This window comes from Yersinia vastinensis (assembly GCF_902726565.1).
In the GTDB taxonomy this organism is placed as follows: domain Bacteria; phylum Pseudomonadota; class Gammaproteobacteria; order Enterobacterales; family Enterobacteriaceae; genus Yersinia; species Yersinia vastinensis.
Map to the genome: position 1 here is coordinate 53,920 of NZ_CACVAF010000002.1, position 57,671 is coordinate 111,590.

The window sequence follows — 57,671 nt, forward strand, 5'->3', positions numbered from 1 at the left end:
ATAACGAGCCAGACCAATCGCTTTGCTACGCGAACCTAGGCTATCTTCTTCCGATAATCCCAATGTTTGTTTGGCAACTGCCAACTGCTGTGGCGAGATCAAGACAAACTTTTTATTGGATGTCAGCACTTGGTGCAATGCTGAGGTGGCCTTTGCCGTTTGTAGCGCACCATTGGTGTTATTTTTGACGCTATCAAGCAGCAATATGCTGCCATTGGCCACATCATTGCTATTAACCATTTGGGCAACTAAAGGCTCGACACTGGCAGTCCAGTCAATCGACTGCTGCATCTTGGGTGGCTGTGGCACAGTGTCTACAGGGGGGGGTGTCTCAATGACGGGCGGAGTCACCGGTTCGATAGTGACAGGTGGCGTTGTTGGCTCAACAGGGGGGCGCGTGATACACCCCGTCAGCACTAAGGCTGCCAGAGCCACAGATAAATACCTTTTCATTGTTTCACTCCAACGGCACGATTATATCCCCTTCTTCCTGACATTGCAGGGCGTTCACTTACTGGCTATCTGCAACGCCAATTCTTCGGGTATAAAAATCTAGCGGTTATAAAAATAGATGTAGGCGCGCACTCTGCGCATTAAAATTATTATTAACTGATTGAATATTAACATCATTATCTGGTGCAATAACAATCGAGCGCGGCGCTTCCAGCGGCGGAACATCCAAGCCCTGCGCATCATACCAATAAAAGCGGTAGTTTATTTTTATCGGCTTATTCTGACTGTTGGTAAGAACCGAACGTGCAACATTATCACCTGAGGATGTTGAAACTGCTGGCTGAGAGGCCAAAATGCCCGCAGTCAGTACCGACGAATCCATTACTACAGTTTGCTGTTTATTCACCGCAATCCCTTTCGGGCTGCTACACCCCAGCAACGTTGCTATGCCCACGCACGCAATCACCGGTAATAAAAACGCCTTTGTGCGGCGCATAGGCTTACCTCAGTTAAATGTCGTTATTCATGAGACAACAAAGTGCCTAGCTCACGACCACCAACCAAATGCATATGGATATGGTAGACCACCTGCCCAGCATGGCGATTGCAGTTGATAATGAGGCGATAGCCATCTTCAGCAATACCTTCTTGCTCTGCAAGTTTAGCAGCCACGGTGATCATTCGGCCTAGTGTTGCCTCGTGTTCTACCGTGACATCATTCACAGTTGGAATAAGAATGTTGGGAATGATTAAGATATGGGTGGGTGCCTGCGGGGCGATATCACGAAACGCGGTGACCAGCTCATCTTGGTAAACCACGTCGGCAGGAATTTCACGGCGGATAATTTTGCTGAAAATCGTTTCTTCGGCCATAACGCATTTCCTTGATCATGATAAAAATAGGGAATGCGTAGTATGAGCGACAATTTCTATTGATTTCAACCTCAATCATCAGCCACGGGCATAAGCCGCTGCTTTTTCAAACAAAGCCTGATCCGGACGAATACCGGTATACAACACAAATTGCTCAACTGCCTGAATAGCAAAGACTTCAGCACCAGTAATTACCGTTTTATTTTGTGCTTTGGCATCGCTTATTAATGGCGTAATGGCGGGCAGTGCCACAACATCAAAAATAACCTCCGCTTGATTGACTTCGCTCTGGGTAAAAGCCATGTTGTCGGCATCTTTGCCACCAGCCATGCCCACAGGGGTAGCGTTAATAAGCATATCGGCCTGCACACCTTGCATATCAGGCTGATAGATGTAGCCAGATTGTTCAGCAAGTTGCTTACCGGTCTTTTCATTGGTCGCGATAATAAATCCCTGTTTAAAACCGGCATTTTTCAGCGCAAAAGCCACCGCCTTCGCCATTCCACCACTGCCGCGCAAAGCAAAAACTTTGTTGGGTGATACCTGATAGGTCTGGAGCAGTTTCGCAATAGCGATATAGTCGGTGTTGTACGCTTTCAGATATCCATCCGTATTAACCAAGGTATTAACTGAATTAATTGCTGCGGCTGATGGATCCATCTCATCCACCATCGGGATAACCGCCTCTTTGAATGGCATTGAGATGGCACAACCACGAAATCCTAGCGCCCTCACCCCACCAATTGCCGCTGTCAGATCTGTCGTGGTAAAGGCTTTATACAGATAGTCGAGATCCAGGGCATCGTACAAAAAATTGTGGAAACGAGTGCCAAAATTACTGGGTCTGGCAGCCAAAGAAATACACACCTTGGTGTCTTTGTTTAAATATCGGGTCATCATCTCACCTTAAATAATTAAGCTTGCTGTGATAAAAATTATCGGCTAAAAAGATGATATTAAAAACTGCTGACTTTTCGTCAATTGAGTTCCTTTTTTATGACCAGCCGACGTCTTGAACAACAATATTTACGATTATTGAACCTGGTCGGTAGACAGCCGGTTGAGATTACATTGCAAGAACTCGCCGATAAACTCAGTTGTTCCAAGCGCCACATGCGGACATTATTAGTTCAGATGCAGCAAGCTGGCTGGTTAATCTGGCAGGCGGAAGCTGGTCGTGGCCGTCGGTCACATCTGCAACTATTGCGGAACACTCATCAATTATTGATCGAAAAAGCGGAACAGTTGCTTGATGCGGGTGATTTTAATGGCGCTATTGCACTACTCGGAAAAGATAAACAGCTTATCACTCCGTTGCTGCGAACTAAGCTGGGATATCGGGTGCGGGATGACTATCAAGCATTACGTATTCCTTACTATCGAACCATGCCAAACCTTTGTCCCGGCACGCCACTGCGTCGCTCCGAACGGCATTTAGTACGGCAGATTTTTAATGGGCTGACGCGAATAGACGAGGAAACCGGTGAGGTAACGACAGATTTAGCTCATCGTTGGCGTAGATTAGACCCTCTGCACTGGCGCTTTTATTTACGCCCTGCGGTGCAGTTCCACGATGGAAGAGAGCTTTCCAGCCGTGATGTCGTCAGCTCATTAACCCGCTGCGCCAAGCTGCCTCTGTTTTCACATATCCGCCAAGTTAGTCAACATGGGTTGCTGGGGGTGGTTATTGAGCTTAATCAGCCAGATTCTCAGCTTCCCTTATTGCTGGCCCATCATAGCGCACTGATTTTGCCTGAAGACTCTGTTTCACAACCAGATTTTGCCAAGCACCCTGTAGGAACCGGCCCCTATCGGGTCGCCGAAAACGATGACTGGCATTTGCAGATGAAATCTTTTGACCACTATTTTGGTTTTCGTGGTCTGTTAGACGAAGTTGAAGTCCTTATCTTTCCTGATCTAGCCCGTCAGCCAAGTACCTCCCCACAGGCATTATCCGAGCAACTGAGCATAGCGAATATCCAAAGTGCGACTTGGCTGAGTTCCAGTATCAGTGATATTGATTATGTCTCTGGTTTTGCTGCTGGCCTGACCGGTAAACCATCCGATGCAACGCAAGAAATGTTTCTGGAGCGAGGCGGATACTTTTTACTGTGTGATAGCCGCTCGCCACACTGGCGTAGCATTAAGCAGCGCTGCTGGTTACGAGAAACCCTCAATCCCTATAATCTCATTCAACGTTTAATTGACCCTATTCGTCCTTTCTGGGTCCCTGCGAGTAGTGTGTTACCCACATGGTTTCACGGCATTGATTCCGGGGATAAATGCTCTCCTTTCACTACTCCTCCCGTTACTCCCGATGAAATGCCGGTACTGACGCTGGCTTATCATGCACAACACCCAGAATATGCCATGTTAGTGACGGAAATGACGCACATTCTGGCGACACAAGGCATCCGTCTGGAAGCATCCGAGCTTGATTACACCACTTGGGCCAGCGGTGATGCGAATATTGATTTGTGGTTGGGGACAGTCAATTTTGCTATTCCCGAAGAGTGGAATGTCACGGCTTGGTTATTGGGTTCCCCATTACTGCGCCAATCCATCACTGGTGGTGATGAAGATCGTTTACAAGCCTACCTCAATGATTGGCGCAACCAATCCCTCAACGCCGAACAATTGATCAGAGATGTCATTGCCACTGGCTGGTTGCAGCCATTATTCCACCACTGGATGCGCCTCAAAGCCCCCGAGCAAGCCCAAGGTGCTCACTTGAATAACCTCGGTTGGTTTGATTTCCAAACCACTTGGCTAGAGCCAGAATAACAATGACTGATATTAACAAGGTAGAATCAATTAAGAGCAAATATTAATATTGCAGAAAATAGCGAGTGGTTTTATATAAATATTTAATTTAAGTTCCATTTAAAAATATCATTTAAACTAACGCGTAAAATTAACTTCATGATTTAACAACGACCTTTAGCAACAGCCGTTAACCAGGGCGAAATCTCGTTATTATTTCTTGACGGCGATCATGGTTGAATGGTATTTACTCTTCAAGGGAAGTAAGAGTATTGGTTATTAAATTACAACATTAAACATACATAATTAAAATAAATTCATAGCTTAAAATAAATAATAACAAGAAATACTTTCCTTAATGGACTAAACCAAGAAATGATTTCTTGGCATAAGTAATCAATGGAGGAGTACACTATGTCTCGTTTAAAAAAAGAAATCACTGAAACTAAAACTGCAATTGGCACCAATAAAGCTAAAAAAAATCAACCTCAACATCTCGCTGATGATCTCCTTGATCAGATCGCTGGTGGCTGGGTAAATGCGTTCTTAAACTGGTCTAGAAGCTTTTAGATTTAAATGCTAAACGACGGGGCTACCAATTGGTGGCCCCTATTTAACTTGCTTTACAGTCCAGAATTTCAATTTCTGGAAGGAGTGTAGAGGTATGGGTCATTTACTAACAAAAAAAAGGATTAAACATTTTGAAATAATCTTAAAAATAAGTGAGCGCTGTAATATAAATTGTGATTATTGCTATGTATTTAACAAAGGAAACTCAGATGCTGATAACAATCCAGCTAGAATTTCCAATAAAAACATTGGTCATCTAGCCAATTTTTTACAACGAGCCTGTTTGGAGTATGAGATTGATACTTTACAAATTGATTTTCATGGTGGAGAACCACTACTAATGAAAAAAGAACACTTCGCCAATATGTGTATTCAATTAATTTCAGGTAACTATTGTGGCTCAAATATCAGGCTCGCATTGCAAACCAACGGCATACTTATTGACGATGAATGGATATCGTTATTCGAAAAGTATTCAGTGAATGTCAGTCTCTCAATTGACGGCCCTAAACATATTAATGATCGTCATCGCCTAGACACCAAAGGGCGTAGCACTTATGAAGGCACTGTTCGTGGCCTCCGTCTGCTTCAAAGTGCTTATCAACAAGGTAGGCTCCCCTCCGCCCCTGGAATTTTGTGTGTCGCTAATGCTCAGGCAAACGGCGCTGAAATCTATCGACACTTCGTTGACGATTTGGGTGTTTACGGTTTTGATTTTCTAATACCTGATGACTCTTACAACGATGTGAATATTGATCCTATCGGAATTGGTCGATTTCTCAATGAGGCGTTGGATGAGTGGGTGAAGGACAATAATCCCAAGATGTTTGTTCGCCACTTCCAAACGCACTTTGCCAGCCTACTCGGTGTAAAAAATATTGGTATTTTAGGGCAGTCATCAAATATCACTGGGATATATGCCTTTACTGTCGGCTCAGATGGCTCTATACGTGTGGATGATACCTTACGATCAACATCAGACCGAATATTCAATACTATTGGCCATATTTCTGAAATCAATCTGTCTGATGTATTAAATAGTCCACAAGCCCAAGAATATTCTTCCATTGGACAATGCCTGCCAAACGAATGTAAAGGTTGTATTTGGGAAAACATCTGTACCGGTGGGCGTTTAGTCAATCGATTTTCATCTGAAGAGCGCTTTAAGCACAAGTCCGTTTATTGTTATTCCATAAGAAGTTTTCTAAGCCGCGCATCTGCCCATCTACTGAATATGGGCATCAAGGAAGAACGTATTATGACATCAATTTGCCAATAACTGGATACATGGTGAAGGAGCGCCTTCAAATTGATTAATAGACACCCTATTTTCAGACCGGAAGCTATAGAACATAGTTTTCATCATTGGCTAGGTAGCCCGCAAGTCATTACCCCTGTTGGCGCGTCTATTTGGGTCATGCTCGCACTGGCGCTTATTATCGGCCTCATTGCATTTTTGGTCGTAGGTGATTACACGCAAAGAGTCACTCTGACCGGTACCGTTATTCACCACCCTGCCGTGGCGCGAATAACCCCCTCTCATGATGGAGTTATTGTCAGCAGCTTCGCTGCGGAGGGGAAAATGGTTCGTGCAGGGGAGGTGATTTTTATCGTGAACATGGAAACGCAAACAGCGAATGGCGGCACAAAACATCAAATAACTTCATCATTAAAATCTCAGAAAGCCACCATTGAGCGAGAAATAAAACTCAAATCAGCGGCAGCAGATACCGAGAAAAGCTTTCTTGCCCAGAACCTAAAAAATAAAGAAGTTGAACTGCAAAAAATGAATGGTTTGCTTACTCAATCAGCACAACAAACATCATGGTTACTGAAAAAAGCAGAGCACTTCAAGAGATTAGTTCACAAAGGGATAGCCCTTGAAACAGAACATATGAGCCGCCGCTCCGAGTATTACAATGCCTCAATTCAGCTTGCTGCCTTCCAACGAGAAAAGGTGAAACTACAGGGGGAAATTATCAGCATCAAAGCTAGGCTAGCAGTAATTCGCAACGAGGTTGAGTCCTCACTAGAGATGTTACTCCGGCAGACTGCACGGTTGGACCAAGATTTAGTATCGGTTGAAGAGCGACGAGAATTGCATGTAACATCGCCTATTACTGGCACATTAACCGGTATTACAGGATTAACCGGCCACACTGTTCAGGCAACCCAAGAATTGGCAAGTGTTGTACCAGCATCGGGGCACGCCGAAGTGGAGATTTTTGCCACTGCCGAAGCTATCGGTGAATTACGTGAGGGCCAGTCAGTAAGATTGCGCTTCGACGCCTACCCCTACCAATGGTTTGGGCAATATAGCGGCACAGTAAAGTCAATTTCGGCTACCTCAATCGAGCAAAACTTAGATGTAAATAGAGGGCAGGCTCGTCAGTTGCCACTGCGGTATTTCCAAGTGCGAGTGAGTCCTAAAAATAACGGGGTACTTCTGGCAGGGAAAACCTATCCTCTACGTCCAGGAATCGGTGTTGAAACTGATATCTTCATCAGGAAACGACCACTCTACCAATGGTTACTTTTTCCCCTCAAAAATAGTCATATCACCACTCAAAGTAAGCCGAGAGATGCCGCATGAAAAGTTACTTTTCTCCTCTCCGACAACGCTTGCCACTAGTGATGCAAACCGAGGCAACAGAGTGCGGGCTGGCCTGTATGGCGATGATTGCAAGCTATTATGGTCTTAACATGGATCTCCATGCCCTGCGTAAACACTTTCAAGTGTCGCTGAAAGGGATGAGTTTGCGGAATCTTATCGTGCTTGCCGATCGCTTATCCTTAGGTTCGCGTCCCGTGCAGGCTGATATGGACAGCGCTCATCAGCTAAGAACCCCCTGTATCCTGCATTGGTCATTTAACCACTTTGTGGTACTGAAAAAATTTTCTCGCCACGGAGCCATCATCCTAGACCCAGCCAAAGGTGAACGCCGAATTTCTTTTACTGAGTTATCCCAGCATTTTACCGGTATCGCACTTGAAGTTTGGCCTAATCAGAATTTTCAGCGCCGGACTGAAAAAAAAACCATTCGGCTGCTGGATATGTTCAAAAATGTATCAGGGTTGCCACGGGCTTTAACCCAAGTATTAACCCTTTCGCTATGCATCGAACTTCTTGCTATGGTCGTACCGATGGCAGCTCAATTCACTATCGATATGGTGTTAAAGTCTGGCGATATTGATTTGGTATCACTGATAACTTGGGGAATTATTGCTTTATTGCTCTTTAGAGCCTTGTTCAGCCTAGTTCGAGCTTGGGCGGTTATCTCTGTTAAATACACATTGGGCATCCAATGGAACTCTGGACTTTTTAGTCATTTGATCCGATTACCTGTGTCCTATTTCGAAAAGCGCCATATTGGTGATGTCAGTTCACGCTTTAACTCGCTGTCAGTTGTGCAAGATGCTTTTACCGCGGAAATGGTGGCATCGCTGCTGGATATTGTGGTGATCATTGGGCTGTTCTTTCTGATGTGGGCCTATAATGGCCAGCTCGTAGTCATTGTTGTATTGATATCCGTTCTCTATGCTGCCATCAAATTCTTTCTTTTTGGTGCCTATCGTTCTGCCAATCTGGAAGCTATTGCTCACGAAGCTAAACAACAGTCGCATTTCCTCGAAACCATTCGCGGAATCGCGTGCGTCAAAATCTTTGATCTAGTTGAACGTCGGCGATCTGATTGGCTCAATTTAGTTATCGATGAAGCTAATGCCAAAGCCTACCTTTTTAAAATAGATCTGGCGACACAGACTATAGGTCTTTTGTTAATCGGCTTGTCCTCGGCGATAACATTATGGTTAGGAGCTAAACTGATCGGTGAAGGCACAGCGACTACAGGCATGCTGTTTGCTTTCTTGATTTATTCGGATATGTACATCACTCGAACCATACGAGTCATTGATTCTATTATCAAACTACGTTTGATTGATATGCACAGTGAGCATCTCTCCGACGTCGCGCTTGCCCTTCCAGAGCTTGAAATAGGTGAGAAAAATGTGGCTACGCCCAATACCATTGCTGGCGACATTGAAGTTAAGGGCCTGAGTTATCGCTATGGCGACGGTGAACCCGCCGTATTTGAAAATGTGTTTCTGTCTATCAAGGCCGGGGAAAGCATTGCCATAATCGGGCCATCGGGTTGCGGTAAATCAACCCTCCTTAAAATAATGGGGGGTTTAGCGCCTCAGGAAAGTGGCTCTATTTTATTAGATGGCGTAGATGTACAACGATTGGGTTTAGGCGTCTACCGTAAAAGCATTGCCTATGTATTACAAGAGGATAGGCTCTTTGCCGGATCCTTGCTTGATAACATCAGTTCATTTGATATTCATCCTGAAAATGAATGGGTATTTGAATGTGCTCGCATGGCATCAATTCATTCTGAGATTGAAGCCATGCCAATGAAGTATGAAACGATGGTCGGCGACATGGGGAACACTCTATCCGGTGGGCAGCGCCAACGTATCTCTCTGGCTCGAGCTTTATATAAACGCCCACGAATATTATTTCTTGACGAAGCAACCAGTGACTTGGATATCGACAACGAAACTCGAATTAATGATTCGATACGTGCGTTGAACATAACCCGGGTTTTTATCGCCCACCGCCCAACAATGATTGCCATGGCGGATAGGGTATTTGATCTCAGCAAAAATGTTGAAATGGAAAAGGATAATCCTCATGCTTTTTTTATCCAATAAATATATCAGAACGATGATAATTAGCCTCTTATTCTCCGTATTTTCACTGGCGGCTCCCGCAGCTCACACTGCCGACTCGGTCATGCATATGCCTTTTGAATGGGATGACACTTCAGTACCAGTGGTCAATGTTGAAATCAACGGCATGCGACAAACTTTTATGATCGATACTGGCGCCACCATTGCCCTACATTTATTCAAGGATGTCATGGCGCAACTTCCCGGCTTAATACCAGAACCCGGTAAACAGCGCACGACTGACTTGACAGGGAAAATATTTTTAAACGATAAATTCCATATTCCACAACTTTCGATTAATGGCATGACATTTAAGGATGTGAAAGGAATATCATTGGCTACCCCTCGAGGAATGCCTCTCACATCAGATAGCATCATTCCTCATACCATGATGATTGGGTTGGATTTATTCAAGGAAAAGGCGGTGCTTATTGATTACAAAAATCAGCGGCTGTCGGTTGCTGATACTACCCAAGCGTTAGGCATTAATATGGCTGATGGATGGATCTCACTGCCGTTACGAATGACGCAAGAAGGGATTGCAATCAACGTGTTGAAGAATTTAAAAGAATACAACATGGTGGTTGATACTGGCGCAACCGTCTCTGTATTTTGGAAAGAAAGAATTAAAAACCCGTTTGTTAGCATATCCTGCCAAGAAGTCATGACGGGGATGAAACATGAAGGATGTGTCGCATCAGATTTCCAACTTAATGAAATGGGCACCAAGGAAATTAATTTTAAAGCAGTTCTGTTAGACGGAACATTTAATCAGATGGATACAGATGGGCTAATCGGGAAAAACTTTCTTGATAAATTTGCCTTACTAATCGATTTTCCCGCACAAAAAATATTCATCAAGAAATTTAAGAACTCGTAGAGAAATATAGCGTTCTTAAGAATTATTGAAATTTTCTGAGCACAAAAAAAGGGAGGCTTTCGCCTCCCTTTTGCACTCCCCTGACCTGAATTAATGGTTACGGATGTACTCGTCCATATCTGTTTTCAGGTTATCAGATTTAGTCCCGAAGATGGCTTGAACGCCTGAGCCTGCAACCACAACACCCGCAGCACCCAATTTCTTCAGACCCGCTTGGTCAACCTTGGAAACATCCGCCACGCTGACGCGCAGACGAGTGATACAAGCATCCAGGTTAGTGATGTTTTCTTTACCGCCGAACGCTTCGACCAGTGCAGCTGACATTTCGGTGCCGCCCTGTACCGTTTGTTCAGTCGCGTTGTCTTCACGGCCTGGTGTTTTCAGATCCAGTTTAGCAATCAGCACACGGAAGATAGTGTAGTACACCAGACCGTAGCAGATACCCACCAGAGGGAACAGCCAAATACGGCTGCTATTGCCGCTCAGGACGACGAAGTCAATCAAGCCGTGGGAGAAGCTGGTACCGTCACGCATCCCAAGCAGGATACAGATTGGGAATGCCAGACCAGCCAGAATTGCATGGATAACATACAAGATTGGTGCCACGAACATGAAGGAGAATTCGATTGGCTCGGTAATACCGGTTAAGAATGAGGTCAGTGCTGCGGAGATCATGATCCCGCCCACTTTTGCCCGGTTTTCCGGTTTAGCGGAGTGCCAAATTGCAATCGCAGCTGCAGGTAAGCCGTACATTTTGAACAGGAAGCCGCCAGACAATTTACCCGCAGTTGGGTCACCCGCCATATAGCGTGGAATATCGCCGTGGAATACCTGACCTGCCGCATTGGTGTATTCACCAATTTGCATTTGGAATGGTACGTTCCAGATATGGTGCAGACCGAATGGAACTAGCGCACGTTCAACAACGCCGTAAATACCAAAGGCAACGACTGAGTTCTGATAAGCAGCCCACTGAGAGAATGTCTGGATCGCAGTACCGATAGGTGGCCATACGAATGACAGAATCACGCCCACAAAGATCGCGGTAAAACCAGAGATAATCGGAACGAAGCGTTTACCCGCAAAGAAGCCCAAATATTCAGGTAGCTGAATACGGTAGAAGCGGTTAAACATATAAGCGGCTATTGCACCTGCAATAATCCCGCCCAGTACCCCGGTATCCGCTAAATGCTTGGCAGCAATTTCTTCTGCTGGCAAATGCAAGACCAGCGGTGCGACAACAGCCATGGTTTTCACCATGATGCCATAAGCAACAACTGCCGCTAACGCGGACACACCGTCGTTATTGGTAAAGCCAAGTGCAACGCCAATAGCAAAGATTAATGCCATGTTAGCAAAAACGGAACCGCCCGCTTCTGCCATTACGTGAGAGACTACCGATGGTAGCCAGCTAAAATTCGCGGAACCGACACCCAGCAGAATACCTGCGATGGGTAAAACGGATACCGGTAGCATTAGCGATTTACCTACCTTTTGTAGGTTTGCAAATGCGTTCTTAAACATAGTTGAGTGAGCTCCTGAGTAATAGTGCTTTTTTCTGCTTTTTCTCGCGTTTATTGGCGTTACAAAGGGGGGAGTAAGCCTTTGCGAATAAGGGTGTCTAAAGCACCCTTTTAATTTTTACGAAGAGTAAAATAAATAGCCTGCTTAATGTTTGATGGCAGTCACGTTTCTTTCAAGAAAGCGCCTAATTTGGTTCAAATCGCGCATTTTTTGTAAAAAAACGTCAACAAGACCTGCCCTCACCCAATAAATCGGGTGAGAACATTACTCGTTTCGGCGATTAATTACGAGCTTAAAAAAAAGTATTATTAAGGAAGTTGGGGCAAACCACTGGAGAGGTTCGATGATTCCAGATGAAACAACCGGCAGAAGTTATCTGTGGTGGCCTGAGCCAATGATGCCAAACTCACGCCTTTCAGTACCGCCATATACTCTGCAACATCACGGACATAGGCTGGCTGATTCTCTTTACCACGATGAGGGACCGGAGCCAGATAAGGTGAATCCGTTTCAACAAGTAATCTGTCCAGCGGCACATAACGGGCAACATCGCGCAATTGTTCGGCATTGCGAAATGTGAGGATCCCTGAGAAAGAGATATAGAAACCTAAGTCTAACAAGGTAGCTGCAGTCGCTTTATCCTCTGTAAAGCAATGTAAAACGCCACCGCAGTCTTGCGCCTGCTCTTCGCGCAAAATGGCCAATGTGTCTTCACGAGCATCACGGGTGTGCACAATCACTGGCTTATTTAATTTACGACCAATACGTATGTGCTCGCGAAAAGAGGCTTGTTGTAGCGGGATATTGTCTTTCTGATAGAAGTAATCCAGCCCAGTCTCGCCCATTGCAACCACATTATCTGCTGCCGCCAAATGTTCAAGTTGCTGAAAATCATAGCCACCATCAAGGTTCAGCGGGTGAACACCACAGGAAAATGCGACATTCTTCCGCTCTCCGATGAGGGATGTCATGGCCGAAAAGCCCGGCAATGTCGTGGCAACCGCCAGCACAAAACCGACACCTCGCGCATTCGCTTTGGCCAATACATCATCAACACTGCTGTGCAGCGTTTGGTAATCAAGGCTATCAAGATGACAATGAGAATCGACTAACAACATAATAATCCAAGTTTTCTAGATATCTAATGAGGATGAGGAGGAATAAGCGCCTGTCGTCAGGGCCGTTTCCCAATTGAGCAGTAGCTCGGTGAGTAATAATTCACGATTAACACCGACCACAGATAATAATTGATGGCGGCAATGACTCAGCGCTTTTGCTGATTGAAGCAATACCGGTGTGGTCGCCATTTGCGCCAACTGTTGCACCAGCGGCAATTGATCCTGATTGACGGCAAACTCCCCTGCACCTTGTTGCCACTTCAAAGCATCCAACACCAACGAGGAGAGCCATTGTAAACGTTCTGGCGCGTCATCATGATTAAGTGGTGGTAACAACGACAGTAAATCCGTATTGTGCAGTGCGTTGCTCAGTACGCTGCACAGAGAAGTTCTGATAGCCCAGTTATCCGGTTGCAACAAACGTTCTGCCGCCAACGGCGCACCTTCACTCAATTTTAGAGCGGCGAGCATTGAGACTGGTTCAGCCTGAATCTGTCGATTAAGCCATTGCAGACTCAACACGGTATCAGGGCAAGCCAAGTGCCAGTAAAAGCAACGGCTGCGCAAGGTAGCTAATAAACTGGCGGGCTGATGACAATCCAGCAGGAAATAGGTTTTCTCTGGTGGTTCTTCTAACGTTTTCAGCAAAGCATTCGCTGCTGCATCGGTCAGCAATTCAGCATGAGGGAGCCAGACGACTTTTGCGCCGCCTTGCTGGGCATGAGAATAAAGTTTTTCAATTTGCTGGCGTACCAGTTCAACGCCGATGCTACTTTTGCCTTTTTCGGGTGCCAGCACATGCCAGTCAGGATGATTACCCGCCAACATCAACCGGCAACTGTGGCATTCACCGCAGCTTTTCTCGCCCTGACGTTGTTGACACATCAACCAGCGGCTAATGCCATAAATCAACGCCTCTTCACCATTTCCGGGCAAAGAATGTAGCAATAATGCATGATGACCACGCTCGGCAATCTGCTGCCCTACCCATTGACGATAAGGCGCGGTCAGCCATGGATACCATTTCATTATGCCGTTTCCAGATGTGCCAACCATTGCTTAAGTGCCTGGCTGATAGCGTCACTAACCTGCTCCAGAGGTTGGGAGGCATCAATAGTTTTGATGCTGGAGTCTGCGGCAGCTAATTCAAGATAGCGTGCACGAGTACGCTCAAAAAAAGCCAATGACTCTTGTTCAATACGATCTAACTCACCACGGGCACGGGCACGCGCTAGGCCAACAACCGGTGGTAGATCCAAATACAGAGTCAAATCGGGGCGAAACTCACCCAATACTGTGTCACGTAATGAGGCCATGAGTTGACTATCAATCCCTCGACCTCCCCCCTGATAAGCCTGTGATGATAAATCATGGCGGTCACCGACCACCCAACACCCTTGAGCCAGTGCCGGTTTAATCACATTTTCAACCAATTGTACGCGGGCTGCATACAACATCAGTACTTCAGCTTTATCCGTCAGGACTTCACCATCAATGCCTTGCTTAATTAAATCACGTAGCTTTTCCGCCAGTGGCGTCCCCCCCGGCTCGCGGGTAAAGACAATATCGTTAATCCCTTGGGCACGTAATGTGGCAACCACTGTATCTCTGGCGGTGGTTTTCCCTGCCCCTTCAAGCCCTTCAATAACGATAAATTTACTGTTCATTTTTATCCTTTAGCGATTGGCGATAAACCCGTACCGCTTGGTTATGACTGGCTAAATTAGTGGTAAAGGTATGACCGCCCTTGCCGTCGGCTACAAAGTACAGATAAGGCGTTTTGGCCGGATGCGCAGCCGCAGTTAACGATGCCAGCCCCGGCATAGCAATCGGCGTCGGCGGTAAGCCGGAAATAGTGTAAGTATTATAAGGCGTCGGGGTATCTAAGTCTTTACGACTAATGTTGCCATTATACTTGTCACCCATACCATAAATTACCGTCGGATCGGTCTGCAGGCGCATCCCAATGCGCAAGCGGTTGATAAAGACCGAGGCGACTTTGGTTCTTTCTTCATTTACCGCTGTTTCTTTTTCAATGATTGACGCCATGGTAACCAGCTCGCTGGGGGTCTTGTACGGCAACGACTTGTCTCGCCCTTGCCAAATTTCATCAACCGTTTTTTCCATTTTTGCATGGGCGCGTTTGAGCAATGCCAAATCGGTGGTGCCAGCAGTGTATGAGTAAGTATCAGGGTAGAGCCACCCTTCAGGGTGTTCAGTGTCGTTCAATCCCAGCAAGACTGCGATTTCAGCATCACTTTTACCGTCTAACACATGCTTTATATATTTTGATTGCTGTAATTCATCCAGCCAATCGCGTAGCCGCTTGCCTTCAACAAAGCGTACTGTAAATTGTGCTTCCTTACCGCTGGCGAGCAGTTCTAGCATACCGCGCACGGTCATACCGGGGGTAAAGCGGTAAGTTCCGGCTTTAAACTGAGCCAGCTCAGGCTCCAGGCGCAGAAGCCACGGGAACCAGCGAGTGCTTTTAATCAGATGGTCGCGTTGCAGTAAATTCTCCAATCCAACCCGCCCCGTTCCCGCTGGCAGTTTAAAAAGGGTTTCTTGCTGAATAGCCAACGGCTGGTCCGCGAACTCTTGTACTCTCTGGTAACCCAATAGCAGCAACCCTAAACAGATAACAACAAACAGGATTAACGCTCTGGTGCTTTTTATTTTCATCGGGCGGCCATCTTCACATTAAAGGTCGTCATAAACACTGTCATTCATACATCACAGCAATGTTGATTGAGAAAATCAAACAACTGCCGCGAGTGATAAACCCACTCATTGGCACGGCTCACCGGCAGTAGCGGCATCAGTGCGTTACACACAATGACCTCATCGACATCAGCCAGCACACTCACCGGTTGCGCCACAATTGCGACGTGCCTGCCCCGCGCAGCCAAACACGCTATAATGTTTTGGCGCATAATGCCATCAACACCTGATTGGCTCAGGTCCGGAGTAAAAATCTTATCACCTTTACGCCAGAATAAATTAGCCGCACAGCATTCCACCAGCATGCCTTCAGTGTCAAGCACCAGCGCCTCATCCGCATCTGTCTGTTCAAGATGCGCACGAATCAAGACTTGTTCTAGTCGATTCAGATGCTTAACACCTGCCAGCAATTGACTTCGCGCCAAGCATATCGGGCTCAGTGTCAGCGAGATCCCGCGCTCACGCCAACTATCATATTGAACCGGATAGTCGCTGAGAGACATAATTCGTGTCGGGTGTTGGCATGCGGTACCACTGTAACCACGCCCTCCAGTTCCCCGGCTGATAATCACCTTCAGCACACCATCTTCAGTATGACTTGCCGCTTCAACCATTTCCTTGGTCAGGGCACTCCAATTTACAGTGGGCATGAATAGCCGCTTAGTGGCCTGCTGTAAGCGCGATATGTGTTTATCAAGCCAGACAACACGACCATCAGAGACTCTTGCGGTGGTAAAGCAGCCATCACCAAACTGAACAGAGCGGTCTGAAGCTGAAATCAAACTTTGTTCAATGCCATTAATCCAGAACATTCAGATTCTCTTTAAATGGAATGGGTACAGTATCAGATTTAAGCCAATAGCTATTTTAAGACAATTTTTATGGCGGGATGTTATGAATAATGCGTAGCGCACTTAATAAAAGACCCGGAGAACCGGGTCTTTTTAGCCGTTGGCATTACACAGTACAGGTTATACCTTGCGGAAAACCAAAGAACCGTTAGTACCACCGAAGCCAAAGGAGTTACACAGGGTGTATTCCATATCTTTTACCTGCCGAGCGTCATGCGGAACAAAGTCCAAATCACAACCTTCATCTGGATTATCCAGATTGATAGTTGCAGGAATGGCCTGATCTCGCAGAGCTAACACAGTAAAGATAGACTCGACTGCACCTGCTGCACCTAACAAATGCCCAGTCATGGATTTGGTGGAACTGACCATCACTTTATAGGCATCTTCACCAAATACAGACTTAACTGCCTGCGTTTCGGCTTTATCGCCAGCAGGAGTTGATGTGCCATGGGCATTGATATAGCCGATTTGCGATGTGCTCACACCCGCGTCACGTAATGCATTTACCATTGCCAGAGCTGCGCCAGAACCATCTTCCGGTGGCGAGGTCATGTGATAAGCATCGCTGCTCATACCGAACCCAACAACTTCAGCATAGATTTTTGCACCACGTTTTTTCGCGTGTTCGTACTCTTCCAGCACCATCATACCTGCGCCATCACCCAGCACGAAACCGTCACGGTCTTTATCCCAAGGGCGACTTGCCGCCTGTGGATTCTCGTTGCGAGTCGATAATGCGCGAGCAGCACCAAAACCGCCGACACCGAGTGGCGTACTGGCCTTTTCAGCCCCACCCGCCACCATAACATCAGCATCATTGTAAGCAATGATACGAGCTGCGTGACCGATGTTGTGCACACCAGAAGTACATGCCGTGGCAATAGAGATGCTTGGCCCACGCAGACCATACATAATGGTCAGATGGCCGGCAATCATGTTAACAATGGTTGAAGGCACGAAGAATGGGCTGATTTTGCGTGGCCCACCGTTCACCAGCGAGGTGTGGTTTTCTTCAATCAGACCCAAGCCACCAATACCGGAACCAATCGCGGCACCGATACGTGAAGCATTGGCTTCTGTTACTTCAAGCCCGGAGTCTTGCATAGCTTGCATGCCCGCAGCGACACCGTACTGTATGAAAGCATCCATTTTGCGTGCATCTTTACGCGAAATGTACTCTTCACAATTAAAATCTTTTACTAAGCCAGCAAATCGCGTTGCATAGGCACTAGTATCGAAATGGTCGATCAGGCTGATGCCACTCTGCCCGGCAAGAACAGCTTTCCATGTGGATTCGACTGTATTACCGACAGGAGACAACATGCCCAGTCCAGTCACAACAACTCGACGCTTAGACACGGTTGTCCTCCAAGGAGGGAAAATAACACTTAGGACAAAAAAAACTTAGGCGGTCGAGTGACCGCCTAACTATCTAAACTTAAAGCATGTACGCTTACTGCTGGTTAGCGTTGATAAAATCAATAGCTGCCTGAACAGTAGTGATTTTCTCTGCTTCTTCGTCTGGAATCTCAGTATCAAATTCTTCTTCCAGAGCCATTACCAGCTCAACGGTGTCCAGAGAATCCGCGCCAAGATCTTCAACGAAAGAAGCGCTGTTCTTCACTTCGTCTTCTTTAACACCCAGTTGTTCAACGATGATTTTCTTAACGCGTTCTTCGATAGTGCTCATACTCTTAAATTTCCTATCAAAACTCGCTTTCGCGATGGTTTTCGTAGTGTATAAAATGTTGAAAAAGATGCAACTAAATCTAGGCTGGTCAAACCACGATTTTACGCTATTTTGCGGTTTTCACCTCAAATAACGCAAATACTTTCGTGATTTTTAAATCATATACATGCCGCCATTGACATGTAATGTTTCACCAGAGATGTAGCTGGCCTCGTCAGAGGCTAAAAATGCAACAGCGCTGGCGATTTCTTTTGCTTGCCCAAGCCGGTTAGCTGGAACCTGGGCTAAAATGCCTGCGCGTTGATCATCTGTCAACGCCGTCGTCATGTCCGTCTCAATAAAGCCAGGTGCCACAACGTTGACAGTAATGCCACGTGAAGCAACCTCACGCGCCAAAGACTTGCTAAAACCAATCAGACCCGCTTTAGCTGCCGCGTAGTTAACCTGCCCTGCATTGCCCATTGTCCCAACTACAGACCCAATGGTGATGATACGCCCAAACCGCTTTTTCATCATAGCGCGCATTACCGCTTTTGACAGGCGGAATACGGAAGTCAGATCAGTGTCAATAATATCTTGCCACTCTTCATCCTTCATACGCATCAGCAGGTTATCACGCGTAATACCTGCATTATTCACTAAAATGTCGACTTCTCCAAATTCCGCACGAATCGTTGCCAAAACTGACTCGATTGACGCGGGATCTACGACATTCAGCATTAAACCTTTGCCCTGCTCACCCAGATAGGCGCTAATCGCTTCTGCGCCCTTTTCACTGGTCGCCGTACCAATAACACGGGCACCACGTTCAGCCAATAATTCTGCAATCGCACGACCAATACCGCGGCTAGCGCCTGTGACTAGCGCAATTTTTCCTTCGAAGCTCATGTTACCCTCTTTCTTAGTTTTCAAGCGCGTTGGTCAGTGTGGCAACATCGTTTACCGGTGCCGCAGCTAACGTATCAACAATACGCTTGGTTAAGCCAGTCAAGACTTTACCTGGCCCAACCTCTAACAGCAGCTCAACGCCTTCTGCTGCGATAAATTCTACACTCTCAGTCCAACGTACCGGATTATATAACTGACGCACCAGTGCGCTGCGGATAGCGTCTGGTGACACTTCAGTTTTCACATCTACGTTGTTAACAACAGGGAATAATGGTGCCTGGAATTCGATCTCTTCCAGTGCAATGGCCAATTTGTCCGCTGCGGGCTTCATCAGCGCACAATGGGATGGCACACTGACCGGTAAAGGCAATGCACGTTTGGCACCGGCGGCTTTACAGGCAGCACCCGCGCGTTCTACCGCATCCTTATTACCCGCAATGACCACCTGACCCGGTGAATTAAAGTTTACTGGCGAGACCACCTGCCCTTGAGCTGACTCTTCACAAGCTTTAGCAATGGATTCATTATCCAAACCGATAATGGCGTACATTGCGCCAGTACCTTCAGGTACCGCTTCCTGCATCAGCTTGCCACGTAACTCAACCAGACGAACTGCCTGTTTGAAATCCAGAACGCCAGCACAAACTAGAGCCGAGTACTCACCCAGACTGTGACCTGCCATCATCGCTGGCAGTTTGCCGCCCTGATGTTGCCAAACACGCCAGATAGCCACAGAGGCTGTCAGCAATGCTGGCTGTGTCTGCCAGGTTTTATTCAATTCTTCAACTGGGCCTTGTTGCACCAATTGCCAGAGTGAGTAACCCAGAACCGAGGAGGCTTCATTGAAGGTCTCTTCTACAATCGGGAATTGCGCAGCTAAATCAGCCAGCATGCCAAGGGATTGAGAACCCTGGCCTGGAAAAACAAAAGCAAATTTTGACATTCTACTTTCCTGTTAAACCAAAATAGGTTTGTTAAATCAAAAACGAACCAGCGCAGAGCCCCAGGTAAAGCCGCCGCCAAACGCTTCCAGCAGCACTAACTGCCCACGTTGAATACGCCCATCTCTTACCGCTTCGTCTAACGCCGCAGGTACAGATGCCGCAGAGGTGTTGCCATGGCGATCAAGTGTGATCACCACTTTATCCATCCCCATGCCTAATTTTTTAGCCGTTGCGCTGATAATACGCAGGTTAGCCTGATGCGGCACCAGCCAATCTAGCGCCGAGCGATCCAGATTATTGGCCTGCAATGTCTCGTCCACGATGTGGGCAAGTTCCGTCACCGCAACTTTAAACACTTCATTACCCGCCATCGTGACATAGGCTGGTTGGTCTTGCTGTTGGCGATCCTGATACGGTAACGCCAGCAATTCGCCATAACGACCATCAGCATGCAAATGGGTCGAAATAATCCCCTGCTCTTCAGATGCGCCCAATACGACTGCACCCGCCCCATCACCAAACAGAATAATTGTGCCACGGTCTTCTGGATTCAGCGCACGGGAAAGCACATCTGAGCCAATGACGATTGCATGCTTAACCGCACCATTTTTAACGTACTGATCAGCAACACTCAGTGCGTAGGTAAAACCGGCACAAGCTGCAGCTAAATCAAAAGAAGCTGCATCTTTTATGCCCAGCATTTGCTGCACCTGACAAGCCGAGCTTGGGAAAGCATGACTTGAAGAGGTGGTCGCAACGATAATCAACCCGATATCGTTCTTATCAATACCGGCCATTTCCAGCGCTTTTTCAGCTGCGTGGAAACCCATGGTAGCAACGGTTTCATCCAAGCCAGCAATACGACGCTCACGAATACCTGTCCGAGTCACAATCCACTCGTCTGAGGTATCCACCATTTTTTCTAAATCAGCATTACTGCGCACTTGTACGGGCAGATAACTCCCCGTACCGAGAATCTTAGTATACATGTACGATCAGTCACTCTTGGGTAATACCGCTTCAAGGCGCGCGGCAATCCGCTGAGGGACTTGCCGCTGCACCGCCTGCACAGCCTGTTCGATTGCGACGGCAAATGCACGTTGATTTGCCGCGCCGTGGCTCTTGATTACGATGCCCCGTAATCCTAACAGACATGCGCCATTATACTGGTCGGGGTTCAAATGACCGAACCGCTTCGCCACGCGTTTTTGCAGCCAACGCCCAATGAGTTTAAGCCACCAGGATTGTTTACCGCCATCGCTCGATGATTTGAGCAATGACAAGAACATTCTTATCACACCTTCCATGGTCTTTAGAGTGACGTTACCCACGAAGCCGTCACAAACCATGACGTCAGTTTTGCCAGTCAGCAAATCATTGCCTTCCAGATAACCAATATAGTTGATCGCCGGTGTATTTTTTAATACTGCGGCGGCTTCGCGGATATTATCCAGCCCCTTGGTTTCCTCTTCACCGATATTCAGCAAAGCAACACGGGGGTTTGTTATCCCAACAACTTCTTCTGCCATCACCGAACCCATGACGGCAAATTGCACCAACATCGTGCTATCACATTCAACGTTGGCCCCTAAATCCAGTACCACAGTCTTACTGCGTTGCTGATTTGGGATAACGGTCATCAACGCTGGGCGCTCTATTCCATCCAGTGGCTTGATCATCAACTTCGCCAACCCCATCAGTGCTCCGGTATTTCCTGCGCTGACACAGGCTGCGGCATCACCGTTTTTAACCAGCTCCAATGCTATACGCATGGACGTACCACGGCTGGCACGAATAGCTTGTGAAGGTTTAGCATCGCTAGCAATAACATGCTCAGCGGGGATTACCTGTAACCTTTCCAGCAACAAAGGATCGGCATTAACAAGTAACGGAGTGATGGTGTCGGGGTTCCCGACCAGCAGGAGTTTAAGCTTTGGATTAGAGGCCAGTGCCTGCAATGAAGCAGGCACTGTGACGCAGGGACCGAAGTCCCCACCCATTGCATCTAACACTAGGGTTAGACAAGTCAAGGTATCGCCTTGCTAAAGATTAGCAAGTACTACTCAGCCGATAACCTTGCGGCCGCGGTAGAAACCGTCGGCTGTGATGTGGTGACGCAGGTGAGTTTCACCGGAAGTTTTGTCCACAGACAGAGTGGCAGTGGTCAGCGCATCGTGTGAACGGCGCATGCCACGTTTGGAACGAGTTGGTTTGTTCTGTTGTACGGCCATTGACCTTACTCCTTAATTACTTTCTTTAAACTGGCTAATACGGCAAATGGATTAGGTTTCTCCGCCTCTTCAGGCAGTTTGCCAAATACCATGTCCGCCTCGGACACTTCACAGTGTTCAGAATCATGTACCGGAACGACAGGCAGTGAAAGAATAATTTCGTCTTCAATCATTGCCAGCAGATCAACTTCGCCAAATTCGTCGACTTCGATCGGCTCGTACGCTTCCGGTAATGCTTCAGCCTGCTCATCATTGACGATCGGGCTAAAACAATACGTTGTATGAACATGGTGTGCAAACGTGTTACCACAGCGCTGACACATCAACGTTACATCGACGTCCGCATGACCTGTAATAACCGCCAGACGCTGATTATCGATATTAAACGATAATGAGGCCACGACATCGCTGTCCACACTGACCACTGAGTCGGCTACACGTGTAACCTGCTCAGGTGAATAGATACCTGCGTAATCTAAACGTTTCTGAGCGGTACGAACCGCATCAATGGTTAGGGGTAATTTTACCTTTTGCATAGGGCGCGCATATTAACTTTGTAACGACATAGAGTCAAAGAAAAAGGCCATTTTACCGCACCTTTCACCAATATTCGCTTCCGAAGCGGAACACAGTTTAAAATGCCTGATTAAATTACGCTACGATTTATGGAAAATATTATGCAGCAACTGGTTCTTGCCTCAACCTCATCATACCGTCGTGCACTACTTGAAAAGTTGCAATTACCCTTTATTGCTGATGCACCGCAGACCGATGAAACGCCATTGCCGGCAGAAGCTGCTAGTGATCTGGTACAACGGTTAGCACGAGCAAAAGCCGAGGCACTGGCCACTCGTTACCCACAGCATCTCATTATTGGCTCCGACCAAGTCTGCGTAATCAATGGGAACATCGTTGGAAAACCGCACAATCATGCCAACGCAGTAGCGCAATTAGCACAAGCCAGTGGTCAATGCGTCACTTTTTATACTGGGCTGGCGCTGCTAAATACGGCAACAAAGACCCATGATTGCCTTTGCGAAACATTTGATGTTTATTTCCGCACGCTAAGTAAAGAAGAAATAGAAAATTATTTAGTGCGGGAACAGCCGTGGAATTGTGCGGGCAGTTTTAAAAGTGAAGGTTTGGGTATTACATTATTTGACAGGTTATCAGGCCGCGACCCAAATACACTCATCGGCCTGCCATTAATCGCCCTCACCCAAATGTTAATCGAGCAAGGGGTGAATCCATTACTTTTGAAATAAAAGCGTTACACTGCCGCTTTCTTACGCAAAACCTGCAAACAATGGCGTAGCTGATTATCTAATGGGGCTTCGATACGCATGGTTTCACCCGTGTTCGGGTGTTCAAAACGTAAGGCCGCGGCATGCAGGAACAAACGATGTAATCCCGTTCCTTGTAACAGCTGGTCAAACTCGCGATCTCCGTAGCGATCATCGAAAGCAATAGGGTGACCGGCATGCAGTGCGTGAACACGAATCTGGTGCGTTCGCCCCGTAATCGGGCTGGCTTTAACCAGAGTTGCGTGCTCAAAGCGCTCTTCAATTTTAAAGCGCGTTTCTGATGGTTTACCTTCACTGCTGACTTTCACCATGCGCTCGCCACTTTGCATAATATTTTTCAGCAAAGGTGCTTGCACCGCTTTGCAATGGGACTGCCACTGACCCCGTACTAACGCTAAATAATCTTTCTGCATCCCTTTCAGTCGCAGCTGCTCATGCAAAGAACGCAATGCCGAACGTTTTTTGGCAACCAACAAGACGCCGGAAGTATCACGGTCAAGGCGATGCACCAACTCGAGGAAACGCGCTTCAGGTCGCAGCGCCCGCAACGCTTCAATAACACCAAAACTCAAACCACTGCCGCCATGCACCGCAGTGCCTGAAGGTTTATTCAGCACTAACAGATAATCATCTTCAAATAAAATACACTCGGCCAGCGCTGCAACTTTATCAAGTTTAGCTGATACCTGAACCTCTTCACGTTCTGCAACACGTACCGGGGGCACGCGTACCACATCACCGTCAGCCAATTTATATTCTGGCTTAATACGCCCTTTATTAACGCGAACCTCACCTTTGCGAACGATTCGGTAGATCATACTCTTTGGCACACCTTTCAATTTAGTGAGCAAAAAGTTATCGATCCGCTGACCGGCTTCGTCGGCAGAAATGGTGATTAATTGTACTGCTGGATTATTCGTTTTCATGGGGCGCGATTCTAAATACACCGAGGAATTAGCGCCACCCCTTTTTATGTGCTTAACTGTCAATCTGGCTATTTAAAGATAACGTTTGCGCGCATTTATTGTTTAATAAGACAACGATAGCCGCCAACACTGTGAAAACAGTAAAAGAATCTTTACGTAGACAGCTAAAGTCATCTTGCTATATCAGTGTCAGCAATGGAATAATGTGATTAATTCTGCGTTGATTCTCGTTAGACCAAGAGACTTGTGGAATAATAAAACTTTGCCTGATCACACAAAAACGCAGCAATGGCGTAAGACGTAATGTGAAATCAAGCAATTAGCGGGCTGCGGGTTGCAGCTTGGCCGGCAAATGGGTAAGGCTCTGTTGTCTTATATTCAGAAGCTACCCTTTATATAAAAGCGCTGTTTTTCAGAAAGAAACACAGGCTTACCGAAATAATGCGCCCCTATGCAGGCGACAACCGTGAGGTTGACGACTTTGCTAGAAGACTCGGGGCCATCGGTCTACCCGGCCATGAGGTTATTTTGCCCGCAGTTCTAATGACAATGTAAAAATAACGAGTAAGTTAAAGATGAAAAGAATGTTGATTAACGCAACTCAGCAAGAAGAGTTGCGTGTTGCCCTTGTAGATGGACAGCGGCTGTATGATTTGGATATTGAAAGCCCAGGTCATGAACAGAAAAAAGCGAATATTTACAAAGGCAAAATCACCCGAATCGAACCCAGTCTGGAAGCCGCTTTTGTTGATTACGGCGCTGAACGACATGGTTTCCTCCCATTAAAAGAAATTTCTCGCGAATATTTCCCTAGTAATTATTCCTCTCATGGCCGCCCGAACATCAAAGATGTCCTGCGGGAAGGCCAAGAAGTTATTGTTCAGGTTGATAAAGAAGAACGCGGTAATAAAGGTGCCGCACTAACGACGTTTATCAGTCTGGCCGGTAGTTATTTAGTTCTGATGCCAAACAACCCACGTGCCGGTGGTATTTCACGCCGTATCGAAGGTGATGACCGTACTGAACTGAAAGAAGCGCTATCCTCCCTGCAATTACCTGATGGTATGGGTCTGATTGTGCGTACCGCGGGTGTTGGTAAATCTGCTGATGCGCTGCAATGGGACTTATCGTTCCGTCTTAAGCACTGGGATGCGATTAAAAAAGCCGCTGAAGGTCGCCCTGCGCCATTCTTGATTCATCAGGAAAGTAACGTGATTGTCCGTGCTTTCCGTGATTATCTGCGCCCAGACATTGGCGAAATCCTGATCGATAACCCTAAAGTTCTCGAACTGGCTAAAGAGCATATCGCAGCACTTGGTCGTCCGGATTTCAGTAGCAAAATCAAATTGTATAGTGGTGAAATTCCATTATTCAGCCACTACCAGATTGAGTCACAGATAGAATCTGCATTCCAACGTGAAGTGCGTCTACCTTCCGGTGGCTCCATCGTTATCGACACCACTGAAGCCTTGACCGCGATTGATATCAACTCCGCGCGAGCAACTCGTGGTGGTGATATCGAAGAAACCGCGTTCAATACTAACCTTGAAGCCGCTGATGAAATTGCCCGTCAGTTACGTTTACGTGACTTGGGTGGTTTGATTGTCATCGACTTTATCGATATGACACCAGTGCGCCATCAGCGTGAAGTCGAAAACCGCTTACGTGATGCCGTTCGCCAAGACCGGGCGCGTATTCAAATTGGTCGTATTTCTCGCTTCGGTTTACTGGAGATGTCCCGCCAGCGCCTCAGCCCATCACTGGGCGAGTCAAGCCACCATGTGTGCCCACGCTGTAGCGGTACAGGGACTGTACGTGACAACGAATCCCTGTCACTTTCTATTCTGCGTTTGATTGAAGAAGAAGCGCTGAAAGAAAACACCCATGAAGTTCACGCGATTGTGCCGGTACAGATTGCCTCGTACTTGTTGAACGAGAAACGTGAATCCGTTAATGCTATCGAAAAACGCCAAGGTGGTGTGCGTGCGGTGATCGTACCAAACGATCAGATGCAAACGCCGCATTACTCGGTGCTTCGTGTACGTAAAGGTGAAGAGGTTCCTTCCCTCAGTTACTTGCTGCCACAACTGCATGAAGCAGAAATGGCACAGCCACTGGAAGAAGCCACCATTGAGCGCAAACGCCCAGAACAACCTGCGTTGGCGACATTCTCTCTGCCGACTGAAGTGCCGCCAGAAACAGCACCTGCTGCGGCGGTTAAGCCAACAGTTGCCCCGCAAACCGCGACACCAACGACAACGGCTCAACCCGGCTTCTTTAGCCGCCTGTTCAGTGGTCTGAAAAGTATTTTCGGCGGTTCTGAAGAAGTGGAAGTTAAGCCGGTTGAAGTTGAAAAAACTGAAACTAACGAAAATCGTCGTAACGATCGTCGTAATCCTCGTCGCCAGAACAATGGCCGTAAAGATCGCAATGACCGCACTCCACGTGAAGGTCGCGATAATAATGGTCGTGATAACAGCACCCGTGATAACTCTAACTCTGGCCGTGACAATACCAATCGCGAAGGCCGTGAAGATCAACGCCGGAACAAGCGCCCGACTCAGCAAGCAGCTGCGCCACAAGCGCAATCTGATGTTGTTGACGCGGATAAAGAGCAGCGTGAAGAGCAGCCGCAACGTCGTGGCGATCGCCAGCGTCGTCGTCAAGATGATAAACGCCAGGCACCACAGGATGTTAAAGCTAAGGTTGATGCAGCACCAGTCAGTGTTGTAGAAGAAGCGCAGCCAGAGCAAGAAGAACGTCAACAGGTCATGCAACGCCGTCAACGTCGCCAGTTGAATCAGAAAGTGCGTATTCAATCTGCCAATGATGAGCTGAATGTCTTGGAAAATCCTGCCAGCGAACCGGCGGTTAACATTGCCGTTCCAGTAGTGCAGGAAGAAGTGAAATTATTACCGCAGGCCAGCAGTGTTCAGGCTGATGAGGAAGCAACGAATGACCGTAATGCCAGCAATGAAAATGGCATGCCACGTCGCTCTCGTCGTTCACCTCGCCACCTGCGCGTCAGTGGTCAGCGCCGTCGTCGCTATCGTGATGAGCGTTATCCAACACAATCTGCCATGCCTCTGGCCGGTGCTTTTGCCTCTCCAGAAATGGCATCAGGCAAAGTGTGGGTGCGTTATCCGGTGGCTCAACCGATGGAACAAGCCTTTGTGGAAAATCCGGTTGAAGAGCAACTGCCAGTAAACGTTGAACACGAGCAAGAAGTGGCTGTCGTCGCTGAAGCACCTGCCGCCGTTGTTGCAGCGCCGCTGATTGCTGCCCCTGTTGTTGCACCGGTTGTTACGGTGGCTGAAGTGCCGGCACCGACACCAGCACCACAGCATAGGCCTGGTGGTTCTTCATCTTCAGCTGCAGCCGTTCCTGGCCGTGCGCCAGTGATTGCTCCGACACCTGTTGTTATCACCGAACCGGCGGTAGAGCCAGTAGCGCAAGCCATTGCGGTTGAAGATACTATTGCTACAGAAACTGTCGCTGAAACAGTGGCTCCGGTTGCCGATATTGCACCTGAGGCTGAAACCGCCGTCACCGTTGAACCAGCGCCTGCCGCTGACGTTACTGAGGCTGTCGTTGAAGAAGCTGTAACTGAAGAGACTGTCGTTGAAAATACGGTACTTGAAGAAGCCGTAGTTGAAGAGACCACAGTTGAAGAGCCAGTCATCACTCCTGCTGCTGAAGAAAACACGGTTGAAGAAGCACCGGCAATCACTGAAGCTGTCGTTGAAGAAACGACCGTGGCTGAACCTGTTGCTGCACCTCAACAACCGATAGTTGCTCATCCTGAAGGCGTAGTATTCAAACACTATGCTTCAGCACCAATGACTAAAGCACCAGCACCTGATTATGCTCCTGCAGCACCAAGTCAAGGCCATTGGGAACGCCCAGCCTTTGATTTCGCAGGTAAAGGTTCGGCCGGTGGTCATGCTGCTGCTACTCAGGCAACGGCTCCAGCAACAAAACCGCAATCGGTCGAATAATAGCGATATTGTTCACCCCCTAAAGTGCAAAAACCCGCCATATGGCGGGTTTTTTATTTCGTATTTATCAGGCAATCTGCTTAACTTTTTTTATATCAAGGCTTTCCAGCTTGCCCTCTATCGATTTAACAAACTCCTTAAAATGCTCAGTTTTATTGTGTTTTTCCAATGCATCATCAGATGCCCAGCGCTCGAAAAACACAAAAGAACCCTGCTGATCACTTTCAGCATGGAGATCATATTGCAGATTCCCCTTTTCCTCACGGCTTGGTTCTATCACTTGATGAACTGCCGCTTTAACTTCAGCGATAAATTCTGGTTTTGCCACTAAGCTGGCGATGACACGGACTTCCATAGTTATTCTCCCATGTTATACATTCAATCAGCACATTTGCATGCTAATCAATCGCTCACCCTATCGGGCAATTTTATCCCGAGCCTCTCTATAAGATGCCCTTTTTGCATTGTTTTCAACTTAACCCTAACAATCAGATGCATCCTGAGCACTTTCCGCTTATCCTTAGACCCCGCCAGTAACAGCATAAAAATCCCAATACCTCATCATGACTGCGGAGCTAGTTGAATGACTGCACAACCTAACATCCTGAAAATTCGCCGCCCAGATGACTGGCATATTCACTTGCGTGATGACGAAATGCTCAGTACCGTGCTCCCCTATACTTCCGAGGTATTCGCTCGCGCCATCGTGATGCCCAATCTGACGCCACCGATTACGACAGTTGAGAGCGCGATTGCTTACCGGGAACGTATTTTGGCGGCAACACCTAAAGGCCATAAATTCACGCCTTTGATGACGTGCTATTTAACCAATACACTGGATGTCAACGAACTAACTCGTGGTTTTGCCGAAGGCGTATTTACTGCCGCCAAACTATACCCCGCCAATGCCACCACTAACTCAACTCACGGTGTATCAGACATTCCAGCCATTTATCCTCTGTTTGAACAAATGCAGAAGATAGGTATGCCACTATTAATTCACGGTGAAGTCACAGACGCCGCCGTCGATATCTTTGATCGTGAAGCTCGCTTTATTGATCAAATTCTGGAACCGATTCGTCGCCATTTCCCAGAACTGAAAATTGTCTTTGAACATATTACGACCAAAGACGCGGCTGAGTATGTGTTGGCAGGCAATCGTTTCCTTGGGGCGACAATTACCCCACAGCATCTGATGTTTAACCGTAACCATATGCTGGTCGGTGGCATCCGCCCTCACCTATTTTGCCTACCAATACTGAAACGCAGTACTCATCAGGAAGCTTTGCGCCAAGCAGTCGCTAGCGGGTCTGACCGTTTCTTCCTTGGTACAGACTCAGCCCCTCATGCCAAACATCGCAAAGAGTCATCATGCGGCTGTGCTGGCGTCTTCAACGCACCATCTGCACTCCCTGCTTACGCAACGGTGTTTGAAGAGATGAAAGCATTACAGCATCTGGAAGCATTCTGTTCCTTAAATGGTCCACACTTCTATAACTTGCCTGTTAACGAAGACTTCGTTGAGCTAGTCCGGGCTCCGTTCCAACAGCCAGAAGACATCCCATTAGGAAATGAATCTGTTATTCCTTTCCTTGCGGGCCAAACCATCAATTGGTCTGTTAAAGCGTGATAACACACTGTAGAGAAGCCTTTTCTCTACAGTCAAAACTTTTTCTCTCGTCTAGTTGCGGCCTGAATATTTATACTGTATAAATAAACAGTATAAATATTCGGAGGGCCAAATATGCGTGTTGAAGTCAGTATTGATAAAAAAAATCCATTACCCGCTGGTGCTATCGAAGCACTAACCCATGAATTGAGCAAACGGCTGAATAATAAATTCCCGGACACAACCACCGCAGTACAAGTTCGTTATGCTGGTGCCAATAATCTTTCTGTTTTAGGCGGAGCTAAAACAGATAAAGATCTGATCTCTGAAATATTACAAGAAATATGGGAAAGCGCTGACGACTGGTTCGATGCGGAGTAACCCACGGTAATGCTGTTTTTGCCGGGGAGTCGCTCCTCGGCTTTTTTATATGTACCTTTAAATTGTTTATCTCCATCCCCATATTAGTCTTTGTCGATACTTGATTAATTAATCATCGATAAATAAATAATTTGTAAAGATCTGTGGATAATCTCCACATTCATCAGCGGTTGCGTATACTAAAAAAGCTCACTCAGTAATGAGCCGCATTGATCCTCGTTAGTCACTCCAGTCAGTAACTACTATATAAGGGGTCTTTATGGACAGAAATGATGAAGTTATCCAGACTCACCCGCTCGTAGGTTGGGATATCAGCACAGTAGATGCATATGACGCGATGATGATACGTCTTCATTACCTGTCTTCCATGGATCAACCGCCAGAAGATGCACTCGTTGATAGAACACTCTGGCTGACGACTGATGTTGCACGCCAATTAATAAATATCTTAGAAGCAGGCATTGCTAAAATTGAGTCATCAGAATATCAAGATCTTGATCATCGTAAGCATTAATTTTTTCTACTTATTAATTCCCAGCGTTGTAAAAAGGCACCCGTGAATATCACTTGGTGCCTTTTTATTAAGCGCTCCTCTCCTAATAGGGATAACATCGCTTTTTCTCCTCTAACTCCCGTGCTATTACTAGCGTTTTAATTTTTATTGCGACTTGCTAGCTTTAATTTAAATCATTTTGGTTATTGTTAGGTTCAAAATGACCTACTAACCAGAGAGAGTTATATTAGGTCAACGGTGATAGTCCCCAAGGTGCAAAATATGGATTACGACTTAATTGTTATTGGTAGCGGCTCTGTTGGCTCTGCCGCTGGATATTACGCCTCACAAGCAGGGTTAAAGGTGTTGATGGTTGATAGTGCCATGCCTCCACACCAGACGGGGAGCCACCATGGTGATACCAGAATCATTCGCCATGCATATGGCGAGGGTGAGAAATATGTTCCCTTAGTATTACGTGCTCAAGCACTGTGGAACCAACTCTCAGTCCAAACAGACGAAAAATTATTTCAAGCCTGTGGTGTACTGAATTTAGGGCCTGATGATTCAACTTTCCTGCAAAATGCGCAGCACAGCGCTCAACAATATAATTTGCCAGTAGAAACATTAAATGCGGCGCAGGTCCGTGAAAAATGGCCCGTTTTTACCCTACCGGATAATTATATTGGTGTGTTCGAACCCCAAGCTGGTTTTTTGCGCTCCGAGCTGGCGATAAAAACACTGATAAAAGCGGTGACTGAAGCGGGTTGCGGCATTCTATTCAACTGCCCCGTCACGGCGATTGAGCCATTCGATGGCGGTGTTGATGTGGTGACCATAGACGGGACTTACAGTGCCCATAAGGTCGTTGTCACCGCGGGAACTTGGGTCAAGGAATTGCTACCAGAACTGCCAGTGACTGCCGTCCGAAAAGTCTTTTCTTGGTATCATGCCGATGGCCGCTACAGTGAGAACAACCATTTCCCGGCATTCACGGTAGAAACACCGGACCATATCCATTACTACGGTTTTCCCTCACAAAATGATGAACTGAAACTCGGTAAACATAATGGTGGACAGCCTATTGAGTCTGCCGCACAACGAAAACCTTTCGGCAGTTATACTGAGGATGGCACCGAAGTCTTTAGCTTTTTACGTAATTTCTTGCCTGGTGTGGGGGTTTGTCTACACGGTGCTGCATGCAGCTATGACATGAGCCCTGACGAAGATTTTATTATCGATACCTTGCCTGACAACGCCAACATTATGGTTGTGACAGGGTTAAGTGGTCATGGGTTTAAATTTGCGACCGCTCTTGGTGAAATCGCGGCGCTATTCGCACAAAATAAACCGTCACCTATCGACATTTCGGCTTTTTCATTATCTCGTTTTGCTGATTAGTCGCATTAGAAAGTACCTGTAATCCGCCATAATGTTTGCCGATGATTATTTATACTTTAAATAAGTCATCGGCATTTCATTCATTATGCTGACATTTCCTCTTTAGTATGAAATACTTAAACTACAGTCATTGTCAGTTCTTTATTCGTAAAATCCGTAAAAAAACTTCGTAAATCCCGAATTGACGTCTTAGTCATCAGAGGATTAACTTACTCCTTGTATGCAATCAGGTATGGTTGCTGTTAGACAAGGATGTATGTCACATGAAAATACTAATTATCGACGAATGCTTTTATACCCGCTCTGGGGTAAATACCTATTTAAACAACTCAATATCTCTTAATTTAATGGATGTGCCTACTGTTAAACAGGCAACATTGGCTATTCATGATTTTAATCCCGAGATAATCATTGTTAATCTAACGCAATATTGTCGATTCGGTGGACATTGTCCCTTATTAGAGCAATTTCTCAGTTGCTGTAGTCAGGCAAAAGTTTATATTTATCTTGATGCATCATACCCATTTAGTGAAACGCCTATCCCTTTAACTGACTCAGTATCAATCTTGGCGAAGAGGCATTTACCTAAACTATTAAAAATGCTATCTGACTTTTCAGATGATATAGATAATCTCAATCCTGCGTGCGCTTCATCGTTGTTTAGTCCACAAGAACACAAAGTCATGTGCTATTGGATGACTGAGATGCCCAATTATCGCATAGCCAGAAAGTTGAACATCAGTGACAGCACTGTTTATTCGCATAAACGTCATATTACTGAGAAAATAAAAGTCAGAAACCGCCTAGAGCTATGTTTTATTTATAATGTTTTTAAATATTTATATTAGCCGACACTCTAGTCTAGATAACACATTGTCTAGCAGCATTAGTTTTCATAAAAAAATAGAGTGTGAATTTTAGCTATAAATAATGTAACCGGAAAAATAGCGTTAAATGTTTTTTCGTTAAAGGATCGGTTACATTTCACTTATTTCTTAAGTATGACCTCGCAGCCAATTTTTTCACTCCCCTGCCAACATATATTATCTCATGCGTTATTTTATCATTTTAAAATGTGATCATTTCATCTGTCAGCTTATTGTTTACAATATTAAAACCCCTTATAATGAGTGACATTTTTAACCACAGGCAGTGAGTATGTTAAATAAATTGCTCTCAATAGTTATCAATAATGTACGGGAGCATCTGATACTCTATATCTGCTTATGGTTGATTCTGTTAGCACTCGATATTTATTTCTTTTTCTATTAATTTCCATTCATAGCTTCCGACGTTTTAGGTCGGGCCAGCAGATATAAGATTCTGTGGCCCTCTTCAGTTTTAAATCACGCCATCAACCAGCCTTATCAGACTCAATTTTGGTCGGTTTGCCATCACTCAACAGCACCGCAAATTTATAACCCGCAGGCGTTAACTCAAGGGCAATTTTAGCAATAATGGTTAGCGGCACTGAAAGCAACATGCCGATAGGTCCCAATAACCAGCCCCAGAAAATTAATGACAAAAACACCACCAGCGTTGATAAGCCCAAGCCTCGCCCCATCATTCGAGGGTCAATGATATTGCCACCGATCAGGTTAATCAAAATATAACCACCGGTTACAGCAAAAGCATCGGCAAAGCCGTTAAACAATAAAGCCTGAATAATCGGTGGTATGGCCGCCAAGACTGAGCCAATGTTGGGAATGTAATTCAGGACAAAAGCCAATAACCCCCACAAGAAAGCAAACCTTACCCCCATTGCCGCCAGAAATAACCAAATAACAATCCCCGTCGCGATACTTATAATGGTTTTAATCACCAGATAATGCGTTACGCCATTCAGTGCTTTTTTAAGAACCGCATTCCCTTGTTCGGGGTTATCAAACATCAACTGCATTTTATAAGGCAGGCGCTCCACTTCAAATAACATGAAGACGACAGTCATCAACAACAGGAAAGTACTGGCCATCGCGCCAGACAAGTGGCTCAGTAGGCGGGTAATAAAGTTCATAGCCATACTGGGATCGACATGCTTCATAATGTCATCCACAGAAAACTCAATATTAAAACGCATCGCGAATTCTTGTAGGTCGCGCATTTTCTCGAGCATCATGCCGCGGTATTGCGGTATTGAACGGGCAAATTCATTTAATGAAGAACCTAAGCGGCTAAAGAGTAATGCCATGAGTAAAACAATAATGGTGACCAGTAAAACAATAGCCAAGGTTCGAGGGATTTTTATTTTCTCTAGTAATTTAACTAGAGGGTTCAATACGATAGCGAGAAAAATTGCCAATAAAAATGGAACGACAATAGGTGATGCGGCCTTAATCCCAGCCATAATCACGACCAGCATTGCCAACATTGCAACTAACCGTAAACCTTGGCTACTTACCCCAGGTGTTGTCATTATTAATCCTTGTATTAGAACTGCCACCGCTCAAAATGGCAAAAAAAAGACGCTACCGGATAAAATAACCGACAACGTCTTATTTTAATAGCACCACCAGCAGGTTAAGTGATGTATTTCTTTTCAACCTGAAGTTGTAGCAGTGTTCGCTGCAATACCAAAAACTTTAGGTATGATTACTTCTTATCTGGGCTATTACCCGGCACTGGAATATGCATCGTTGTTTGCAGTAATCCCTTCGACTTATTAAAAATCTTAATGCCATTTTCACGCCCTGCCCGCCGAGAACGTTGTTCTTCCTGCGGCAATTTCAATTCTTCCTGGCAAATCTGGCTACAACAACCTTCGAATTTTTCCGCACAACTCGGGCACTGGATAAACAGCAAATGACAACCATCATTTTTACAGTTGGTATGAGTATCACTTGGCGTTCCACACTGATGGCAATGTGCAATGACATCCTCAGAGATCCGCTCCCCCATACGCTCATCAAAAACAAAGTTTTTACCGATAAATTTCAGCGGTAACCCTTGCTCTTTGGCTTTGCGAGCATATTCGATAATTCCACCTTCAACGTGGTAAACGTTTTTAAAGCCATTGTGCAGCATATAGGCGCTGGCTTTCTCACAGCGAATCCCGCCAGTGCAATACATAACAATATTCTTATCTTTGTCATGTTGCAGCATATCAACCGCCATCGGCAGTTGCTCGCGGAAAGTATCTGAAGGCACTTCTATCGCGTTTTCAAAATGGCCCACTTCGTATTCATAGTGATTGCGCATATCGACAAATAAAGTATCAGGGTCATCAATCATCTGATTAACCTGATCCGCTTTCAGGTAATGCCCGACATTGCTGGGGTCAAAACTGTCATCATCGATACCGTCAGCCACGATACGCTCGCGAACTTTCATCCGCAGTACCCAAAATGACTTACCATCATCTTCATGTGCCACGTTCAGCCGCACTTGATCCAACGCCGGATGAGAGGCAAATAGCGCGACTTTAAATTCGTCATAGCGATTGGCTGGCACACTGATTTGCGCGTTTATCCCCTCTTTAGCCACATAAACCCGGCCAAATACTCCGAGTTTGACAAATTGGCTATAGAGGCTGTCGCGGAAGGCTTTCGCATCTTCCAAGGTAAAATATTTATAAAAAGAAACTGTGGTACGCGGTTCGGTTTCAGCCAACATGCGCGCTTTAAGTTCCTCATTAGAAATTCGGTTATGTAACACTGGCATGGTGTACTTTCCTGTTTTTCAGAGAGGTTACTGTAAAATAGTTATTTACTGCTCAATGGGTTACGTCAGCCATTCGATAGCTAACCATAGCAAGTCATCGCGCAATAGAACTGATATTTTGGCACCGGTCACCCCGTGCGGCGCATATCATACCCGAAACACCGCCACGGCACATCTTTAGCGCTTTTGACCGTGGCGTAAGACTTGACGCCAACGGCAATTATCGATATTCCTGTTTTATTCCTTTCAGCGCTAATGAGTGAAGATAATGCGCGCGATTTGTTATGGTCTGGCAGCCTCTTTCTTTTTTGCTTTTACTTTTATTCTTAATCGCGCCATGGATCTCGGTGGGGGAAACTGGGTTTGGAGCGCCACACTGCGTTTTATTTTTATGGCACCGATGCTGTTGTTATTGGTATTGCTGCGCGGCCAGTTAGCGCAAAGTTTGCGCCACTTACGCCAATATTGGTCCGGCTATCTGCTGTGGAGTACGGTGGGTTTCGGTCTGTTTTATGCCCCACTCAGTCTGGCAGGGGCTTATGGCGAGGGTTGGCTGGTCGCCGGTTCATGGCAAATTACCATCATTGCGGGTTCTTTGCTGATCCCTCTATTTAAACAACCAATATCAACGCCTGATGGCACTCAGCAGGTACGGGGGAAGATACCCTTTAAAGGGTTGCGCTGGTCATTATTAATTTTACTTGGTGTGGTACTGATGCAGTGGCAGCATGCGCAAGCTCTGAGCCTACAGCAAGCTTTATGGTGTATTTTGCCCGTCACATTGGCAGCGTTTATGTATCCATTAGGTAACCGCAAAATGATGGATATCTGCCAAGGCGATGTGGATACCTTGCAACGGGTGCTCAATATGACACTCGCCAGCTTGCCTTTTTGGTTGCTGCTATCGTACTACGGCTGGTCACAGACCGGCTGGCCATCACAGATGCAAATCAATCAATCCTTGTTAGTAGCCTTATTTTCCGGCGTTATTGCCACATTGCTGTTTTTTGCAGCGACTAATCTGGTGAAAAAAGACTACTCAAAACTGGCAGCGGTGGAAGCAACCCAATCCGGTGAGGTGCTGTTTGCTTTGCTCGGCGAGATGCTGTGGCTGGCTGCACCGTTACCAACGGGGTTATCATTGTTGGGAATAGGTTTGGTGGTGGTAGGAATGATTGTACATAGTGTGGCCCCCTTTATTGGCCGCCACAGCACCTTTAAATCACCGGCGGCGACAACTATTGCCAGCGATGTCGCGATCGGTAAAACCGGATGCCACAATACCGGCCAACAGGGCAATGGCAGCCGTAATCAGTAATAATTTACTCTGCCAATAGGCACCAACGTAGCCCAACAGGCCACCAGCAAGCAGTAAACTCGCACTGAGTTTCGCGACTGACATCGTTTGTTTTTCCGTAATGATTTATATCCCTAATTTATACACTGAAAATATCCCAATTCAGAAATAATAAATCCCTCTTAAATAACGAGGGATTTATTCATTAGCTTGATAGGTGCTTTTGCGTGTTAACTTATCAATTGCAGTTTCGCCGGTAATCCCTGCCGGACAGCCGCACCACTTACCCAATCCAACCACGTATTGGGGATTTCTCGCGTAGGATCAGTAAAACCTAAATCATTCAGATTAGTACCTTCGCCGATTCGCGGGTCTGCCGCCATCATAATGCCATCCAGTGAATGTGTTCTGGCCCCCATCTCACGATGTCCATAACCATGCTCAATAGCCACTACCCCCGGCATCACACCATCCAAAAGGCTAACCTGCACCGCCATCTGGCCTCCCGGCGTCGTCAACTGCACAATATCACCGTGTTGGACACCATAGCGATGAGCGTCGATGGGGTTAATCGCCACCAGATTGGTTGATTTAACTGCCCGCAAGCGTTCAATCATCGCTGTAGAACTGCTCATCAGATGGGATTTAAATGACATCAAGCGCAGTGGCCAATCCGCTGCCGGATAATGTTCAAAGACATCCGATCCATCAGCCAGACGTGGGGGATACCACGTCGGGCAACCGCTATAACGCTCACCCGTAATGGCATGGTGATGTTTCGCTACATCCTCATTCCAAATTTGTAGCGGCTTTTTCCACTGTGGCCCAGTCGCCTCGCCATTCCAACTTTTCTCGTAAGGGGCAAAACGCCCGCCGCGCGCCAATAAGTAGGCCACGCGACGCTGTTCATCAGCGTGTAAACTCTGTTGTAAAGCAGGCCATAAACGATCAACGCCGGTTAATCTCAGCTCGTCATCTTCTGCCGGAGGCAGCGGCTTTTCGCCACCATAAGCAATATTGGCTGCGGCCCGTAAGTAATAGTCTTCCGCTCGGTCCAGCGGTAAATCATTGCCCTGACTATCTTGCATCGCATTGGGGCCAAACCCCGGCAGTTGTAATGCCTTAGCAACAGCAATTAGGAAGCTTTCCATGGCGACCGGTTCGCCCTGCGCAGTGCGGGCAGTGCGTGATTCCACCACCGGCCAGCGAGCGGTACTGGCTTTCACTAGCACTCCAGCCCAAGGTGCGCTGAATCCCCAACTCTCAAAATTGTGAGTATCCGGGACAATATAATCAGCCAGGGCTGTTGTTTCATTCATAAAAGCATCGATGGCGATGAACAGGGGTAACTGATGTGGATCTTGTAGTTTTTCTTCGATCAAATGACGTAGCCCCGCGACCCCGTACAGTGGATTAGTCATGTGGCTTATCCAGGCTTTTAACGGATACGGATAACCGGCCAGAGCGGGAGCTAATTGCTCAGTTAACTGCCCACCGACAAAGGGATACCATGGTCCACGAGCGGGATAGCCCGGTTGGCCCTGCTGAATTTTTTGCTGATACTCTTCCGACTGTTCATAAGGCTGCTTGCTGCGCGATAATGGTAACCCCTTTGGCTTCACCATCCCGCTGAAGGTGGCTAGCTGATAACGCGGCCCATCAGCAAAACCATCAAATTTACCACCGCCAACTGAGACTCCGCCCTTCAGGTTCAAGTTGCCAATCATCGCGTTCAGCATCATGACAGCCCAAGTGGTATAAAACCCATTGCCGCCCATCATCCCACCATGAGAAATCACCGCAGCCTGACGCTGATAGGCGGTGAATTCGCGCGCCAAACCAATAATGGTGGCCTCCGGCACGCCACATTGCTGGCTGTATTGCGCCAGTGAGAAACGTGTAGCAGCTTGCTGGAGGCACGTCATACCCGATTGAACTTGAACCTGCTGCCCATCATGCAAAGTGACCTGCCGAGTCACAAATAGCTCCGCCTCAAGCGCCTGCGGGGCTGGCTGCAATGAGCCATCCGCCACTTGCACTAACACCGGACTTTCTTCTTCCTGTGCCACTGGCTGACCATTTAACTGGCTAGCACGCAGAAACTGCCCTGCTAACGGATGAGATTCAGTGGTGATGACCAAGTGGCTGGCATTCGTCCAACTGCGCTCGCTGGCGGCTTTCATGGCCGTTTCACCGGGCACCGCCAAATAATCGTGATTAAAACGTTTTTGTTCGATAATCCAGTGGATCATCCCCATCGCCAGAGCAGCATCCGTACCAGGCAATACTGGCACCCAGCGATTATGCTGATTGGCTAGTGTGGTGGTGAGTGGTAAAGCGGGTGCAACCACCACATAATTAAAGTCATCACGCTGACGAGCATTGGCTAACTGGCGGCCCTGACGTTTAAACGGATTGCCCGATTGTGCCGGGGACGTGCCGAGAAACAGCGCAAAACGTACGTTATCCCAATCCGGTTTAACATGGGCGTTTTTATCTAAATCCCCCATCAGTGCGCCAGAGCCAGCACGATATGCCAGCCCACAATATGCCCCGTGGCTACCCAAATTTTTCGTGCCAAAGGCCTGATTGGCAAAGCGCCGGATAAAAGCATCGCGCCCATCATCACCGGCATTGGTAACCAACAACTGATTGGCTTTCGGCCCAAGTGACGGTTGTTTGGCATCAATGGGGGTGACTAAATCGCGAATTGCCCGCAGCCCTTCCACAGGCCCTTCGCCGAATAAATCACCGCCTTCCGTCACCTCGGTGACGAGTTGCTCAAAGCTGATTCTCTGCCATTGACCACTGCCTCGTGGCCCAACTCGCTTCATCGGTTCAGTAATACGATAAGGGCTATCGACACCTTCCAACAGGGTTGCGCCACGAGCACAAGCAGTCGAACGTCCAGCCAACCCCTGCTCGCCACCTAAACGCTGTAAGGCTTCACTTAGCGGCAACTGATAAGGAAAGTGATGATCATGGGATAATGGATGATAAGGATTGCCAGCAATACGCAAGATCTTATTTTGTTGGATATCGACCCGCACTCGTAAGCCGCACAGTGTCCAGCAACCAAAACATTGCGTCATCGATACCGCCTGTTGTGGATTGGCCCGCCACTGTGGCCCAACTTGCCCTTCAGGTGGCAACGCATTCCCACTGATAGGGTCGAGAGTGAGTTTTCCGGCACTGCCATCCACCAGCCCGGCCAGTGTTTTACGCGCCACGTCGTGGTAGCTGGCTCCGAATGCCAACACGCCCCCCAAGGCCAGACCGCCTTTTAACCATTGACGCCGCGTAGACTTAGCCATGATGTCTTTCCCCTTCAACTCTGTTTGCGCCTGATACTTTCAGTTCAAGCCATCTGACACTTTCGCGGATTGTAATGATTGCTGCTATCCATAATCCGAAAGTACCAATAATTGCCAGCAATCCCTCGCTGCCAAGAGGCAGGGAATAAGGGTTGGCGAGCACGTTGTATTTAGGCAATGTTTGTGTCTGCATCAGTAATAACCACCGTACTGACCAGCACAGTGTCAGGGCTACCGCCACCTGTAGCACCACAACACTAATGGGTAATGTTTTCTTCCACATAAAGAGGGACAATCCCAACAACATCAGCCACAGCACCACAGGGAAAGCCGCCATAGTCACAGACTGGGCAGCCCATTGGCGCAAAGCCTGTGCCGACAGGTTATCTCCGCTGGCCCACAACAAAGTGACCAAGGCCAGCAGGACTAAATTGATGAACTGCCAACGTGCCAATAACGGTTGATATTGCGGCTCACGCCATAGCCATATAGCCAATAAAGAAGGGATGGCCTGACATGCCGTGAGGAAAATAAACAGTGGCAACCATAGACTGAACCACAGCGGCTGGGCGCGTAACACCGACACCTCACGACCGGTGTAAAGCAAAATGCTGATGGCGGAAAGCGCACAAAGGAAGGCTAACCCTTTCAATAACCGCGGCAAGGGTTTGGCTTTCAAGCGGCTATAAATTAGCGCAAAAAAATAGCCTACAACACAGAGACTAAACAGCGGTAAAAAGAGAGAACCCCATGACATCCACGACCACGGCGTAAAGTGTGCATAAAAATGCCAAACTCGGGCCGGTTGATGAAGATCCGCATTAAGCGCCAGTGGAGCAACGACAACTGCTGTCACTGCCAGCATCAGCGCGGAAAACTCCAATTGGCTTTGTTGCGGAGATAATCCCTTGCGGCGGGAAAACATTCGTTGCCCGCCGGCAAATAACACCGCACCACACGCCAATCCAATAAAGAAAAAATACTGCACGGCCCAAGGCAGCCAAGCAACGTCCTGTGGTCGGGCTAACATTTCGCGGATCATGCATGTACCTCCTGCCAAAGTGCGGGTTGGCCCTGTAATGGCCGGGTAAATATCTCGTCTAATCCGAGATAAAACACCTGTGGGTGAGTACCTTGCTCCGGTTTTAACACCTTGATATCGACAGCATGCTCTAGCAGCATTTTGCGCAATGTGCTGTTGCCATCACGTAAATCACCAATAATTCGCGCACCGCCAACACAAGACTCTACGCAAGCTGGCAATAAACCAGCATCAAGACGATGAACACAGAATGTGCATTTGTCCGCTGTTTGGGTGCTGTGATTGATAAATCGGGCCTCATAAGGGCAAGCCTGCACACAATAGGCGCAACCGACACAACGTGTATTATCGATGACCACTATGCCGTCTTGGCGCTGATAGGTTGCTTGCACTGGGCAAACGGGCACACAAGGCGGGTTATCACAGTGGTTACACAGGCGAGGCAGTAACACGTTAGTCACACTGTCAGCCCCAGATAGGGCAATTTGGTATTGATTGACCGTGGTACGGAACTGGCCTTGCGGCAGTTGATTTTCAATAGCGCAACTGACGGTGCAAGCCTGGCAGCCAATGCAGCGTCGTAAATCAATTAACATGGCATAACGCCGGTTAATATCGCCGTGTTTTCGCACCGGCTCCATCTGCCAGCCAGCATCTGCCAGTGGTACCAGTGCAGCGCCTGCGGTTAAAACACCCAGCCGCTGTAAAAATGCTCTTTTCCCTTGATCCATTTTTCTTCTCATCTTTTTAATAAGAATCTTCTTGGTGATAAGGATTGTAGAAATTGACAAACAGAAGCCCTATTGTGGTTTTCCACATTCCCTTTAGGGACTTGATCCAGGACAATTGAGCACTGCGATCGGGATCATAAAAAGGAACATCATGAACTTCAGGGTACTGGCGATAATGCTGTGGTTGTGTGTTTCTAATGCCCATGCCCGAGATTGGACGATTGGCGTGTTGGCATTACGTGGCGATGCCCAAGCACAGACGCATTGGCAACCCTTGGTTGATAGCCTGAATCAGCAATTGCCGGAGCAGCATTTTCAATTATTACCGCTGGATTTACCGGCAATGAAAAACGCCGTGGCGCAGAATCGTATTGATTTTTTGCTCACCAATCCGGCGCAATATGTACAAATTGATAATCACTATCCTCTGCGTTGGTTAGTGTCTTTACGTTCAAGTCATGAACCGGATGGCACCAGTCGCAATGTGATTGGCAGTGTGATTTTAGTGCGCGCAGACAGTGATATTCACTCGCCGCAGGCGCTTATCGACAAACGCGTTGGCGCAGTTTCCGCCGAAGCCTTTGGCGGTTACTTATTGGGATACAAAGCGTTGCGTGATATGGGGCTACAGCCTGAACAAGATTTTCAATTGCATTTCACCGGTTTCCCCGTTGATGCGTTAATTTATCTCCTGCGCGACCATGCCATTTCTGCCGCCATCGTTCCCACCTGTTTGTTGGAAGATATGCAAGCAGAAGGGTTGGTTCATGCCCGCGATTTTCGGCCATTATTAGCAAAGCAATCGACCATTCCCTGCCTGACCAGTACTGAGCTATACCCAAACTGGTCATTTGCTGCGTTAGCGCACGTCCCTGATGAACTCGCTGATAATGTGACACGCACGTTGCTCACCCCGGCAAACAATAAAGCCCCACAGTGGGGAGCGCCCTCGTCAACCAATCAGGTAGAAAACCTGTTGCGCGCGGTGAATCAACACCCACAACAACCGCATTTTGGGCAGCAAATTCTAGATTGGGCGCAGCAGCACCGATTATTGCTTGCCGCTATTGCCGTGGTTTTACTGTTGCTGGGTGCCAATCATATTTGGGTCGCCTTTTTAGTCCGTCGCCGCAGTCGCCAGTTAGAGCAGTTGCACCAGCAACTTCGCATCAGAGAAAGCGCTCTGGAGCAAGCCCAACGGTTGAGTATTTTGGGGGAAATGGCGTCAGGATTTGCCCATGAGCTGAATCAGCCCCTCAGTGCCATTCAACACTACGCCGATGGCTGCGCCATTCGCCTGCAACGAGAGCAAGATGACCATCCGTTACTACCCATTTTGGGGCACATCAGCCAACAGGCCCTGCGCGGGGCCGGTACTATTACCAATTTGCGTCTATGGGTGGGGAAAAAACCCACACAGGTGCAGGTGACCAATAACATCACGACAAACCAGCCGCTGGATCAACTGCTGATGCACCTGTGGCAATTATTGCAGGCCGAACAGCACCAACCTCCCTGTCAACTTCACACCGATATCGATCCACATATCGACTTACGCTTGCCCCCCACATTACTGGAGCAAGTGTTGTGTAACCTGATAACTAACAGCTTACAAGCTGGGGCCAGCCAGTTATGGTTAAATGCCCATCAACAAACAGACCGGGTGACACTGACATTACAAGATGATGCCGGGGGCTTAACCGCGGAACAGCTCAATCAGCCCTTTGCCCCTTTCCGCTCGACCAAAAGTGATGGCCTTGGCCTGGGATTGGTCATTTGCCAACGGCTGATAAACAGTCAGGGCGGAAGTCTTTCATTGCGTAACCACCAATCCCCCAATGGCCACCTGGGGGTGCTAGTCACCCTGACATTACCTATAAACCCAAGCAAGGAGCTTACTTTTGTCACTGATTCATCTGGTTGATGACGATATCGCTGTCACTGATGCCTGCCGTTTTTTACTGGAGAGCCTCGGCTACAAAGTCAAAGTGTGGCATGGCGGTGAAGAATTTCTGGCACAAGCTGATTTATATTTATCGGGCGTATTATTGCTAGATATTCGCATGCCGTTGCTTGATGGCACTCAGGTTTATGCCCAGATGCGTCAGCTAAACAGCACGTTGGCGGTGATATTCCTTACCGCCCATGGCGATGTGCCACAGGCTGTTGAACAAATGAAGTGGGGGGCGGTTGATTTCTTACAAAAACCCGTGGCCACGACACCCTTAATGGCAGCACTGCAACGGGGTTTTGTGCAATCGGATCAACTGATGAACAATCGACAGGTGCAACAACGCTATGCTTCTTTGACGCCCAGAGAACAGATGATTGCTCAGTGGGTTATGCAAGGATTGATTAATCGCGAAATTGCCGACAAAGCCTGTGTTTCGGTCAGAACAGTGGAAGTCCACCGGGCTAAAGTGATGGAAAAAATGGCAGCCAATAGTTTAGCTGAGTTAGTCTGCATGCTAAATCCGATAAAATAGCCCAATCAGCACGGGTTAAAGAATAATCACACCCTTGAGTTGACTGATGAAATATTCAACAAAAAAGAGTGAAAATGGTTTTTTGGTGCGGTCTTTTTTCCTGTAAGCCCCTAAAAATGCCACAATAGTCTACCTTAAAACGACAGATGAACAGATTGGTACAGGACTGAATCTTCGGAAATAAATAGTCACCTGTCTAAATGAATTACAATGACGCTGAGAACAGATATGCAAGTTCCTTCTTTTGATCGTTCACTACTGCACCCACGTTATTGGCTGACTTGGCTCGGCCTCGGTATTCTCTACTTGCTGGTGCTACTCCCCTATCCGGTTATTTACACCATGGGAACTTCTCTTGGGCGTTTTTCCATGCGTTTTCTCAAACGACGCAAGCGAATTACCCAACGTAATCTCGAGTTGTGCTTTCCCGATATGCCTCAAACTGAGCGTGATGAACTGCTGGTTAAGAATTTTGAATCGGTCGGTATGGGGCTATTTGAAACGGGCATGGCATGGTTTTGGCCAGATTGGCGCATTCAGCGCTGGTGCAGTGTTAGTGGGCTGGAGCATATCCAACGAGCGCGTGATGAGGGTAAAGGGGTATTGTTGATTGGCTTGCATTTCCTGACGCTGGAACTGGGCGCCCGTATTTTTGGCATCTATAACCCCGGCATTGGAGTCTATCGCCCGCACGATAATAAAGCCATGGATTGGATGCAGACATGGGGCCGGATGCGGTCAAATAAAGCCATGCTAGACCGCAGGGATCTGAAAGGGATGATCCGCAGCCTTAAGCAAGGCGAGATTATCTGGTATGCACCGGATCATGACTACGGTCCACGCAGCAGTGTATTTGTGCCATTGTTCGCCGTTGAGCAAGCGGCCACCACCACCGGGACTTATCTGCTGGTACGTATGGGGAAACCCGCGATTATTCCTTTTACTCCCCGTCGATTACCTGATGGCAAAGGTTACCAACTGATTTTACAGCCCGCGGTGGAGAACTTCCCACTGGATAATGAAGTTGAAGCCGCAGCCTTTATGAATAAAGTGGTGGAAAAAGAGATTGTTCGTGCTACGGATCAATATATGTGGCTACACCGTCGCTTTAAAACTCGGCCCGAAGGTGCGCCTTCGCTGTATGAGTAACTATCCTAATGCCCAGAAGTCATGGGCATAATATAGTCGAAAAAGATATTACAGATGATAATGAGAATTAGTTTATATCAATTTTTTTGATACAATCTGTCAGTTTTATCCGCTAGAAACATAGTATTTATCTGACTGATAATGCAAATAATTAATCCTAGTTATTATCTGGTTATTTTTTTCTTGATAAGGATATACACATGCTAGCAACACTTAATCTCTGGTTCACGCGGTTAACTAACCATCCGGACGGCGGCAAACTGTTATTACGTCTTACGTTTGGTATTTTGATGTTATTCCATGGTGTGGCAAAAATTCAGCACGGCACCAGTTGGATAGCGGAGTCTTTACAGGCTCAGGGAATTCCTGGTTTTGTCGCTTATGGCGTTTACATTGGCGAGATTATTACCCCACTTCTGATTATTCTTGGTCTGTTTACCCGCCCTGCCGCTTTTATTTACGCAGTCAATCTGTTGGTTGCCGTTTTAATGGTTGGTACGGGTAAATTCTTTACCCTGACTCAGGTGGGGGCTTGGGGTTTGGAAAACGAAGCCATGTACTTCTTGGGTGGCGTCGCCATTATGTTGCTGGGCAGTGGTCGTTATTCCGTGACCAAAAATGAAGCCTATCGCTAAGAATCCGCGTTAAGAATTGATATGATACTGAGCCACTCCAACTAGCGGGTGGCTTTTTTCTGCCTTTCATCTGCATCAAATATAACATTCAGATTGCCGCGCCAAATTCTGTTATTCCCCAACTGAATAAGCATATTTCACCTTTTCAAACCTTCATTCCACTTTAATAAAAACTCATATTCATCTCATTGATGTAAATGCATTATGGGCGCATACTTATCAAGCTAACTGTTTTTTCTTGTGCTTTGTTGCCCCTTCAAACGCCCCTATCGACGAATAAAGAGACACAAAGCAATCACTTGCTTAATCGGTAATTTATGACCTCGGCCCCACAACCTGTTAACTGGAAAAGAAACCTTTTTGTCACCTGGTTAGGCTGTTTTCTCACCGGCGCGGCATTTAGTTTGATCATGCCTTTCTTGCCACTGTATGTGGAAGAGTTGGGTGTGAGCGGTCACCAGTCACTCAACATGTGGTCCGGTTTAGTTTTCAGTATCACGTTCCTGTTTTCTGCCATTGCAGCGCCGTTTTGGGGCAGCCTTGCTGACCGTAAAGGCCGTAAAATCATGCTGCTGCGCTCTGCACTCGGCATGGGGATTGTGATGGTGCTGATGGGGATGGCACAGAATATCTGGCAGTTTTTGGCGCTACGCGCACTGTTGGGATTGTTGGGTGGTTTTATTCCTAATGCCAATGCGCTTATTGCCACTCAAGTCCCACGTAATAGAAGTGGCTGGGCATTGGGTACACTTTCCACTGGCGGGGTCAGTGGTGCATTAATTGGGCCGTTGATTGGCGGGTTACTGGCAGATAGTTATGGTTTGCGGCCCGTCTTCTTTATTACTGCGGGAGTTTTGTTCGCCTGCTTCGCCATGACTTGGCTGTGTGTCAAAGAGCAATTTGCCCCAGTGTTGAAAAAAGATATGCTCAACGGGCGGCAGGTGTTTAACTCGCTAAAAAATCCCAAGTTAATTCTCAGCCTGTTTGTCACAACCATGATTATCCAGATTGCGACCGGGTCTATTGCGCCGATTCTTACGCTGTATGTCCGGGAACTCGCAGGCGATATTCATAATCTGGCGTTTGTCAGCGGCATGATTGCCTCGGTGCCCGGTGTCGCCGCGCTAATGAGTGCACCTCGTTTAGGGAAACTCGGCGATAAAATTGGCCCGGAGCGAATCCTGATTGCCATGTTGGCACTGTCAGTGCTAATTCTGATCCCAATGGCTTTTGTTCAGACCCCGCTGCAATTGGGTATTTTGCGCTTTTTATTAGGTGCAACAGATGGCGCATTACTTCCCGCAGTACAAACATTATTAATTTATAATTGTACTAATCAGGTCGCCGGTAGAATCTTTAGCTATAACCAATCATTTCGCGATGTCGGGAATGTCAGTGGACCACTTTTGGGTGCTGCCGTTTCTGCCAGCTATGGCTTTCGCGCCGTCTTTTGTGTCACGGCGGTCGTTGTGCTATTTAACGCCATATACTCTTACTGGTGTTTACAACGTCAGCCCTCAAAAGCGCGCCAACGAGAGGTTCAACAACCGTAAGACAGCTAAAAATTTTCAGTATAATCAGTAAAACCATCAGTATTTATTTTAACTTATTGATAAATATAATTAATAAGTCACTCATCACAAAGAAATTAGGCCACTTTTTGTGCCAAAATTCACCTTAAGACAGAAACATAACCCTGAGATATGCGTGACGTATCGACATTTCATCTAAAAATACGCTATAACCCCGATGTAAATTAAAAAATGACGTTATTATTGCGTTAAATTCTACTATAACGAGTGTTAAGCCTAAGAGTTGGTCGCAACACCAAAAAGGTAACATTCGACGATGGCTTATTCGCTCATTTTACAGCGATTCTATGGGAAGACTTTATGCAAACCACGATTAACAACCAAGGCGGTCGAACGTTCTTTGGCCATCCTTACCCGCTCAGCGGATTGTTTCTTTCTGAAATGTGGGAACGCTTCTCGTTTTACGGCATTCGTCCCCTCTTAATTTTATTTATGGCCGCCACTGTTTTTGATGGCGGTATGGGCCTGCCCCGTGAACAAGCGTCGGCTATTGTCGGGATTTTTGCCGGGAGTATGTATCTGGCTGCATTACCGGGCGGCTGGCTGGCTGACAACTGGCTTGGGCAACAACGCGCAGTTTGGTATGGTTCCATCCTGATTGCCTTGGGCCATTTGTCGATTGCCCTATCCGCCTTCTTTGGTAACAATCTATTCTTTATTGGTTTAGTGTTTATTGTTCTCGGTACGGGTTTATTCAAAACCTGTATCTCAGTCATGGTCGGTACTCTCTACAAACCGGGCGATGCCCGTCGTGACGGTGGCTTTTCACTGTTTTATATGGGTATCAATATGGGGTCGTTTATTGCGCCACTGATCTCGGGTTGGCTGCTACGCTCCCATGGCTGGCACTGGGGTTTTGGTATCGGCGGGATAGGTATGTTGGTGGCCCTGCTTATCTTCCGTGGTTTTGCTATCCCGGCAATGAAGCGTTATGACGCTGAAGTCGGTCTAGATTCAAGTTGGAATAAACCGACAGTCCAACGCCAAGGTGTTGGCAAGTGGGTTACCGCTATTTTAGCGGGCATCGTGGTGATAATTGCTTTAATTTCACAAGGTATTATTCCGATTAACCCGGTGTTAGTTGCTAGTTTACTGGTGTATGTTATCGCCGCCTCGGTGACTCTCTATTTCATCTATTTGTTCGCTTTTGCCAATATGAACCGTAAAGACCGCGCCCGTCTGCTGGTGTGCTTTATTCTGTTGGTGTCAGCGGCATTCTTCTGGTCTGCGTTTGAACAGAAACCAACGTCATTTAACCTGTTTGCTAATGACTATACCAACCGTACTGTTATGAACTTTGAAATTCCAACAGTCTGGTTCCAATCCATAAATGCCCTGTTTATCATTCTATTAGCGCCGGTATTCAGCTGGGCATGGCCTGCATTGGCGAAGAAAAACATTCAACCGAGCAGTATTACTAAATTCGTCATCGGTATCTTATGTGCCGCTGCCGGTTTTGGCGTGATGATGGTTGCTGCACAGCATGTGCTTAGCAGTGGTGGTGAAGGGGTTTCACCGTTGTGGCTAGTGATGAGTATTTTGCTGCTGACGCTGGGTGAATTGTGCTTAAGCCCTATTGGGCTGGCGACGATGACATTACTGGCTCCAGACAGAATGCGTGGTCAGGTCATGGGGCTGTGGTTCTGTGCCAGTTCACTGGGTAATCTGGCTGCAGGCTTAATTGGTGGTCAGGTTAAAGCTGATCAACTTGATATGCTGCCAACCTTGTTTGCACGCTGCTCAATTGCCTTGGTTATCTGTGCTGCAGTGCTTATCTTGCTTATCGTGCCTATTCGCCGCTTGATGAACAATACTCAGGGCCAACAGACCGCCTGAGACTCATTGATCAACCAAGCTTGATTCAAAAACCCGCCCCTTGTTTGGCGGGTTTTTGATTAATACGCTATAACGGCCATTCCCGTTGTTGCAATACAACCCGATAGCCATCGACGTCTTCAAAAGTTTTGCCGTTCACATCCCAATAAGGATTGTAGGACGCTACAGTGCTAAAACCTGCGCATAACATTTGTTGACACTGACGAGTCCACACATCCTCATCAGGGATATAAAAAACCAATAAGTTATCCGCCGTGGGGGCTCGCCCAACCTCTACCCCACGATGATGCGTAAACTCTAAATGATAAGCGTGGTGTGGATGGCCGAGAATGATGCCATCGAATCCTTGATGGTCATAAAAACTACCAAGCCGGGTAAACCCCAAACCACTGCAATACATCTCACTGATAACATCAAGATTATCTGTCGGTCTGGCAACACGCATTACTGCATTTTGTGGTAATACCGGCAAATCAGTTACAGGCGGCATGGCGGGTATCATATATCACCTATTTTTATTCGTATGGGCCGTGGTGGGCATCGATGGGGAGCATAAAAGTATCAACAATCATTGATAAGGGCACATCAATCACCGTGACATATTTCCATGGCCCGTCGCGCATATCCCATTGCACGCCGGGATAATATTGATGTCCATGCCCCTGCCCCGGCACCGTACGGCTGATAATGCTGCCACAGCCAGATAGCAGCATGATACCGGCCCCCAGCATGAAAACTCGTATCATAGCGACTAAGGTATTTGTTGGTTTGGGCATGGAATTTACACTATTGGCGATCGAGCAATAAGCTCTTTGAAATTCAGGGCGGAATGCAGTTTATCATAGCGGCATGTTAAGATACCGTGCGGAAAGTGTTAAAAAACCACTTAATAAGCCTTAAAAAAACGGGCAATACAAAATGTATGCCCGCTTTATATTTAAGATTACGAAGATTTCGCGACAGGGAATGCCCGCATATTGTGCGCCAGTTGGCGATAATATCCGTTCCAGACTCGATACTGTTTCGGCTGTTGCCAGACTTGCTGGTGTAGGCGAGACATCAGGACAGGATCACTGAGCAGCTCCAGACGTTGCAGTTTACCCAGTTTTTCCGGTCCGGCTTCCAGTGCGGCAGTCACCCGCTCGACACGAACTTGCTCAATAATTGCACGAGTATGATGCCGTGCAGTTGCCATGGCACTGACCAATGCGTTATACGATGGGTTCATCACGGCGTGGAAGAAACCCTGACTGAGCGCGCGCTGATGATTTAGCTTCAGATACTCTTCCGTCGCCACCAACTCCCGTGGCGGACTGTATTCTTCCGGGATCAAGAACAACTTAACCCGTTTACTGGCCAGCCCCAAAGTACGGCGGCTAGAGAGCACCGAGACCACTGGTGAGAGAATCAGCGAGAAGACAATCGGCGATAACCACCACAGGAAACGCAGATCCAACCACGCCACACCGCCCGCCCAAATTAACCCCAGTAACAGTTGTGGCCCGTGACGCACCATGGCTTCACTCCAGGAGGTCGCATCATCATCACGTTGTGGTGAATTCCATTGCACCGACCAGCCCAGGAAAGCGCTGACCACAAATACCGTATGGAATAGCATCCGTACCGGTGCCAATAGCACGGAGAACAGCATTTCAGACAACATCGACAGCAACAGACGTATTGCCCCACCGTACTCTTTCGAACCTTTGGCCCAGATCAAAATGATACTGAGTAACTTGGGCAAGAACAGCAAGACCAAGGTGGTAGAGAATAAACCAATTGCCAGCTCTGGCCGCCATTGAGGCCAAACCGGGAAGAGTTGGCGCGGTTGCAGGAAATATTGCGGCTCCATCAAGGTATGCACCGCTTGCAGCGCGGTACACAGCACCAAGAACATAAACCACAGCGGTGCAGACAAATAAGACATGACGCCGGTGAGGAACACCGCCCGATGAACCGGATGCATGCCTTTAACCAAAAACAACCTGAAGTTCATCAAGTTACCGTGGCACCAGCGGCGATCACGTTTTAATTCATCGAGCAAGTTAGGTGGCAATTCCTCATAGCTGCCCGGTAAGTCATAAGCTATCCAGACTCCCCATCCAGCACGGCGCATTAAGGCTGCTTCGACAAAATCATGAGACAAAATAGCACCGGCGAACGAGCCTTCCCCCGGCAATGGCGCTAATGCACAATGCTCAATGAAAGGTTTGACTCTGATAATGGCGTTATGGCCCCAATAATGAGACTCGCCTAACTGCCAATAATGCAAGCCAGCAGTAAACAGTGGGCCATAAACTCGGGTCGCAAATTGTTGGATACGGGCATACAGCGTATCCATTCCGGATGCTTTCGGAGCAGACTGAATGATCCCGGCATTAGGATTGGCTTCCATTAAACGCACCAATCCCGTTAGGCATCCACCGCTCATCACGCTGTCAGCATCCAGAATCACCATATAGCTATATTGACCGCCCCAACGGCGGCAGAAGTCATCAATATTGCCACTTTTACGTTTAACCCGACGCCGACGACGGCGATAGAAAATACGGCCATGACCATCAACATCTCGGCACAATTCCAGCCAGGCTTTCTGTTCTGCCACACAGATATCAGGGTCATAACTGTCACTTAAGACATAAATATCGAAGTGCTCAAGTTGCCCGGTCGCAGCCACTGACTCATAGGTTGCCCGCAGCCCAGCGAAGACGCGTTCCACGTCTTCATTACAAATAGGCATAATCAGCGCCGTTCGGTGCGCCGGATTTAACGCCTCATCCCCTTTAATGGTGGAAGAGATGCTGTATTTATCTTTGCCAATCAGTAATTGCAGGAACCCCATCAGCGCGGTCCAGAAACCCGCAGAAACCCAGCAGAACAGCACAGCGAACAGAATAAGAATGCCCGTTTGCAGTAAATAAGGGAGTAATTGCATCACCGAAACCTGCCAGTTCTGTTGCCAGATCTCAAAAGGATCGATTAATGCCCAGCCCTGATACGGCAAAATAGTCTTCATATAGCTGGTGGCGATGGTGGTTTGCAGCACAATCAGTATCAGCAAGATATAGCGCCGCAATGAACCTACACTACGCCATTTTTTCTCAGCGGCGGCTTCTTCGTGAGTTTGTGCTCGTGAAACAGGACTGCGGCCCAGCAACGAATCCCAAAAACGCCCAACCGGATTGGTGCGCCATGCCTGCGGCGCCATACTGGTACGTTTAATGGGCGGCATGGCATGAATAACCGTGCGCCCTTCTGCGTCTCGCGCCAATAATTTGCCATCATTCAGTGCATCTGGCCATGCGGCCTGCAAGCGCGCATTGACAGAGGCCAACGCACTGTCTTGCTCACTGAAAGCCACCGGATCAGAGATGTTGGCGGCCAATTGTTGATGCACACGTGGTATAGCATCTGGCGTGCTGGCCAGTAGCACATCCTCAGGTAAAGCATCACGCAACGCCCCCAGCTGCTGCGCAGTCAGGGGCAAGTCCGCAATGTAATCCTGTACGGGGGATTGATTTGACTTATTCATCGGCAGGTAGCTGATAGCTCCAGGTTTCAGTCAGGGTTTTATCGCCGTTAACCAGCGCTGCGCGCATCTCTATCGGTTTTTTGGCATCCTTAACTTTCAGCCGCAGTGTCAAACGCCAGCCTTTAGTAACAGGATTATAACGGACTGAATTTTCAATTAATTCACCGTTCTCATCAATACTGACCTGCGAAGACAGCGGTGCATTTTCATCAAGTGATTTCAACACTGGGCCGACAAAATCAACCAAGAAAGCGACGCTACCATCAGGTTGACGAATCAGATTTGACTGTTTCACATCCCCCGTTGAGCGCAGAGTCTGTTTCACGTAGGCAATATCCGATGAATGTAATTTCTCTTCATCACGAGTAAAATGCAGACGGTAATTCAGATCCAGCGATGTTTTGGCATCAGGCAACACATCAGGGGTCCAGAACGCCACGATGTTATCGTTGGTTTCATCCGCTGTAGGGATTTCCACCAGTTCCACTTTCCCTTTGCCCCAATCGCCACGCGGTTCCACCCAAGCACTTGGGCGTAAATCATAACGATCGTCTAAATCCTCATATTGTGAGAATTCACGACCACGTTGCAGCAGACCAAATCCTTTAGGATTCTCTACCGTATAGGTACTGACCGACAAATGCTTAGGATTGTTCAGTGGTCGCCAAATCCATTCACCATTGCCAGCATGAATAGAAAGACCATTGGAGTCATGCAATGCCGGGCGATAGTTCAATACCGCAGACGGTTGGCTTGGGCCAAACAGGAACATACTGGTTAAGGGGGCAATCCCCAGCTTCTCGACTTTATCGCGCAAGAAGACTTTAGCCTGCACATCAATGGTGGTATCGCGACCCGGATAAATGACAAAACGGTAAGCGCCGGTAGCTCGTGGTGAGTCCAGTAACGCGAAGATAACCAAATGTTTATCATTCGGTTTAGGTCTCTCAATCCAGAACTCACGAAAACGTGGGAATTCCTCGCCAGAGGCCAATGCGGTATCAATCGCCAACCCGCGAGCAGAAAGACCATATACCTGACCTTTACCAATCACACGAAAATAGCTGGCACCCAGCATACTGACGATTTCATCTTTTTTATCCGCTTTATTAATGGGATAAAGCACTTTAAACCCAGCAAAACCCAAATTCTTCACGGACTCAGGATCATGTTTGACTGAGCCGAAGTTAAAATAATCGGGACTATAACTGATGGGCTTAACACTGGTTGCCGTGACTTCATTAATCTGCACCGGGGTGTCGAAATACATCCCCTGATGATAAAACTCTAACTTAAATGGCGTATCCAGTTTGGTCCAATATGACTTGTCATGGTTAAACTGAATCTGCTGATAATCGGCAAATTTCATTTCACGAAATTGCGATGGAAGATTACTTTTTGGTGCTTCGAAACTTTTACCCGCCAGAGCCTGAGCTTGTTTAGCGACATCATCTAACGAGAAAGCCATTGCCTGAGAAGTGAATAATGACAGCAGGAGAGTCACTCCCAACCATCTGGCGCTGTTCGCGCGTAACCCTTTTGACATTCTATTTGCGTCCGACAAAATATTAACTCCCACATCTCCCCCTAAATCACAATAGCCAAATTATTGACGGTTTATCCCGCAGACTAGGTAGATAAATCCAGATTATTGTTATGTCTGGAGTTATACTGCCCGCTCATTGTGTAAACCTGTGGCTAAGCCATAAGCCTAACAAGCTAGGCTAAAATACGCTATGGAAAATTATTAACCCTTATAGTAGTGTTTCTCGTCGTCCTGATCCATTGATAACGTATATAGTTAACAATGAATATTTACTATAAAGAAAAAGTCTGGGCAAAATCAGATAGGTTATTCTAATTCAGATAACAACTAGCGAATAAGTATGAAAAAAAATACTAACCAACGGGAGTACTTTTTAGACGCCATTCGCGCCTATTTGATGTTACTCGGCATTCCTTTTCATCTTTCTCTTATATACTCCAGCAATCATTGGGCCGTTAACAGCGGTCATCCCTCGCTGACATTTACCTTCCTGAACGATTTCATTCACGCCTTTCGTATGCAGGTATTTTTTGTTATTTCAGGCTATTTTTCGTTCATGCTATATCAGCGCTATGAGCGCCAGCGCTGGCTTCAGGTCCGCCTAGAACGTGTGGTTATTCCGTTAGTTACCGCTATTCCGTTGATTACTATACCGCAGTTTTTCTTACTCAAGAATTACACTAATAAATTACAAGATTGGAACTCATTTACAATTTATCAAAAAATAAATATTGCTATTTGGGAAGTTGTTTCACACTTATGGTTTTTGTTAACTCTCGCATTACTCACGGGGCTGTGCTTTTATCTGTTTCAGAAAATGAAGAATAAAAAACACGCAATTCCTGCTTTGATAAAAGGAATGAATAATATAGGAAAAATCTCACTATCATTGTTTCTATTTGTGTTTGTTTATTCAGTAGTGCGGAGAATAATATTTCTTCTTAACCCTGAAATTCTCTTTAATAGTGTTTTCAATTTCGTTGTTATGGAGACACTTTTTTATCTGCCTTTCTTTCTTCTGGGTGCCTACAGTTTTATCTATCCCCCACTTAAACAGGTATTTCTCACGTTTTCGCCCGGCGCATTAGTCGCCTCCGTGCTATTGTTTGGTGCCTACTATCTAAACCAACATATTAATACTTCTGAGTTTTTTGCCTTTGAGCTGGATCTTATTATTAAGGCATTAATGGGGGTTACCATGACCAACGTTGTCTATTCTCTTGGGCATCGGTTGCTCAACTACCCTTCCCCCCGTATCACTTATCTGGTTAACGCCTCCCTCTTCATTTATCTGGTGCATCACCCATTAACCTTGGTTTATGGAGCATTTATCACGCCACAAATTGACAATAACGCTCTGGGTTTCATACTTGGTATGGTCTTTGTTTGCCTAATTTCGTTTGCTTTATATGAGGTTCATCGCCGTATTCCATTGCTGAAATTCTTGTTTTCTGGCAAGCCCCAGCAGCAAACGGCGTAATCAAAGTATTATTCAAACGAATAATGTTATTGCTAAGTGATTGAGTTATCTGCATACCGTTTTGGTCATAAAACCGCTACACTGTCAGGCCATCATGTTGATGCGGGATGGCAAATGCCTCACTGTGCGCTCTGTTTTTAGAGCAGTTATCCTGTTGATTCCTAGCAGGATTTGTTTCACTTGCAGTGACAACAAAAAGAGGAATTGTGATGAATAAGCAAGAATCTATTGAGAATAATCCCACATCGGATACTGCGCAGTTCGGTACTCTACTGGCCCTCATTAGCCGTCTTAGCGGTGCACTGGATAGCGCGATCACCGGTAAAGATCGCAGTGTCTTAATTACAGAACTCTCACAATTTTCAACCGATAATCTTCCTGAACAGGAAAAACTCGTGACGGCTGAAGCCCTGCGAAGAGCTTTGGCAACGATCAAGCGCGACTAGTTGTTATACAACGCTCACCCTTGATTCCCCGCGGGCGATTAAAGGTGAGCGACCTGCCTCTTATTTGTACAGTTTTGTTTTTTTCTCGTCCTATGACCAAAATCATTGCTGTTTCTGCCTCAATAACCCATTGAATTGGGTCATATCTACCCATAGATTCCAGCAAATCTGTGTATAATAATTTCGCCCCCTTTCATTTCGTTATATTTATCTCAGGAGACCTCCCACCTTGGACGCCATCACTATCAATAGCCTTTTTTTGATCGGCGCAGTGCTGGTGGGAGCCAGTATTTTATTAAGCTCACTCTCTTCCCGGTTAGGTATTCCTATTTTGGTTATCTTCCTCGGTATTGGCATGTTGGCGGGCACCGACGGCATTGGCGGTATTGCTTTTAATAATTATCCTGCCGCCTATCTGGTCAGTAACTTGGCGTTAGCCGTTATCCTGCTGGATGGCGGAATGCGCACTCGAGCGTCATCATTCCGTGTTGCACTGTGGCCCGCCCTTTCGTTGGCAACCGTCGGTGTGTTAATTACGGCGGGGCTGACCGGTTTAGCCGCCGCGTGGTTATTTGA

53 protein-coding genes (2 of these 53 only partly in view) are annotated in these 57,671 nt (G+C 47.0%); 24 read left to right on the forward strand and 29 right to left on the reverse strand.

Going from position 1 to position 57,671, the window contains the following annotated elements; genetic code table 11:
* The 4 genes from lpoB to HUZ92_RS03015 form a co-directional block, all read right to left on the reverse strand.
* Positions 1-453, reverse strand: partial view of a penicillin-binding protein activator LpoB gene (lpoB, locus tag HUZ92_RS03000; RefSeq protein WP_050097268.1) — the 5' portion only. It extends 129 nt beyond the left edge of the window; only the first 453 of its 582 coding nucleotides appear in the window; the start codon lies at positions 451-453; the stop codon falls past the left edge of the window.
* Between the two features lie 106 nt (positions 454-559).
* Positions 560-949, reverse strand: a complete 390-nt coding sequence (locus tag HUZ92_RS03005; protein ID WP_050097267.1) for a YcfL family protein — start codon at positions 947-949, stop codon at positions 560-562.
* A gap of 23 nt (positions 950-972) precedes the next feature.
* Complete coding sequence (gene hinT / locus HUZ92_RS03010; RefSeq protein ID WP_145579682.1) at positions 973-1,326, reverse strand: purine nucleoside phosphoramidase; 354 nt, start codon at positions 1,324-1,326, stop codon at positions 973-975.
* 78 nt (positions 1,327-1,404) lie between these two features.
* Positions 1,405-2,223, reverse strand: coding sequence for a shikimate 5-dehydrogenase (locus tag HUZ92_RS03015; protein WP_128450848.1), 819 nt, complete (start codon positions 2,221-2,223; stop codon positions 1,405-1,407).
* 99 nt (positions 2,224-2,322) lie between these two features.
* On the opposite strand from HUZ92_RS03015, the gene HUZ92_RS03020 reads away from it, so the two are divergent.
* From HUZ92_RS03020 to HUZ92_RS03045, 6 genes are all read left to right on the forward strand, one after another.
* Complete coding sequence (locus HUZ92_RS03020) at positions 2,323-4,110, forward strand: SgrR family transcriptional regulator (protein ID WP_145579683.1); 1,788 nt, start codon at positions 2,323-2,325, stop codon at positions 4,108-4,110.
* Positions 4,111-4,503: 393 nt separating this feature from the next.
* On the forward strand, positions 4,504-4,659 hold the full coding sequence (gene xyeA / locus HUZ92_RS03025) for a XyeA family cyclophane-containing RiPP triceptide (RefSeq protein WP_074006888.1): 156 nt from the start codon (positions 4,504-4,506) through the stop codon (positions 4,657-4,659).
* A gap of 94 nt (positions 4,660-4,753) precedes the next feature.
* Positions 4,754-5,938 carry a cyclophane-forming radical SAM/SPASM peptide maturase XyeB gene (gene xyeB, locus HUZ92_RS03030; protein ID WP_145579684.1) on the forward strand — a complete coding sequence of 395 codons (1,185 nt, stop codon included), beginning with the start codon at positions 4,754-4,756 and terminating at the stop codon, positions 5,936-5,938.
* 138 nt (positions 5,939-6,076) lie between these two features.
* On the forward strand, positions 6,077-7,252 hold the full coding sequence (locus HUZ92_RS03035) for an HlyD family secretion protein (protein ID WP_235896654.1): 1,176 nt from the start codon (positions 6,077-6,079) through the stop codon (positions 7,250-7,252).
* Complete coding sequence (locus tag HUZ92_RS03040) at positions 7,249-9,372, forward strand: peptidase domain-containing ABC transporter (RefSeq protein ID WP_145579685.1); 2,124 nt, start codon at positions 7,249-7,251, stop codon at positions 9,370-9,372. The genes HUZ92_RS03035 and HUZ92_RS03040 overlap by 4 nt, the downstream gene beginning before the upstream one ends.
* Positions 9,353-10,270, forward strand: coding sequence for an aspartyl protease family protein (locus HUZ92_RS03045; RefSeq protein WP_050097257.1), 918 nt, complete (start codon positions 9,353-9,355; stop codon positions 10,268-10,270). Before HUZ92_RS03040 ends, HUZ92_RS03045 begins: the two co-directional genes overlap by 20 nt.
* A 90-nt stretch (positions 10,271-10,360) precedes the next feature.
* Here HUZ92_RS03045 and ptsG read toward each other — a convergent pair whose 3' ends face one another.
* The 14 genes from ptsG to yceD all read right to left on the reverse strand — a co-directional run bounded on the left by ptsG (position 10,361) and on the right by yceD (position 22,776).
* Positions 10,361-11,794 (reverse strand): PTS glucose transporter subunit IIBC, encoded by a 1,434-nt coding sequence (gene ptsG, locus HUZ92_RS03050; protein WP_050097216.1) that lies wholly within the window; start codon positions 11,792-11,794, stop codon positions 10,361-10,363.
* 308 nt (positions 11,795-12,102) lie between these two features.
* Positions 12,103-12,912 carry a metal-dependent hydrolase gene (locus tag HUZ92_RS03055; RefSeq protein ID WP_050139671.1) on the reverse strand — a complete coding sequence of 270 codons (810 nt, stop codon included), beginning with the start codon at positions 12,910-12,912 and terminating at the stop codon, positions 12,103-12,105.
* A 15-nt stretch (positions 12,913-12,927) separates the two neighbouring features.
* A complete protein-coding gene (gene holB, locus HUZ92_RS03060) occupies positions 12,928-13,941 on the reverse strand; it encodes a DNA polymerase III subunit delta' (protein WP_145579686.1) in 1,014 nt (337 codons plus the stop codon).
* Positions 13,941-14,579, reverse strand: a complete 639-nt coding sequence (tmk, locus tag HUZ92_RS03065; RefSeq protein ID WP_050097213.1) for a dTMP kinase — start codon at positions 14,577-14,579, stop codon at positions 13,941-13,943. Before tmk ends, holB begins: the two co-directional genes overlap by 1 nt.
* Positions 14,569-15,594 (reverse strand): endolytic transglycosylase MltG, encoded by a 1,026-nt coding sequence (gene mltG, locus HUZ92_RS03070; protein WP_050097212.1) that lies wholly within the window; start codon positions 15,592-15,594, stop codon positions 14,569-14,571. Before mltG ends, tmk begins: the two co-directional genes overlap by 11 nt.
* Positions 15,595-15,638: 44 nt before the next feature.
* A complete protein-coding gene (gene pabC / locus HUZ92_RS03075; protein ID WP_145579687.1) occupies positions 15,639-16,445 on the reverse strand; it encodes an aminodeoxychorismate lyase in 807 nt (268 codons plus the stop codon).
* Positions 16,446-16,604: 159 nt separating this feature from the next.
* Positions 16,605-17,846: a beta-ketoacyl-ACP synthase II gene (fabF, locus tag HUZ92_RS03080; RefSeq protein ID WP_072086455.1), complete on the reverse strand. Its 1,242-nt coding sequence runs from the start codon at positions 17,844-17,846 to the stop codon at positions 16,605-16,607.
* A gap of 94 nt (positions 17,847-17,940) precedes the next feature.
* Positions 17,941-18,177: an acyl carrier protein gene (gene acpP / locus HUZ92_RS03085; RefSeq protein WP_002220787.1), complete on the reverse strand. Its 237-nt coding sequence runs from the start codon at positions 18,175-18,177 to the stop codon at positions 17,941-17,943.
* 153 nt (positions 18,178-18,330) lie between these two features.
* The gene (fabG, locus tag HUZ92_RS03090; protein ID WP_004713222.1) at positions 18,331-19,065 is read right to left on the reverse strand and encodes a 3-oxoacyl-ACP reductase FabG; all 735 of its coding nucleotides are present in this window, start codon (positions 19,063-19,065) and stop codon (positions 18,331-18,333) included.
* Positions 19,066-19,078: 13 nt separating this feature from the next.
* Positions 19,079-20,008, reverse strand: coding sequence for an ACP S-malonyltransferase (gene fabD / locus HUZ92_RS03095; RefSeq protein ID WP_145579688.1), 930 nt, complete (start codon positions 20,006-20,008; stop codon positions 19,079-19,081).
* Between the two features lie 36 nt (positions 20,009-20,044).
* On the reverse strand, positions 20,045-20,998 hold the full coding sequence (locus HUZ92_RS03100; RefSeq protein ID WP_050097208.1) for a beta-ketoacyl-ACP synthase III: 954 nt from the start codon (positions 20,996-20,998) through the stop codon (positions 20,045-20,047).
* Positions 20,999-21,004: 6 nt separating this feature from the next.
* Complete coding sequence (gene plsX / locus HUZ92_RS03105; protein ID WP_145579689.1) at positions 21,005-22,039, reverse strand: phosphate acyltransferase PlsX; 1,035 nt, start codon at positions 22,037-22,039, stop codon at positions 21,005-21,007.
* 33 nt (positions 22,040-22,072) lie between these two features.
* Positions 22,073-22,240, reverse strand: coding sequence for a 50S ribosomal protein L32 (gene rpmF / locus HUZ92_RS03110; protein WP_002210931.1), 168 nt, complete (start codon positions 22,238-22,240; stop codon positions 22,073-22,075).
* A gap of 5 nt (positions 22,241-22,245) precedes the next feature.
* Positions 22,246-22,776, reverse strand: coding sequence for a 23S rRNA accumulation protein YceD (gene yceD, locus HUZ92_RS03115; protein ID WP_004709643.1), 531 nt, complete (start codon positions 22,774-22,776; stop codon positions 22,246-22,248).
* 141 nt (positions 22,777-22,917) lie between these two features.
* Between yceD and HUZ92_RS03120 the strand changes: the two genes are divergently transcribed.
* Positions 22,918-23,505, forward strand: a complete 588-nt coding sequence (locus HUZ92_RS03120; protein WP_050097207.1) for a Maf family protein — start codon at positions 22,918-22,920, stop codon at positions 23,503-23,505.
* A 5-nt stretch (positions 23,506-23,510) separates the two neighbouring features.
* On the opposite strand, the gene rluC is transcribed toward HUZ92_RS03120, so the two are convergent.
* Positions 23,511-24,470, reverse strand: a complete 960-nt coding sequence (rluC, locus tag HUZ92_RS03125; RefSeq protein ID WP_050097206.1) for a 23S rRNA pseudouridine(955/2504/2580) synthase RluC — start codon at positions 24,468-24,470, stop codon at positions 23,511-23,513.
* A 575-nt stretch (positions 24,471-25,045) separates the two neighbouring features.
* Between rluC and rne the strand changes: the two genes are divergently transcribed.
* Complete coding sequence (gene rne / locus HUZ92_RS03130; RefSeq protein WP_145579690.1) at positions 25,046-28,468, forward strand: ribonuclease E; 3,423 nt, start codon at positions 25,046-25,048, stop codon at positions 28,466-28,468.
* 67 nt (positions 28,469-28,535) lie between these two features.
* On the opposite strand, the gene HUZ92_RS03135 is transcribed toward rne, so the two are convergent.
* On the reverse strand, positions 28,536-28,823 hold the full coding sequence (locus HUZ92_RS03135) for a putative quinol monooxygenase (protein ID WP_050097204.1): 288 nt from the start codon (positions 28,821-28,823) through the stop codon (positions 28,536-28,538).
* 228 nt (positions 28,824-29,051) lie between these two features.
* On the opposite strand from HUZ92_RS03135, the gene pyrC reads away from it, so the two are divergent.
* From pyrC to HUZ92_RS03165, 6 genes are all read left to right on the forward strand, one after another.
* On the forward strand, positions 29,052-30,098 hold the full coding sequence (pyrC, locus tag HUZ92_RS03140; RefSeq protein WP_050097203.1) for a dihydroorotase: 1,047 nt from the start codon (positions 29,052-29,054) through the stop codon (positions 30,096-30,098).
* Between the two features lie 114 nt (positions 30,099-30,212).
* Positions 30,213-30,458 carry a DNA damage-inducible protein I gene (dinI, locus tag HUZ92_RS03145; protein WP_050097202.1) on the forward strand — a complete coding sequence of 82 codons (246 nt, stop codon included), beginning with the start codon at positions 30,213-30,215 and terminating at the stop codon, positions 30,456-30,458.
* Between the two features lie 259 nt (positions 30,459-30,717).
* Positions 30,718-30,972: a biofilm formation regulator BssS gene (bssS, locus tag HUZ92_RS03150; protein ID WP_050097201.1), complete on the forward strand. Its 255-nt coding sequence runs from the start codon at positions 30,718-30,720 to the stop codon at positions 30,970-30,972.
* Between the two features lie 261 nt (positions 30,973-31,233).
* Complete coding sequence (gene solA / locus HUZ92_RS03155) at positions 31,234-32,352, forward strand: N-methyl-L-tryptophan oxidase (protein WP_145579691.1); 1,119 nt, start codon at positions 31,234-31,236, stop codon at positions 32,350-32,352.
* Between the two features lie 263 nt (positions 32,353-32,615).
* Positions 32,616-33,200 carry a LuxR C-terminal-related transcriptional regulator gene (locus tag HUZ92_RS03160; RefSeq protein WP_050097199.1) on the forward strand — a complete coding sequence of 195 codons (585 nt, stop codon included), beginning with the start codon at positions 32,616-32,618 and terminating at the stop codon, positions 33,198-33,200.
* A 310-nt stretch (positions 33,201-33,510) separates the two neighbouring features.
* Complete coding sequence (locus HUZ92_RS03165) at positions 33,511-33,624, forward strand: DUF2770 family protein (protein WP_071988901.1); 114 nt, start codon at positions 33,511-33,513, stop codon at positions 33,622-33,624.
* Positions 33,625-33,706: 82 nt separating this feature from the next.
* On the opposite strand, the gene HUZ92_RS03170 is transcribed toward HUZ92_RS03165, so the two are convergent.
* Positions 33,707-34,765 carry an AI-2E family transporter gene (locus tag HUZ92_RS03170; RefSeq protein ID WP_050139678.1) on the reverse strand — a complete coding sequence of 353 codons (1,059 nt, stop codon included), beginning with the start codon at positions 34,763-34,765 and terminating at the stop codon, positions 33,707-33,709.
* Positions 34,766-34,941: 176 nt separating this feature from the next.
* Positions 34,942-36,009, reverse strand: coding sequence for an oxygen-dependent tRNA uridine(34) hydroxylase TrhO (trhO, locus tag HUZ92_RS03175; protein ID WP_050097197.1), 1,068 nt, complete (start codon positions 36,007-36,009; stop codon positions 34,942-34,944).
* 268 nt (positions 36,010-36,277) lie between these two features.
* Here trhO and HUZ92_RS03180 point away from each other — a divergent pair, with 268 nt between their 5' ends.
* On the forward strand, positions 36,278-37,327 hold the full coding sequence (locus tag HUZ92_RS03180) for a DMT family transporter (RefSeq protein WP_080990620.1): 1,050 nt from the start codon (positions 36,278-36,280) through the stop codon (positions 37,325-37,327).
* A gap of 209 nt (positions 37,328-37,536) precedes the next feature.
* On the opposite strand, the gene ttrA is transcribed toward HUZ92_RS03180, so the two are convergent.
* Genes ttrA through ttrB form a run of 3 tightly spaced genes read right to left on the reverse strand, consistent with a single transcriptional unit; the run spans position 37,537 to position 42,393 of the window.
* The gene (ttrA, locus tag HUZ92_RS03190; protein ID WP_145579692.1) at positions 37,537-40,620 is read right to left on the reverse strand and encodes a tetrathionate reductase subunit TtrA; all 3,084 of its coding nucleotides are present in this window, start codon (positions 40,618-40,620) and stop codon (positions 37,537-37,539) included.
* Positions 40,613-41,662, reverse strand: a complete 1,050-nt coding sequence (gene ttrC / locus HUZ92_RS03195) for a tetrathionate reductase subunit TtrC (RefSeq protein WP_145579693.1) — start codon at positions 41,660-41,662, stop codon at positions 40,613-40,615. The genes ttrA and ttrC overlap by 8 nt, the downstream gene beginning before the upstream one ends.
* A complete protein-coding gene (gene ttrB / locus HUZ92_RS03200; protein WP_050097194.1) occupies positions 41,659-42,393 on the reverse strand; it encodes a tetrathionate reductase subunit TtrB in 735 nt (244 codons plus the stop codon). The genes ttrC and ttrB overlap by 4 nt, the downstream gene beginning before the upstream one ends.
* 151 nt (positions 42,394-42,544) lie before the next feature.
* On the opposite strand from ttrB, the gene ttrS reads away from it, so the two are divergent.
* The 6 genes from ttrS to HUZ92_RS03230 all read left to right on the forward strand — a co-directional run bounded on the left by ttrS (position 42,545) and on the right by HUZ92_RS03230 (position 50,091).
* Entirely contained in the window at positions 42,545-44,317 is a 1,773-nt protein-coding gene (gene ttrS, locus HUZ92_RS03205; protein WP_145579694.1) for a tetrathionate respiration histidine kinase TtrS, read from the forward strand.
* Entirely contained in the window at positions 44,295-44,879 is a 585-nt protein-coding gene (ttrR, locus tag HUZ92_RS03210) for a tetrathionate respiration response regulator TtrR (RefSeq protein ID WP_050097192.1), read from the forward strand. The genes ttrS and ttrR overlap by 23 nt, the downstream gene beginning before the upstream one ends.
* Before the next feature lie 228 nt (positions 44,880-45,107).
* Complete coding sequence (locus HUZ92_RS03215; protein WP_050097742.1) at positions 45,108-46,028, forward strand: Kdo(2)-lipid IV(A) acyltransferase; 921 nt, start codon at positions 45,108-45,110, stop codon at positions 46,026-46,028.
* 200 nt (positions 46,029-46,228) lie between these two features.
* Positions 46,229-46,663: a DoxX family protein gene (locus tag HUZ92_RS03220; protein ID WP_050097191.1), complete on the forward strand. Its 435-nt coding sequence runs from the start codon at positions 46,229-46,231 to the stop codon at positions 46,661-46,663.
* A 317-nt stretch (positions 46,664-46,980) separates the two neighbouring features.
* The gene (mdtG, locus tag HUZ92_RS03225) at positions 46,981-48,216 is read left to right on the forward strand and encodes a multidrug efflux MFS transporter MdtG (RefSeq protein ID WP_145579695.1); all 1,236 of its coding nucleotides are present in this window, start codon (positions 46,981-46,983) and stop codon (positions 48,214-48,216) included.
* A 339-nt stretch (positions 48,217-48,555) separates the two neighbouring features.
* Positions 48,556-50,091 carry a peptide MFS transporter gene (locus tag HUZ92_RS03230; RefSeq protein WP_050097189.1) on the forward strand — a complete coding sequence of 512 codons (1,536 nt, stop codon included), beginning with the start codon at positions 48,556-48,558 and terminating at the stop codon, positions 50,089-50,091.
* A gap of 67 nt (positions 50,092-50,158) precedes the next feature.
* Here HUZ92_RS03230 and HUZ92_RS03235 read toward each other — a convergent pair whose 3' ends face one another.
* From HUZ92_RS03235 to HUZ92_RS03250, 4 genes are all read right to left on the reverse strand, one after another.
* Positions 50,159-50,581 (reverse strand): VOC family protein, encoded by a 423-nt coding sequence (locus tag HUZ92_RS03235; protein WP_230678309.1) that lies wholly within the window; start codon positions 50,579-50,581, stop codon positions 50,159-50,161.
* A gap of 25 nt (positions 50,582-50,606) precedes the next feature.
* Positions 50,607-50,867: a YceK/YidQ family lipoprotein gene (locus HUZ92_RS03240; protein WP_072086452.1), complete on the reverse strand. Its 261-nt coding sequence runs from the start codon at positions 50,865-50,867 to the stop codon at positions 50,607-50,609.
* Between the two features lie 167 nt (positions 50,868-51,034).
* Positions 51,035-53,623, reverse strand: coding sequence for a glucans biosynthesis glucosyltransferase MdoH (gene mdoH / locus HUZ92_RS03245; protein WP_145579696.1), 2,589 nt, complete (start codon positions 53,621-53,623; stop codon positions 51,035-51,037).
* Positions 53,616-55,169: a glucan biosynthesis protein G gene (locus tag HUZ92_RS03250; RefSeq protein WP_050097187.1), complete on the reverse strand. Its 1,554-nt coding sequence runs from the start codon at positions 55,167-55,169 to the stop codon at positions 53,616-53,618. Before HUZ92_RS03250 ends, mdoH begins: the two co-directional genes overlap by 8 nt.
* Positions 55,170-55,509: 340 nt before the next feature.
* Here HUZ92_RS03250 and mdoC point away from each other — a divergent pair, with 340 nt between their 5' ends.
* The 3 genes from mdoC to HUZ92_RS03265 form a co-directional block, all read left to right on the forward strand.
* Positions 55,510-56,649, forward strand: coding sequence for a glucans biosynthesis protein MdoC (gene mdoC, locus HUZ92_RS03255; RefSeq protein ID WP_050097186.1), 1,140 nt, complete (start codon positions 55,510-55,512; stop codon positions 56,647-56,649).
* Positions 56,650-56,858: 209 nt separating this feature from the next.
* Complete coding sequence (locus tag HUZ92_RS03260; RefSeq protein WP_050097185.1) at positions 56,859-57,095, forward strand: hypothetical protein; 237 nt, start codon at positions 56,859-56,861, stop codon at positions 57,093-57,095.
* Between the two features lie 229 nt (positions 57,096-57,324).
* Positions 57,325-57,671, forward strand: partial view of a potassium/proton antiporter gene (locus HUZ92_RS03265; protein ID WP_050097184.1) — the 5' portion only. It continues 1,381 nt past the right edge of the window; 347 of the gene's 1,728 nt are visible here — the first part of the coding sequence; its start codon is at positions 57,325-57,327; its stop codon lies off the right edge, out of view.

What these genes read in the sequence shown, in the direction of transcription:
- mdoC (WP_050097186.1), top strand. Translation starts at nt 55,510, where the DNA reads ATGAAAAAAAATACTAACCAACGGGAGTACTTTTTAGACGCCATTCGC.
- solA (WP_145579691.1), top strand. Translation starts at nt 31,234, where the DNA reads ATGGATTACGACTTAATTGTTATTGGTAGCGGCTCTGTTGGCTCTGCC.
- fabG (WP_004713222.1), bottom strand. Translation starts at nt 19,065, where the DNA reads ATGAGCTTCGAAGGAAAAATTGCGCTAGTCACAGGCGCTAGCCGCGGT.
- ttrC (WP_145579693.1), bottom strand. Translation starts at nt 41,662, where the DNA reads ATGATCCGCGAAATGTTAGCCCGACCACAGGACGTTGCTTGGCTGCCT.
- HUZ92_RS03235 (WP_230678309.1), bottom strand. Translation starts at nt 50,581, where the DNA reads ATGCCGCCTGTAACTGATTTGCCGGTATTACCACAAAATGCAGTAATG.
- HUZ92_RS03160 (WP_050097199.1), top strand. Translation starts at nt 32,616, where the DNA reads ATGAAAATACTAATTATCGACGAATGCTTTTATACCCGCTCTGGGGTA.
- HUZ92_RS03170 (WP_050139678.1), bottom strand. Translation starts at nt 34,765, where the DNA reads ATGACAACACCTGGGGTAAGTAGCCAAGGTTTACGGTTAGTTGCAATG.
- HUZ92_RS03165 (WP_071988901.1), top strand. Translation starts at nt 33,511, where the DNA reads ATGTTAAATAAATTGCTCTCAATAGTTATCAATAATGTACGGGAGCAT.
- HUZ92_RS03215 (WP_050097742.1), top strand. Translation starts at nt 45,108, where the DNA reads ATGCAAGTTCCTTCTTTTGATCGTTCACTACTGCACCCACGTTATTGG.
- HUZ92_RS03120 (WP_050097207.1), top strand. Translation starts at nt 22,918, where the DNA reads ATGCAGCAACTGGTTCTTGCCTCAACCTCATCATACCGTCGTGCACTA.
- HUZ92_RS03260 (WP_050097185.1), top strand. Translation starts at nt 56,859, where the DNA reads ATGAATAAGCAAGAATCTATTGAGAATAATCCCACATCGGATACTGCG.
- rpmF (WP_002210931.1), bottom strand. Translation starts at nt 22,240, where the DNA reads ATGGCCGTACAACAGAACAAACCAACTCGTTCCAAACGTGGCATGCGC.
- rne (WP_145579690.1), top strand. Translation starts at nt 25,046, where the DNA reads ATGAAAAGAATGTTGATTAACGCAACTCAGCAAGAAGAGTTGCGTGTT.
- xyeA (WP_074006888.1), top strand. Translation starts at nt 4,504, where the DNA reads ATGTCTCGTTTAAAAAAAGAAATCACTGAAACTAAAACTGCAATTGGC.
- pabC (WP_145579687.1), bottom strand. Translation starts at nt 16,445, where the DNA reads ATGTTCTGGATTAATGGCATTGAACAAAGTTTGATTTCAGCTTCAGAC.
- HUZ92_RS03220 (WP_050097191.1), top strand. Translation starts at nt 46,229, where the DNA reads ATGCTAGCAACACTTAATCTCTGGTTCACGCGGTTAACTAACCATCCG.
- acpP (WP_002220787.1), bottom strand. Translation starts at nt 18,177, where the DNA reads ATGAGCACTATCGAAGAACGCGTTAAGAAAATCATCGTTGAACAACTG.
- HUZ92_RS03020 (WP_145579683.1), top strand. Translation starts at nt 2,323, where the DNA reads ATGACCAGCCGACGTCTTGAACAACAATATTTACGATTATTGAACCTG.
- holB (WP_145579686.1), bottom strand. Translation starts at nt 13,941, where the DNA reads ATGAAATGGTATCCATGGCTGACCGCGCCTTATCGTCAATGGGTAGGG.
- dinI (WP_050097202.1), top strand. Translation starts at nt 30,213, where the DNA reads ATGCGTGTTGAAGTCAGTATTGATAAAAAAAATCCATTACCCGCTGGT.
- hinT (WP_145579682.1), bottom strand. Translation starts at nt 1,326, where the DNA reads ATGGCCGAAGAAACGATTTTCAGCAAAATTATCCGCCGTGAAATTCCT.
- HUZ92_RS03100 (WP_050097208.1), bottom strand. Translation starts at nt 20,998, where the DNA reads ATGTATACTAAGATTCTCGGTACGGGGAGTTATCTGCCCGTACAAGTG.
- ttrA (WP_145579692.1), bottom strand. Translation starts at nt 40,620, where the DNA reads ATGGCTAAGTCTACGCGGCGTCAATGGTTAAAAGGCGGTCTGGCCTTG.
- HUZ92_RS03240 (WP_072086452.1), bottom strand. Translation starts at nt 50,867, where the DNA reads ATGCCCAAACCAACAAATACCTTAGTCGCTATGATACGAGTTTTCATG.
- HUZ92_RS03040 (WP_145579685.1), top strand. Translation starts at nt 7,249, where the DNA reads ATGAAAAGTTACTTTTCTCCTCTCCGACAACGCTTGCCACTAGTGATG.
- HUZ92_RS03230 (WP_050097189.1), top strand. Translation starts at nt 48,556, where the DNA reads ATGCAAACCACGATTAACAACCAAGGCGGTCGAACGTTCTTTGGCCAT.
- rluC (WP_050097206.1), bottom strand. Translation starts at nt 24,470, where the DNA reads ATGAAAACGAATAATCCAGCAGTACAATTAATCACCATTTCTGCCGAC.
- HUZ92_RS03045 (WP_050097257.1), top strand. Translation starts at nt 9,353, where the DNA reads ATGCTTTTTTTATCCAATAAATATATCAGAACGATGATAATTAGCCTC.
- yceD (WP_004709643.1), bottom strand. Translation starts at nt 22,776, where the DNA reads ATGCAAAAGGTAAAATTACCCCTAACCATTGATGCGGTTCGTACCGCT.
- bssS (WP_050097201.1), top strand. Translation starts at nt 30,718, where the DNA reads ATGGACAGAAATGATGAAGTTATCCAGACTCACCCGCTCGTAGGTTGG.
- fabD (WP_145579688.1), bottom strand. Translation starts at nt 20,008, where the DNA reads ATGTCAAAATTTGCTTTTGTTTTTCCAGGCCAGGGTTCTCAATCCCTT.
- ttrS (WP_145579694.1), top strand. Translation starts at nt 42,545, where the DNA reads ATGAACTTCAGGGTACTGGCGATAATGCTGTGGTTGTGTGTTTCTAAT.
- tmk (WP_050097213.1), bottom strand. Translation starts at nt 14,579, where the DNA reads ATGAACAGTAAATTTATCGTTATTGAAGGGCTTGAAGGGGCAGGGAAA.
- xyeB (WP_145579684.1), top strand. Translation starts at nt 4,754, where the DNA reads ATGGGTCATTTACTAACAAAAAAAAGGATTAAACATTTTGAAATAATC.
- HUZ92_RS03135 (WP_050097204.1), bottom strand. Translation starts at nt 28,823, where the DNA reads ATGGAAGTCCGTGTCATCGCCAGCTTAGTGGCAAAACCAGAATTTATC.
- ptsG (WP_050097216.1), bottom strand. Translation starts at nt 11,794, where the DNA reads ATGTTTAAGAACGCATTTGCAAACCTACAAAAGGTAGGTAAATCGCTA.
- pyrC (WP_050097203.1), top strand. Translation starts at nt 29,052, where the DNA reads ATGACTGCACAACCTAACATCCTGAAAATTCGCCGCCCAGATGACTGG.
- ttrB (WP_050097194.1), bottom strand. Translation starts at nt 42,393, where the DNA reads ATGGATCAAGGGAAAAGAGCATTTTTACAGCGGCTGGGTGTTTTAACC.
- mdoH (WP_145579696.1), bottom strand. Translation starts at nt 53,623, where the DNA reads ATGAATAAGTCAAATCAATCCCCCGTACAGGATTACATTGCGGACTTG.
- mltG (WP_050097212.1), bottom strand. Translation starts at nt 15,594, where the DNA reads ATGAAAATAAAAAGCACCAGAGCGTTAATCCTGTTTGTTGTTATCTGT.
- HUZ92_RS03180 (WP_080990620.1), top strand. Translation starts at nt 36,278, where the DNA reads ATGCGCGCGATTTGTTATGGTCTGGCAGCCTCTTTCTTTTTTGCTTTT.
- HUZ92_RS03250 (WP_050097187.1), bottom strand. Translation starts at nt 55,169, where the DNA reads ATGTCAAAAGGGTTACGCGCGAACAGCGCCAGATGGTTGGGAGTGACT.
- HUZ92_RS03055 (WP_050139671.1), bottom strand. Translation starts at nt 12,912, where the DNA reads ATGTTGTTAGTCGATTCTCATTGTCATCTTGATAGCCTTGATTACCAA.
- HUZ92_RS03035 (WP_235896654.1), top strand. Translation starts at nt 6,077, where the DNA reads ATGCTCGCACTGGCGCTTATTATCGGCCTCATTGCATTTTTGGTCGTA.
- HUZ92_RS03005 (WP_050097267.1), bottom strand. Translation starts at nt 949, where the DNA reads ATGCGCCGCACAAAGGCGTTTTTATTACCGGTGATTGCGTGCGTGGGC.
- HUZ92_RS03015 (WP_128450848.1), bottom strand. Translation starts at nt 2,223, where the DNA reads ATGACCCGATATTTAAACAAAGACACCAAGGTGTGTATTTCTTTGGCT.
- trhO (WP_050097197.1), bottom strand. Translation starts at nt 36,009, where the DNA reads ATGCCAGTGTTACATAACCGAATTTCTAATGAGGAACTTAAAGCGCGC.
- mdtG (WP_145579695.1), top strand. Translation starts at nt 46,981, where the DNA reads ATGACCTCGGCCCCACAACCTGTTAACTGGAAAAGAAACCTTTTTGTC.